The organism is Vibrio sp. Of14-4 (genome assembly GCF_022347625.1).
GTDB lineage: Bacteria > Pseudomonadota > Gammaproteobacteria > Enterobacterales > Vibrionaceae > Vibrio > Vibrio pristinus.
Genome location: NZ_JAKRGI010000006.1, coordinates 57,672 through 115,342, shown reverse-complemented (window position 1 = coordinate 115,342; position 57,671 = coordinate 57,672). Strand labels below are relative to the sequence as shown.

The window sequence follows — 57,671 nt, the reverse complement described above, 5'->3', positions numbered from 1 at the left end:
GCCATACCCTTTGTTAGCGATTAACGCCAAAAGGAGTGAAGATGTCAGCGTTTGCATTTTTCGGAGCTCTTGAAATTGGTCTAGTTTACGGTCTAGTTGCGCTTGGTGTGTTTATTACTTTTCGAGTGCTCGATTTCCCTGATCTGAGTGTGGATGGCAGTTTTCCAATGGGAGCGGCTGTGGCTGCAACAGCAATTGTGGCAGGCTTGAATCCATGGCTAGCGACAGGGATGGCTATTATGGCAGGGGCTGCAACGGGTTGGGTGACAGCTTTTTTGGCTGTTAGATGCGGCATATTGCACCTTCTTGCCTCCATCCTAACTATGATTGCAGCTTTCTCGATTAACATTCGCATTATGGGTAGACCCAACATAGCGCTTCTTGGTGAAGAGACAATCCTTACATCTTTTGAAAATCTTGCTGATCCCATGTTAATCCGGCCACTGATTGTTGGTGTGTTGGTACTCTTATCTGCTCTATTTGTTATTCGGCTTCTTAGTAGTGACTTTGGCTTAGGTTTGCGCGCGACCGGAGTGAATGCTCGCATGCTTTCTGCTCAAGGAGGAAGTACTTCATTTTATATTTACTTTGGTCTCGCATTATCTAACGGTTTTGTCGGCTTTGCTGGTGCTTTGTTTGCACAGACCAATAGTTTTGCTGATGTAACCTCTGGTGTAGGGACCATAGTTGTGGGCCTCGCCGCTGTGATCCTAGGCCAAACAGTCATGCCTGGACGCAGTATATGGGTGTCTGTCGTTGCAGTTATTCTTGGCTCAGTATTGTATCGCCTTGCTGTCGCTTTTGCGCTTAGTTCAGGGCTATTTGGCCTACAGGCTTCTGATCTTAACCTTGTAACTGCTGTGCTGGTGGCAGTAGCCTTAATTGCGCCCAAACTAAAAGCGTATATTCGTGCGAAAAAATTGGACTCTGTAGTTAAGCGATAAAGGGCTAAAGTAGCCTTCTGGAGATGGTGTGTGGTAGAGCTAAATAATATCAACGTCATATTTAACCGTGGAACTATATTGGAAAACCCCGCGCTTAAGGGAGTGTCACTTTTGGTTGAAAAAGGCCAATTTCTAACAGTAATTGGTTCCAATGGGGCGGGCAAGTCGACTTTACTTGGCGCTGTGACTGGTGAGACACCAATTATCCAAGGAAATGTTGTCCTTAATGGTTTAGATGTGACTAAACAAGCGGTTCATGAAAGAGCAAGGCAGTGTGCGAGAGTATTTCAAGATCCTTTAGCGGGGACTTGCGCTGAGTTATCGATTGAAGAAAACATGGCGCTGGCGTATATGCGAGGGAAAAAGCGAGGCTGGGCACCTGCTCTATCTAGCCAAAGGCGTAAAATTTTCCAAGAGCGAATAAGTATTCTTGGACTTGGTTTGGAAGACCGATTGGGCGATAGCATTGGTTTACTTTCTGGAGGGCAGCGGCAAGCTGTGAGCCTTGTTATGGCTACGTTAGCTGATAGCAAGATTTTGCTCCTTGATGAGCATACTGCTGCGCTTGACCCCAGAATGGCGGTGTTTGTTATCGAACTCACCAAAACTCTTGTGAGTGAGTTTCAATTGACTGTGATCATGGTAACCCATTCAATGAAAGATGCTCTAGCATGTGGCGATCGCACTGTGATGATGCATCAAGGCGAAATTGTTCTCGACGTTGTGGGTGAGCAAAGAGCCAATTTACAGGTTACAGACTTACTCGATATGTTTTCTCACGTTAAAGGAGAGGAGCTGTCGGATGATAGTCTCCTTCTCAACTAGTTAAAACTAAGCTGCGGGTTCGGCGCTTTGGTATTCCTTTATCCGTGCAACAATAGGCGCTACTTTATTGAAAGTCCTTATTTCTCGAAACAACTCGTTTGCTTGAGGGTATTCTTGACGCAGGTAAGAAAACCACTGTTTGACACGATTGGGATAGTAAAGCCCTTTGTCACCTTTCATTTCGTATTGAGAATAAAGCAGTAATAGCTTGATAACATCTTGCCAAGGCATTGCAGTTTGGTTGTACTTGACCACATTACCTAAGTTGGGGACATTAAACGCACCGCGACAAACCATAAGAGAATCGACACCTGTGGTTTCAATGCAAGCTTGCCCGTCTTGATAATTCCATATTTCACCATTTGCGATGAGAGGAATGTCAAAGCGCTGGCGGATTTCATTGATATAAGACCACTTTATTTCACTGGCTTTGTATCCGCCTGTTTTAGTCCGAGCATGCACTGTAAGCTCGTCAGCGCCCGCGCTTTGTATTGCATCAACAATCTCAAAGCAGTCGTTAGGGTCATCCCATCCCAAGCGAATCTTTGCGCTCAGTGGAACATGCGATGGAAGTGCGTTTCGACAGGCTCTAACGACGTGATGAACGAGGTCAGGGTGTTGCAGTAATGCTGCGCCGCCTTTACTTTTGTTGACCAGTTTTGCTGGACAACCAAAGTTAATATCAACACCTTTAGCACCAAGTTCTGCAGCTCTGACGGCGTTTTCGGCCATCCAATGCGGATCTTGTCCTAGTAGCTGAATATGAACCGGCACTCCTGACTTAGTTTTAGACCCTTGCTTTAGCTCAGGGCACAAACGGTAGAAAACATGTTCAGGCAGTAATTGATCAACAACACGAACAAACTCAGTGACACAAAGGTCATAGTCGTTTATATCGGTTAAGATCTCTCGCATTAAATGGTCTAAAACGCCCTCCATAGGGCCTAAAACTACTCGCATAAACAATGTCTCTTGGTCAGGAGGCGTGATTTTAGAGATTTCCCAGCAAGATGTCTAATTACCTGAGAGACTTATCTATAGGTTAACTTTAAACTTGCTAATATGCTTTAGCGGTAAAGACAACAGTGACCGCTGTCATTTGGTCAGGTTATAATGGTCCAAGCTATTATGACTTCTGAAGTACGTGCATGACTTATCCATTATTAAAACTTGAATCCGAAGAATCTGAAATTTTCATCGAGGGCGTGATCCTTGCGGCCAACCTAGCGACAAAACCATTGGATCCTGAACTATGGCTGTCAGAGGTACTTCCTAACCATACGCCTAACGCTAAAGCTGAGGTTGAGCAGCATATTCACAAGCAATATGCTTATTTAAAACGCAATGAGTATTCGTTGTTGTCATTGCTTGATGCTTCTCAAAAGGATGAGCAGTTGGCGGATTTTGCAGAAGGTTTTATGACCATGTGGCCCCAAGTGGAGCCACAGTGGCATGAAGCGAATATTGTCGATGGCTCATTAAGAATGCTTCAAGCTTTGCTCACGGCATTGATGTTGGCTATTGATGAAAGTAAGACTCAAGCGGAGATGAAAGCCGCTGGCGTTGACTCTCCACCCTCGTTAAATGATTTAGTTCCGCAGCTTGATTTAATGATCAATGAAGTAGCACTTGCTGCAGATGAAATCATGTTAGGTGCGAAAGCGCAGTCACTCAATCCATTTAAAGGTGTGGGCCGTAATGATCAGTGCCCGTGTGGTAGCGGGAAAAAATTTAAACAGTGTTGTGGACAATAGAACAAAGTTAACCGAAATTGGTCAAACATCCTGATATCAAGATGTAAAGTTGTAGTGTCGACTTAATAGGATAAAAGAATGAAAAAATTTGCTGTACTATTTTTGCTGAGTTTTTCTGTGTTTGCAGCACCTAAAGACGAGCTAAGTAAAAGGCTGCAACTGTCAGAAGGCTTTAGCGCTGATTTTACCCAGCAGTTAATTAGCCCAGAAGGCGATGTGTTAACTAAAGGTGCTGGAAAAGTAGATATTTCTAGACCAAGTTTGTTTCGCTGGGAAACCATTTCGCCTGATGAAAATGTGTTGGTATCTGATGGAAAGTCATTGTGGTACTACAGCCCGTTTATAGAGCAGGTAAGTATTTACTCACAGGAACAAGCCACAGAGCAAACACCGTTCGTGTTGCTGACTCGTAACAAACCCAGTGATTGGGATAGCTATAAAGTTTCCCAGCAAGGTGATTTCTTTACATTAATTCCAACCTCAGTTGATAGCAACCAAGGCAGCTTCAAGCTTGAAATTGATAAAAAAGGAGCGGTAAAAGGTTTTAGTATTGTTGAACAAGATGGCCAGAGAAGTGACTTCAAATTTAACAATGTCAGTTTATCTAAACCGAGCGCCGATCTTTTCACTTTTACCATTCCTAAAGGGGTTGAGGTTGATGATCAAAGGAAATAGCAATGAGTAATTATTGTTTGGACTTTACAGGGCAAGAGGACTTTCGGCCGCTTGCCGCAAGAATGCGCCCAACAAGGTTTGAGCAGTATATTGGGCAGCGACATATCTTAGCGGAAGGTAAGCCCCTGCGCCGTGCTCTTGAGTCTGGACATCTGCATTCTATGATCCTTTGGGGACCTCCAGGTACAGGAAAGACGACTTTGGCTGAAATTTCGGCCAATTATGCTCATGCAGAAGTAGAGCGCTTATCTGCTGTTACTTCGGGTGTTAAAGATATACGTTTGGCGATTGAGAAAGCGCGTGAGCACCAAGCAGCCGGACTTCGCACCATCTTGTTTGTTGACGAAGTTCACCGGTTTAACAAATCTCAGCAAGATGCTTTTTTGCCTCACATTGAAGATGGCACCATTACTTTTATTGGTGCGACGACAGAGAATCCATCATTTGAATTGAATAACGCCCTGCTATCGCGCGCCCGCGTGTATAAGCTTACCTCTCTATCAGTGCAGGATATTTATCAAACACTTGAGCAAGCCATTAATGATGAAGAGTTGGGCTTGGGTAAATTCAAAGCTCACTTTGCTGATAACGTACTTGATCGTCTATCTGAATTGGTTAATGGCGATGCTCGTATGTCGCTGAACTATCTGGAGCTACTCTATGACATGGCGACTGAGGATGAGCAAGGAGTCAAGCAGATAACCTTACCACTGCTCGCTGAAGTGGCAGGAGAGAAGGTATCTCGTTTTGATAACAAAGGCGATATTTGGTACGACTTAATTTCTGCAGTACATAAATCGATTCGAGGTTCAGATCCTGATGCGGCGCTTTATTGGTCTGCAAGAATGATTGCAGCTGGTTGTGACCCTTTATACATTGCTCGCCGTTTGCTGGCAATTGCATCAGAGGACATTGGCAATGCCGACCCAAGGGCAATGCAAGTGGCTTTATCTGCTTGGGATTGTTTTGCTCGAGTTGGCCCAGCAGAAGGAGAAAGAGCGATTGCGCAAGCTATTGTCTATTTGGCCTGTGCTCCAAAAAGTAATGCGGTATATACGGCTTGGAAGCAAGCACTTCAAGATGCTCATAATCAGCCTGAGTACGAAGTTCCTGCTCATCTGCGTAATGCTCCAACCGGATTAATGAAAGATCTTGGTTATGGTGAAGAGTATCGTTACGCCCATGATGAAGCCGGAGCTTATGCGGCCGGTGAGAATTACTTCCCTCAAGAAATGCAGGATACACGCTATTACCTTCCGAAAAATCGAGGCTTAGAGGTAAAAATTGCGGAAAAGTTAGATTATCTAGCAAGTTTAGATGCAAAAAGCCCACAAAAGCGCTATGAATAAGCCTCTTTTTTGGATACATTTGTCAGGCTAATTACCAAAGCGCTTGGGCACGATGTTTAAGCGTCAATTTCACTACACCAAAGCATAGGATTAACAATGCTGGATTCTAAATTACTTCGTACAGAGCTGGATGATACAGCTGAAAAACTGGCGCGTCGTGGCTATAAGCTAGACGTAGAGACAATCCGTACACTTGAAGATCAACGTAAGTCGATCCAAGTCGAAGTTGAAAATTTACAATCCAGTCGTAATTCGATCTCCAAGCAGATAGGCCAGAAAATGGCAGCAGGAGACAAAGAAGGTGCAGAAGAGATTAAAAAGCAGATAGGTACACTTGGCAGTGATCTTGAAGCTAAAAAAGTACAGCTCGCAGAGATCCAGAATAAGTTGGAATATATTACTTTGTCGGTTCCTAACTTACCTGATGATGAAGTGCCAGCTGGTAAAGACGAAAATGATAATGTTGAAGTGTCGCGCTGGGGTGAACCCAAGTCTTATGATTTTGAGGTTAAAGATCATGTAGATTTGGGCGAGATGGGCGGTGGCCTTGATTTTGCCTGCGCAACAAAAATTACTGGTGCACGATTCATAGTAATGAAGGGGCAATTTGCGCGTCTTCACCGTGCTATCGCCCAGTTTATGCTTGATTTACACACAGAAGAGCATGGCTATACAGAAGTTTATGTACCTTATTTGGTTAATTCCGACAGCTTATATGGTACAGGACAGTTACCTAAGTTTGGCGAAGAGCTTTTCCATACCGAGCCATTAACTGAAAAAGTTAACGATGAAGAACCACGTAAGCTCTCTCTTATTCCTACAGCGGAAGTGCCAGTAACCAATATGGTGAGAGACACCATAGTTGATGAAGCAGATTTGCCGATTAAGATGACGGCACATACGCCATGTTTCCGTTCTGAAGCAGGTTCGTATGGCCGTGATACGCGTGGACTTATCCGTATGCATCAGTTTGATAAGGTTGAACTGATTCAAATTACCAAGCCAGAAGATTCAATGGCAGCTTTAGAAGAGCTAACTGGACACGCTGAAAAAGTACTGCAAATGCTAGAGCTTCCTTATCGTAAAGTTATTTTATGTACTGGTGATATGGGCTTTGGCGCTCGTAAAACCTATGATCTAGAAGTCTGGGTTCCAGCACAAGAGACATACCGTGAAATTTCATCTTGTTCGAATACTTGGGATTTCCAAGCTCGTCGTATGCAAGCTCGTTTTCGTCGTAAAGGTGAGAAAAAACCAGAACTGTTACACACATTAAACGGTTCAGGTTTGGCTGTCGGTCGCACTATGGTGGCGATTTTGGAAAACAACCAAGAAGCCGATGGTCGTATTGCTATTCCTGCCGTACTGCAGAAGTATATGGGTGGTGTAACCCACATAGGGTAAGAGCAACATTCAACCCAAAGCCAGCCTAAGTGCTGGCTTTTTTGTATCATTATCCTCGCAAGATAGGGTATGTGTAAAAAACCAAGTGGCTAAAGTTAAATAAGAAGTGAATGAGAACGGCAGCCCATAGCCTTCCGGTTAGATGAAAAACCAATCCGTAGCCAAGTCCTGCGAGTGTTGCAAATAATATCAGTAGCGGACCACCTGAGAAATGAGCGGCACCGAATAACACACTCGTCGTGACGAGAGCAATGTATAAGCCAAATGTATCCGTCAGTTTTTGCTGAATAAAGCCTCTAAATAGGGCTTCCTCGGCGACACAGGTAAACATTAGGTTGTTAAATGCAAATAACCACCACCAAGATGGTAGGGTCAATTCCGGCTCGATAGCACCAAGTAGCGATGCTATGGGTAGTAGAGCAAAAAGCAAGGTACAAACAATCAATAACCCGCGATAATTAGGTTGCTGTGGTTTGCCTAACAAGTGTGGGAAAATGCATAGTAGTGCAAAAAATGCGAGTGGCTTGTCCAAATTCATGTACATATTGAAGTCTGCACTGAGAGGACCTGCTTGAACTTTTTCTAGTACCTGGGGGTTATTAAAGCCAGGAACTAGATGAAGGAAAAGAGCTACACAACAGATAACTGCAAAAGCAGATAGGGTTGTTGAAGGTATCCATGTTTTGCTTCTTAAGAAGTAAAGAGTTGTAAAAAACGTGCTAACCAGTATAAAGCCAACGGGCGTTACAACCCCATAATATAGGCCACCAAGCATAACAATGGTTAGAAGAATCGACGAAGCTTTGTTTACCTTGAGAAAAGCCGCTGCAATTGAAATTGCGAGTATTAGCCAAACCCATATTTGGATGTCTATGTGCATATTTAGGCCCATCTGTTTTTAAAGCCACATCATGAACCGAATGGTCCGAGCGAACAAGCAGACTTAAACTTATCAGATCAATTTATTGAAAAGCCGATAACTCATCGGCTTATTTCATATGCTTTGCCAAAGTGGCTAATAATTAAATAGACATTTCGCCTCTTAACACTTGCTGCATCTGCGCTTTTACTTGCTCATAACTGAGATTTTGGCTGAGTAGATAGTGAAGCTTTGCCAATGCAGCTTCTGGTGTCATGTCATATCCACTGATCACACCTGCTTCAGCTAGAGCGCAGCCTGTGGCATAGCCCCCCATGTTAACTTTACCTGCCAAGCATTGGGTAAGATTGACTACGATAACACCACGCTCCGATGCATCTTTGAGGTGAGACAAAAGCTCTGGGTTTTGCGGGGCATTACCTACGCCAAATGTAAGCAAAATCATCGCATTAACAGGTTGTAGCAAGGTGTTTCGAATCACCTCGTGTGAGATCCCAGGATACATGGTGATCACACCAATCGGCTGTGGTGTAATGTCGTGTACTGTAAATGCTCCTGTCGCTTTTTCATCTACCACAACATCGTTACCGATTTGGATATTGATACCAGCTTCTAAAAGGGGAGATAGGTTCGGAGACGTAAATGCATTAAAACCATCTGCGTGTGACTTAGTGCTTCGATTACCGCGCATTAGCTTATTATTGAAGAAAAGCGTGACCTCATTAATTGGGTAGTTCGCCGCTAGGTGGAGAGCATTAAGCAAATTGGCTTGGCCATCAGATCTAAGCTCTGCTAATGGGATTTGGGATCCTGTTACAATCACAGGTTTTGATAAGTTTTCAAGCATAAATGACAAAGCTGATGCCGTGTAAGCCATGGTATCAGTGCCGTGTAAGATGACAAATCCATCGTATTTATCGTAATTGCTTCGAATATCATCTGCGATTTGCTGCCAATCTTTTGGAGTCATATCTGATGAATCGATTAGAGGGGCATATTCATGGATAGTAAATTTGGGCATTTCGGGACGTTGGAACTCCGGCATACTTGCTAGCTGTTTTTCCATAAAACCTGCCACAGGAACGTATCCGTGATCATCAGACTTTTTCATTCCGATGGTTCCGCCAGTATAAGCGATATAAATATGTTTTCTTGCCATAGCTTAAAAACCAGTCAATTGTAGGGGAACAGAGCGTGGGATTATATATTAATATAAGCCAAGGAAAAGTAGGTAGCTCCTCATCTATTTGCTTTTATCTGTTTAATTGTCAATTAAGCAGACGGAAGTAAAGCCCTATAATCATATTTAACGCTTTGTATGGAGGAGAACACCTAAACTAGTTTAAGCTCGTAAGAGTACTGGTATGACCAATTACTTTGACGACTTGGTTGTTTATAAAATGATATGCGCTAAGTTTTGCTATTATCTTTCTTGGTGAACTATATGAGCGTAATGCTTATTTTCATCACTACCTAAATTGCAGTTCAACTAGCTTGTATATCGAGGCTTTGTATGCATAGACAATTTTTATTGTTTTCTTCTTTACTTATTTTTTTATTTACAGCTCCCTCGTTTGCAAGTCAGCGAGAAGACAACCAAGTTTGCGCTGCTGCACAGGCGGCTTACCTTAAATTTAGGAGCTTAAATTCTGGTAATAATGCTGCTTATATCAAGGCGCTGGAGTCTGTTGACCCAAAAACCTTCGGTATCTCAGTTGTAACTACAGATGGACGCGTATGTGAATTTGGAGATTATGACGCACCAGTTTCTATACAGTCTGTTTCAAAAGTTTTTACTCTAGCGTTGTTAATGAAGGATAAAGGGCCGGATTTTGTTGAGGAGACCATAGGGGTTCAACCTACAGGAATGCCCTTTAACTCTGTTTTGGCGATTGAAAATCAGCAAGGCTCTCCATCTAACCCTTACGTTAATGCTGGCGCTATTTCTACAGTGAGTTGGCTAACGACTCAAAATGAAATTGATCGTTGGAAGATGATTAAGGGTAATTTGGACAATTTTGCAGGTAAAAAGCTCAAAATCAATAATGATGTATTGCAGTCGGAAATGGAAGATAACAAGCGCAATCTTGGTATTGCTTTCCTGCTTGATTCATATGGAAGACTGGGCACCAGCCCTCTTGATGCAGTGACCACTTATACCAAGCAGTGTTCAGTTAATGTCACCGCTCATGACTTGGCGGTGATGGGGTCGGTTCTCGCTAATTATGGTTCACACCCACTGACACATAAAAAAATACTAAATGGTGACTATGTACCAAACATATTATCGTCAATGGTTATGTCTGGTGTCTATGACAATTCAGGTAGTTGGTTTTATGAAACGGGAGTGCCAGCAAAAAGTGGTGTGGGTGGTGGTTTTATTGCCATTATACCGGGAAAAATGGCCATTGGTGTAGTATCACCACCGCTTGATGAGTTTGGTAATAGTGTGCGAGCTCAGAGAGCCGTTAGTTATATTGTTAACGAGATGAACTTAAACCCTTACGCCAAGCAAAAGTAACCCTAATTCAGAACAATAAGCCAGTACCGCAAAGGGTACTGGCTACCTAGCCTTCTTTGTTGTTATCTAGTCATTCCTTGAGCGAAAAACACTTTGGTGACTGATGAAGTTTCCGCAACACTTCACACTTTTCGTACATCCGACTATCCTTATTTGAGATCAGATAAAATAAGAGCTAGGTTTCATATGAAAGGCAAGCGTCGATACTTGAGTATTAATAAAAAGCTACTCTTCGCCGTCACCATTATTAGTGTATTTCTTGCCCTGACGACCACGAGTTACAGTCTGTATCATAGATTCCAACTTGATATAAGCCATATCAACAATGCTCTATCAAACATAAAGGTAAGCCAGCTATCAAGCATTACCAGTAGTTTATGGGTAGAAGATAGAGCGCTTCTTAAATCTCAGATCGAAGGGCTGTTGACGTTACCAGGTGTAGATTACGCCAACATATGGAATGATAAAGAGTCAGTCATCGAGAGAGGGCAGAGACTAGATGATAATGCCATAACACAAGTATGGCCACTGGAATACCAATTGAGTGGCAAGAGTTATGTTTTGGGAAATTTGATTATTCAATCGGATCTCACGCCTACCTACGATAGCTTGTGGTTACAGTTTGTTCATATCCTTTTTGCAGAAAGTATTCGTATTGTGCTATTAGTGGCAAGTGTTCTTGCCTTCACATGGTTTTTTGTCATCAAGCGGATAAATGTGATGGAGAAAACCGTCAGCAGTAGTGAAAATGACCAAGCTCCGAATAAAATTTTGCTTCCTCATGCATGGTTTAGAGACGAGATTACCAACTTGGCAGACAGGTTTAATCACTCTAGCGATGTGATTGAAAACCATTATTATCAGCTTAACCAAGCCAGAGAAAGTGCAGAAAAAGCAAAAGATGATGCGATTAAGGCCAGTAAGGCTAAAAGTAGCTTTCTGGCAAATATGTCACATGAAATTCGAACCCCCCTTAATGGTGTGATAGGTATTTCAGAGGTCCTTTCTGATACTTCATTAACAGCCATCCAACGTGACTACGTAGGTACTATTGAGACGTCATCTCATCTATTACTCAATCTCATTAATGATATTTTAGATTTCTCTAAGGTTGAATCTGGAATGCTTGTCATTAGCCCCAATGCTACCAATATAAGAGAATCGATTTATGATATCGCATCAATTGTTTCACCCAAGGCCCAAGAAAAACAAGTTGAGCTAAAAGTAACGGTGACTGCAAATACGCCTTATTGTCTGATGGTTGACGATCATCGATTGCGCCAAATATTGATGAATTTTATGTCTAATGCTGTGAAGTTTACTGATCAGGGTGAGGTGCATCTTTGCGTAACCACTAAGAAGGTGGAAGATACAAATGCTGTTGTGGAGTTTTCTGTACAAGATTCAGGAATAGGGATTGATGAGCAGCAGCAAAAGAAAATTTTCGAGCCTTTTGTTCAAGAAGATGAATCTACAACGCGACAATTTGGTGGTACAGGGCTCGGGCTAGCTATCAGTACCCAATTGGTTGAACTTATGGGGGGGGAAATTCGCTTAGAGTCAATAAAAAGTCAGGGTAGCCGCTTTTTCTTTGAACTCTGTCTACCCATTGCCCAATTGGGTTATGATTCCAAGAATATCTCACGAATCAGTCCGTTATGTTTGGTCTGTGATGACAAAGCTCAGCAAGATCAGTTATGTGAATCTTTAAACTTCTACCATGCGCCCGTTTACCAATCTGTAACGGGGCTGGACCACTTACCTGAATGGGTATATGAGAAAGATAATGTTATTGTTATCTACGTCGAAACTAGACCTAACATGGCAGCTCAAAGTGAGAGTATCTTTCGTCATATTCATGATTTGGGCAAAAATGTATGTTTAATAAAGCACCTACACAGCCAACAGTTTGATTTTGGAGAAAGCGTTGGCGCTGTAATTACCCAGCCTTTACTAGGCCAGCGCTTGGTGAAGTTGATAGAGCGATTGGAACATAGCTTTGCTCAATCTTCTATTGAAACGCTAAAAACAACTAAAGAAGACGTTAACATCAACAAGGTATTGGTGGTTGATGATAATGAGGTTAACCGAAAGATTGCGACAATTCATGTTGAGAAATCCGGTTATAGTTTTGATCTTGCTGAAAATGGTCAGCAGGCTTTAGAAATGTTTAAGAAACATAACTATGCGTTGATACTTATGGATTGCATGATGCCAGTCATGGATGGATTTGAAGCAACAGAGAAGATCCGTCAATTAGAGCGAGAGGAAAACCGAGACCGCCTTGTCCCTATTATTGCACTTACTGCTAGCGTAGTGGATGAAGACATTCAAAAGTGTTTTGATGTCGGTATGGATGATTACCTAGCTAAGCCATTTAAAGCAGATGTTCTCAGAGAAAAACTGTCAGCATTTGTACCTCAGGTTCCCACGCGAAGACAACCAAAAAAATTAGAGGCAGAGCCTAAAGGTATGACTAAGGTACCTAGCGAATCTTTATCTGATTATTTAGGACGCATTTTGTTGGTCGAGGATAACAATGTTAATCAACAAGTTGCGTCAATAATCCTGAGTAAAGCGGGTTATCAGTTTGAAATCGCGGAAAATGGACAGGTAGCGGTGGAAAAATATGCGCAAGATAGCAATTTTGATATTATTCTAATGGACTGCATGATGCCGGTGATGGATGGATTTGAAGCGGCACAAAAGATTCGAGAATATGAGCGGTTCTCTGGTCTGTCTAAGACGCCCATTATTGCGCTGACAGCGAGTGTGATAGATGATGATATTCGTCGTTGTTTTGATTCCGGTATGGATGCATATTTACCCAAGCCTTTCAAGAAAGAAACGCTTTTACAAGAAATCGAGAGTATAACGTTATAAATTGGGAAATCGATACAGACTCGGAAACTAGTATTCTGAGTCTGCATTCACAAGCTTTTCTTGTACTCCTATGTAGGAGAAAGCTCTGGCCTTGTATCTGTGAGAAAAAGTACTAGCAAGCAGGGTATTGAAGCTATTGCTAGATATAAACCCACGTAGGCTGAACCGTGTTCCATCGCCTCAGTCACGATAAGTGGTGTAAGGCCGCCAAAGATAGATAACGCAATATTGTAACCCACCCCTAGACTTGTAATGTGGTTTTCTGAATGCTGCCAAAGTACGGCTACTGTATTGCCCAATATAACGGCAGATAAAGCACTAATACCTAAAACAGCACATGCTTGCAAAACAAATTGCTCAGAGCCAAGCAGTGCAAAGAGCGGGATAGCGGAAAACAACATGGCTATGGCACCAAACTTAAAGGCTTGTTTGGTAGAAAAGTATTTATCTACAATAAATGAGAATGTAAATATCAATAAAACCAAGATCGAAGAGTTTATTAATGCTAGATTCTCAATATTCATGGCTTTACCTAAAATGCCACTTGCTAAGTTTTGTACGTAGAATATGACCCCGGCAAGAACGGATAAACAGAAAACTTTTGTAATAACTTTATAGTTAGCTTGAGTCGCTATTTTTCCAGCTTTTGGTAACTCCGGCAAAGAAAGACGAAGATATAGACTGACGATAATATTTATAACACCGATAAATAGCGGTATTCTCCAACCCCAAGTCATCATTTGCTCTTGACTAAGGAAGTGTTCTAACCCAGCAACGATTAGCAGTGATATGATAACGCCTGAAATTGAGCTAGATACAATTAGACTGCTGATTCTAGAACGCTCAGATTTCTTTGCATCATACAAAAGGTAGTTAAACAGGGTTGGATATTCTCCGCCAAAACTAAATGCTTGGAGCATTTGTAGCACTAAGAATATAACCACTACATACTGGCCAACAGTTTCAACTGGGACTAAAGCCATAGAGACAGTCGCACAACCTGTAAGTAGATTACAGAAAACCAAGGCCTTTTTTCGCCCATACTGTGCGGCATAGCGACAAATGACAACACCACCAATGGGACGAATTAAGAATCTTAATGCAAATACCGCCCATACGATAAATTCCGAATGTTCAATTCCTTGGTTTGAAAATAGCTGAGAAATATACATAGATATTGACGCAAATACCGCAATATCGTAGTACTCCATCGCATTACCAAGAACAGCACTAGCTCTCTGTTTCCACGTTAATGACAGCCTTGTACCCCTTATGAATTTAGTCTTTTCTTTAATTTTTTATAACAATCGCTGAATTATTTTTGTCTCAACTATAGACGAGAAATAATTTATTTAATTGTTATCCTAGTGATTAAATTGTCAATTCTATTAGATAGTGGAGCTATTATATAAACTAAATTTTTGCTTTTTTATATGTGCGCATCATACATGATAAAATAAATTGTTCCAGAGATTTAGCTGATAGATAGGTGAGAAGTCGATAGATTTAAATCAGGAAGTGAAAATACTCTAAAGGTGGCTAGAAAATGCGCCTATATATTATATTTCTGATATAGGCGCTATAGCTGTGTTGGATATTACTTAGTTAACTTGGCAATTCAAACAAAACGCATACTGACCTTTAGGATCGTTAAAGCTGCTCAATAGGCTTGTATCTTGAATTATTTGAGTTGCTGCAGGCCTTAATGTGTGAGGAATAAGAGCGTAAACATCTAGACCAAGTTTGACCTTCACTTCACTCATTAAGTTTTGAATAAATTCTTGGGCTGGTGTCAGTGGTTCTTCAACCCAATATAAGTTGTAATCATCTAACTTGGCGAGCTCGGCAGCTAAGGCTATTGCGTCATCAAAGTCCCCCATTTGGTCGACTAAACCAAACTTTTCTGCGTCTTGCCCTGTCCATACACGGCCTTGAGCTATCTTATCCATGTTATTGATATCGATATTTCTGTTTTCACTGACTAGATTAACAAAACGATGATATCCATGTTCAATCCCGAGTTGAAATGCATCGCTTGCTCCTTTGGATAAGCCAGTTGTTACACCAACACCTGAAAAAGGAGAAGTGCCAACACCATCTGTATAGACTCCTAACTTTTTTAGCCCTTTTTCGAAAGTAGTAATTACACTGAAAATACCAATTGAGCCAGTCAGTGTTGTCGGTTGGGCGACTATTTTATCTGCACTCATAGAGATCCAATATCCACCAGACGCAGCCAAGCTTGACATAGATGCGACGACCGGTTTACCAGCTTCCCTTAGCGCCTGTATTTCGTTACGTATTACTTCGGATGCGAATGCACTGCCACCTGGGCTGTCAACACGCAATACCACCGCTTTGACGTTATCATCATTTCTAGCTTGACGAAGAAGCGCTGAAACTGTGTCACCGCCTGCTGTACCTGGTGGTTGTGAGCCATCCATAATGGCACCACTTGCAACGACGACAGCGATGTCATCTTTTGCAGAATCAAACTCAGGTTTTAGGGTAGTCATATATTGATAGTAATCGACATGCTGATAACTATCTTCTCCATTAGAGCCAAACACTTCAACTAAGTCGGCTCTTACTTGTTGACGAGTAGCAAGCTCATCTACCAACCCAAGCTCAAGAGATAGACCTGCAAGGTCACCATCTTGCTCCTCTAACTGGGCCAAAAACTCTTTCATGCTCGGGTTTAGTGTTTGTTTTGAAACCTGGCGATTGGTTGCTACATCATCGACATAAGCACCCCAAAGTTGTCCAAGCCAACGTGAGGCTGACTCTTTTGCGGCTTTTGACATATCGTCACGTACGAATGGTTCAATAGCTGACTTATAGGTGCCAACACGGAAAACATGCGTATTTACATCAAGCTTTTCTAATAGTGTTTTGTAGTACATTGAATAGGCACTGTAACCTTTGATGAGTACTGCACCATCTGGAGCAAGGTAAATTTTATCTGCGTAACTGGCAAGGTAGTATTGGCTCTGATTGTAGAAATCGCCAGCAGCGTAAACGGGCTTGCCGGAAGCTTTGAATTCGTTAAGTGCTTTAGCTATGTATCGAAGCTTAGTTAAGTTAGTTTCTGGCATGTTACCAAGAGCCAGCACAATTCCTGTAATTTTATCGTCATCTTTCGCATGGCGAATGGTGTCTACTATATCAAATAGCAAATTCTCGCTTGGTATATCTTCACCAAATAGAGAACCCGCAACTGAATCCATGGGGTTCACGTAGCGAGATTGTTCCACTATTGGGCCCGAAATATTGAGAACGAGTGCTGATTTTTGAGCAACGCTCGGTGTCACCGAACCACCGGTTGAGTATATGAAATACAAGAGTCCGAGTGTAATTAGGAATATGAGGTTCACTAAAGCAAGGCGAACAAAGGTGATGGCTTTCCAAAAGCCTTTGAAAATCATGCCAATATACTTGAATATTTTTTTCATTCTGGCTCCACTGCGCACGTGCGCAGGTATAAATCTAGATACGCTTGAGCATAAAAGTGTGAGTAGATATACATCCTACTTAAACTAGTATACTTGAACAACTACAAGATTGATCGGTGTTACAAAAATGTAAACACTTGTTTGATTTTAATCGCAGTCAAATCTATTGTGGTCAGACCAGAATAAGATAATAAAGTGATGTCTGCTATGTACCCAAATTTGTTAAAGCCCTTGGATTTAGGATTTACTCAGATTAGAAATCGAGTCTTGATGGGCTCTATGCATACTGGCCTTGAAGAACATAAAGAGGGGCTGGGAAAACTGGCTTCTTTTTATGCCGAGCGTGCAAAGGGTGGTGTTGGTCTGATTGTAACAGGAGGCTTTTCTCCCAATTTACGGGGCAGACTCCATCCGTTTAGTGCTGAGTTTAGCAAGCCAAAACACGCTAAAGCCCACAAAATCGTCACTGAGTCTGTTCATAAGCATGACGGCAAAATCGCGCTTCAACTTTTGCATGCTGGTCGTTATGCAATGCACCCCTTTTCTCAAAGTTCATCTGCTATCAAAGCGCCCATTGCTCGCTTTGCTCCGAGTGAAATGAGTGATCGGCAAATAAAGAAAACTATTGCAGCTTTTGCTAATAGTGCCGTACTTGCCCAATCTGCCGGTTATGATGGGGTTGAGATTATGGGCTCAGAAGGATACCTAATTAATCAATTTATCTGTAAGCGAACCAACACTAGATACGATGATTGGGGGGGTAAATATGAGAATCGTATTCGCTTCCCACTAGAGATTGTCCGAGCGATGCGACAAGCGGTTGGGAAAGAGTTTATTATCATTTTTCGTCTATCAATGCTGGACTTAGTCGAAGAAGGCAGCACGTTTGATGAAGTAGTCATTCTAGCAAAAGAGCTAGAGAAAGCGGGAGTGACTATAATCAACTCTGGGATTGGTTGGCATGAGGCGCGCATTCCTACAATTGCGACGCAAGTGCCACGTGGTGCTTTTACTTGGGTAACGGAAAAGGTTCGTCCACATGTCTCTGTTCCCATAGTGACATGCAATCGTATAAACACTCCGCAAGAAGCAGAGCGTATTTTATCTAGCGGTCATGCAGATATGGTGTCAATGGCACGTCCGTTCTTGGCTGATCCCTATTTCGTAGTGAAAGCGGAAAATGAACAGGCTCATTTAATCAACACTTGCATTGGATGCAATCAAGCTTGTTTAGACCATGTTTTCAAAGGTAAGAGGGCAAGCTGTTTAGTCAATCCGCTTGCTTGCCGTGAAGATGAGCTCAGAGTCACTCCCACCAGCTCGCCAAAAAATATTGCTGTCGTTGGAGCTGGACCAGCTGGGCTATCCTGTGCTACGACCTTAGCCAAGCGAGGTCACCATGTTGATTTATTTGAAAGAAACGATCGAATTGGTGGACAGTTCCGCCTCGCTATGCAGATCCCAGGAAAAGAAGAGTTTCGAGAGACGATTCGATATTTTGCAAATCAAATCGATGAAACGGGTGTAAAACTTCACCTTGAAACAGAGGCCAATTTTGATTTGCTTGCTGAGTATGATGAGGTGGTGATGGCCTCTGGCGTTGAGCCACGTAAGGTAAAGATCGAAGGAGTTGAAAACCCTGAGAAAGTTATCGATTACCAAACATTGATCAAAGAGAAAGCTTATGTCGGAGAAAAAGTAGCGATTGTGGGCGCTGGTGGTATTGGTGTTGATGTGGCTACCATGTTGACAGAGCCATCTGGTCATAACCTCGATGATTGGCTTCATGATTGGGGAATAGATAAAGATATTTCTCATCCAGGAGGTTTGTTTCCATATCCAGATTCTCATACTGAAAAAGATGTCTGGGTTCTTCAGCGCCGCGCAGGAAAAGTGGGTAAAGGTCCAGGAAAAACAACGGGCTGGATTCACAAGCGAACGTTGGAGAAAAGAGGGGTAAACCTGCTTGGCGGTGTGAGTTATGACAAAATTGATCAGCAAGGTTTGCATATTACCTGTAACAACAACCACCAACTACTTGAAGTCGATAAGGTCATCATATGTGCTGGTCAAGAGTCTGTCAGGCCATTTGAAGACAAATGGCAACAAATGGGCGATAAACTCCACATTATTGGCGGGGCGGATCACGCTGGAGAACTGGACGCAGTTAGGGCAATTCGTCAAGGAGTAGAGCTGGCGATAAAGTTGTAAATTAGAGTTGAGCGGGAAGGCCTTTATTTAAGGTCCTCCCGTGTATATATTAAAGTATGACGGTTTTATTCCCCATCACAAACACGTGGTCATTGACCACTTTATTTAATGCTTTACTCAAAACGCTTTTTTCAACATCTCGTCCTGCTTGCGCCATATCTTGCGCGCTAAAATTATGATCGACAGGTATGACATCCTGCTTGATTATAGGGCCTTCATCGAGGTCGTTGGTGACAAAGTGAGCGGTCGCTCCGATGATCTTTACGCCTCTATCATAGGCTTGTTGGTAAGGCCTAGCGCCAATAAACGCAGGGAGAAAGCTGTGATGAATGTTAATGATCTTATGGCGATAGTTTTCAACAAAAGAAGGTGTTAATACACGCATAAATTTGGCTAGAACAAGATAATCTGCGTTGTATTGATCAATCATCTCAAGCATTTTTTTCTCATGTTCTTCCCTATCTAATCCTATGTGTGAGATATAGTGGTAAGGGATATCAAATTTCTCTGTAAGGCTTTGAAGGCTATCGTAATTACCCACTACAGCAGCAATGTCAACATTGAGGCTGCCATCATAACTTTTCATCAGAATATCGCCAAGGCAATGTGCTTCTTTGGTCACCATAATCACGATACGTTTTCGATTGGCTCCGACTAACTTTCGTGACGCCCCTTGAGGTAAAGCCTGATCCAACTCCTCAAGGAGTATACTATCGTTGAAGTACCCTTGGAGTTCAGTACGCATGAAAAAGTGACCGCTCGTATTATCTACAAATTCGTTGTTGTGAATAATGTTGAGCTGATGTTTGTAACAGATGTTGGTTACTTTTGATATAAGGCCTGGTGCATCTTTACAATGAGTAAGTAGTGTTTTCTTTTCCATTGGGATGTGACTTCCGTGAATTATGTTGTTTGTGACGAAAAACCGAAATTTGGCGCTAAATTATTAAGCGGTCTGTAACTATACCGACTACAATTATCCTAATGTTGTGACAGTTTCAAGCATTAATCCTAGTTAACCGATTGGCTAGGTGAATTTGTCGAGAAACTGACTGATGTCAGCCCGAGAGGTAGTAGATATGGACAGAGATCTACTTGCGCGCAAGTTGTACTGTGAAAGAGTGAGTGCGCTGATTGGCGATCAAGAGCTTAATGAAGAACTTCTCAATGAAATGTGGGAAAACAAAGCATCGCCTAGTGAAGCTGCTCGTGCAATGACAGATTGCCAAAATGAGTTTGAAGGCCCAGCTTGGCTGTCGCGTTATTTGAATCGACGTTAAGTAACTGAAAGTAAAATGTTCACATCCTCTTTTGAGAAAAAGAGTGTGAATTTGTTCGCTCTATTTATATTCGCATCCCGAGCTTTAACCTGACATAATCGGTTTTTACCCAATCTCAGATTCACATTCCTACTTGATGATTTCAAAAATTTTTTCAGCTGAAGGTGCTTTAGGTAAAGTAATTAAGGGCTTTCAACCTCGAAAAGCCCAGTTACAGATGGCTGAAGCCGTTTCCACTGCGATTCAATCCAGTCAGCAAGTGGTTATTGAAGCGGGCACAGGAACGGGAAAGACTTTTGCTTACCTTATTCCAGCGCTGCAAAGTGGAAAAAAGACCATCATCAGTACAGGGTCAAAAAACCTCCAAGAGCAACTGTTTCACCGTGATTTACCCCTAGTGACTGATGCTCTCGGTTTTGGCGGGCGAGTTGCTCTGTTAAAAGGCCGTTCAAACTATTTATGTCTTGATCGTTTAAGTCGGCAGATGGTCGAAAGCCATGGAGAGGGAACAGACACTAACCTTCTTAGCCAATTGGTTAAAGTGAGGTCTTGGTCGAGTGAAACAAAAAGTGGTGATCTGGGTGAATGCAGTGATATTGCTGAAGATAGCCCCGTAATTTCCATAATCACTTCAACCAATGATAACTGTTTGGGAAAAGACTGCCCCAGCTATCAAGACTGTTTTGTTCTCAAAGCTCGTAAAAAAGCCATGGATGCCGATGTAGTTGTGGTCAATCATCATCTCTTCTTGGCTGATTTAGCGATAAAGGAAACTGGATTTGGTGAGCTTATTCCCGAAGCTGAAGTTTTTATTTTTGATGAGGCACACCAGTTACCTGATATTGCCAGTCAATATTTTGGCCAATCATTGTCTAGTCGACAGATCCAAGAATTATCTAAAGATATTGAAATCGCTTATCGCACTGAAGCTAAAGACATGCGTCAGTTACAAAAAGTTGGGGAGAAATTGCTACAAGGTGCAATGGATCTCAGGGTTGCGTTGGGGGAACCTGGTTATAGAGGTAATTGGCGCGAGGCGATACAGTCTGCTGCAATTAAAAGGGATCTTGAGCGTTTGCGTGAGACGCTTGAGTTTTGTATCGAAGTACTAAAATTAGCACTTGGTCGCAGTCAGCTCCTTGACACAGCGTATGAGAGAGCTAGCGTGATACACGCTCGCCTAGTTAGATTGTGTGATGTTTCCATTACTGGATACTCATATTGGTATGAGACAACACCGCGCCATTTTAGCTTGCATATCACTCCTTTGTCGGTCGCTGATAAGTTTCAAGAGCAGATTACACAAACAAAAGGTGCTTGGATTTTCACCTCTGCAACTTTAGGGGTAAACGGAGACTTTGGACACTTTACCTCTAGGCTTGGTATTAAGGCTGATACTGAGTTAGCCTTGGCTAGTCCGTTTGATTATCACACTCAAGCAAAGTTGTGCGTTCCTCGCTACTTACCTGAACCAAATAGTCCTAATATGGCGGATAAGTTAGCGTCTATGTTAGGGCCAGTGATTGAAAAGAATCAGGGTCGATGCTTCTTCCTTTGTACGTCTCATAATATGATGAAGGAATTGGTTGAAAGGTTTCGCAATAGCTTATCAATCCCTGTGCTAATGCAAGGAGAAACCAGTAAACAAAAAACTCTCAGTGAGTTTATGGAACTGGGGAACGCCTTACTGGTTGCAACAGGCGCATTTTGGGAAGGTATTGATGTTAGAGGTGATGCCCTCAGCTGTGTTATTATCGACAAGTTGCCTTTTACAGCACCTGATGATCCTCTACTTAAAGCAAGAATTGAGGACTGTCAGTTAAAAGGGGGGCAGCCATTTTCACAGGTTCAACTGCCAGACGCTGTCATCACCTTGAAACAGGGAGTGGGGCGTTTAATTAGGGATAAAACAGATAAAGGCGTGCTGATCATTTGTGATAACAGGCTGGTCACTCGGGATTATGGTGGAGTTTTTCTTGCCAGTTTACCGCCAATTCCCAGAACTCGAGATTTGGCAGTCGTGCAAGATTTTCTTGCACAAATTAAATAAAAAAACAGATAGTTAGAGAATTCAATGAGCGCAAAAATTCTTGCCTTAGATACAGCAACTGAAAATTGCTCTGTTGCATTACTTGTTAATGATCGTGTGTACGTACGTAGAGAAGTTGCACCTCGAGATCATACGAAGAAAATTCTACCTATGGTGGACGAAGTATTGAAAGAAGCGGGTCTTAGCTTGAATGAGTTGGACGCGTTGGCATTTGGTCGGGGTCCAGGTAGCTTTACTGGAGTCCGTATTGGCATTGGTATTGCACAGGGTTTAGCGTTTGGAGCTGAGCTTCCTATGATTGGTATCTCCACATTACAAGCGATGGCTCAAGGTAGTTACCGTAATATGGGCGCAACGCATGTAGCCTGTGCAATTGACGCTCGAATGAGTGAAGTGTATTGGGGGCGTTTTATGCGTCAAGAAGATGGCACTTGGGCTTCTGTCGATGACGAGGCTGTGAGCCCTCCTGCTGTAGTTGCTGATAATAGTCGAACCGATGATATATCTTGGGTTACAGCTGGCACAGGTTGGGAGGCTTATAAAGAGTCGTTGGATACTGTTCAATTCGATATTGTGACGGGTAATATTCTGTACCCAGATGCTGAAGATATTGTTGTGTTGGCCAAGTTTGAATTTGAAAAGGGCAATGTGGAAACAGTTGAAGAAGCCAGTCCGGTTTACTTACGTGATAAAGTAGCATGGAAGAAGCTGCCTGGTAGAGAATAAGAGGATTTAACACGGGGAGAGTATGGTTTCTATCAATGGATTACCTCCATCCCTTCCAGGGCCAAATAAAGCCAATAAAACTGGAAAAAAAGATGGAGTAAAAAAATCACACAGTAAAACACCCGTTGATCAGCCAAGTAAAGTGGCCAGCGCCGTTGCGCATTCTATCCGTCGTGTTGACGAGTCAGATATCCATAACGCACAACTTCAGTACGATCTTCCTGAAGGACATGGAAGAAAAGCCCTGGCAGAGTATATGAATGTGATGAACCAAACAAAGCGCGAAGAGCTGTCGCAGCTTTTAGGCGTTGACCTTTATATTTAACTGATTCAAAAGGCTCCCTATGCAATCAAACGTATTTAAATGTTCTGTACTCACACTTCTTATTATCGCACTGAGTGCTTGTAGTACTTTACCGGAAGACTTGGTATCGACTAATCCTAATGTACAGACCAGTTACTCAAACTGGAGAGAATCATTGGATGTCACTCAGGAACTTCGCTTGGGTGGAGTGATTGCTCATGTAACTAACTTAAAAGACACAACCAGAGTCGAGGTGGTTAACTTACCGATAGGCTCAAGTGGTAAACCGGATATCAATCAAGAGCCACAAGGGCGTTTTGTCGCTTACATTCAAGGCTTTGCTGACCCTGTAAAGCTGTCCGAAGGGCGTTTGATTACGTTACTTGGAGATAGTGACCATAAAGAAACTGCACCCGTAGGTAACTATAGCTATGAATTTCCTGTGATGAAGGTGAAAAGCTACCATTTATGGAAAATTGAAGAGCGAGTGATCATGCATAATGACTTTGGCCCTTATAATTATTCTTGTCGCAGTCTCTATTGCCGTGAAATCACTCGCGGTACACGACAAGGTATTGTGATACAAGAAGTTAAATGAATTTTCGAAATACACGATACTCCCTTGCAGAGGGATACATTAGTGCAGTTGAGTATGGTTACAGTCACTGTGCTGATTGTTCCATCGTGTTTATACATGGCTGGCTCGACAACGCTGCCAGTTTTGAATCCGTTATGAAAGAGCTACATGGATTAGAACCGACTCTTCATCTATGTGCCATTGACCTGCTTGGTCATGGTCAATCTAGCCATAAATCGGGTAACAACTTTTATCCATTCCATGATTATATTGATGACGTTTATCAATTTTTATTAAATTTATCACCCAAGAAACTGATATTAGTCGGTCATTCGCTTGGTGCTTTGATTGCAAGTTGTTATAGTGCGGCTTTTCCAGAGCAAGTGAGTGCGCTTGTTGAGATCGAAGGACGCGGTCCCTTGTCCGAGAATAGTGAGAATTCTGTCTCACGCCTTAGGGAAGGTATACTGCATAGGCTAAAAGTTCGCAGCAGAGTGAGTCGACCATTTTCTTCGTTAGATGATGCCGTTGAAGTACGGGCTAAGATCAATCGAATTTCTTCAAACCTCATTAGCCCAATAGTGCAACGAGGGCTTAAGCAAGTACCAGAAGGCTGGCTATGGCGGCATGATGAAAAGTTGCAAGGCCAGTCTCTCTATCGTATGTCTCCTCAACACGCGCAGTCGATAAGAGAAAATATAGAGTGTCCTCATTTAGTTGTATTGGGTAAAAATGGTTTCCCATACCTACGTCAGGAACTAGAGGGAGAAAAGAGTTGTGTTGAGGTCACGACCGTTGAAGGTGGCCATCACTGTCATTTAGAATCCTCATCTAGAGTATCTAGTCTAATTTTTGCTTTGGTTAACAGAATTTAAATTAGTAGCCGAGCCTTTCGTGCCCTAGTTATGTGGCTGTGTTGTAATACGGGCCGATTAGAATATATATGGCGTTAGATTGATAACAGCCCACTTACTTCAAGGAGTATTGTCGTGGATAAACCTTGGTTGTCTCGTTATCCTAGCGATGTGCCAGAGCACATCAATCCAGATCATTACCCGTCTCTAGTTGAAATGTTTGAGCAGTCAGTACAGAAATTTGCTGATCAGCCAGCGTTTACAAATATGGGCTCGGTGATGACTTTCCGTAAATTGGAAGAACGTAGTCGTGCCTTTGCAGCGTACTTGCAAAATGAACTGAAGTTACAGAAAGGCGATCGAGTTGCTTTGATGATGCCTAACCTTTTGCAGTATCCAGTGGCTTTGTTTGGAGTTTTGCGTGCGGGTCTTATTGCAGTCAATGTCAATCCTCTATATACACCGCGAGAGCTAGAGCACCAACTTAATGACTCAGAAGCGAAAGCGATTGTTATTGTATCTAATTTTGCTCACACGCTGGAGCAGGTGGTAGAGAAAACTTCTGTTAAGCATGTTGTATTAACCAGTCTAGGCCAAATGCTCCCCAGAGCTAAAGGAACTTTGGTTGACTTTGTGGTTAAGTACGTTAAGGGGATGGTACCCAAATATAACTTGCCCGGCGTAATTTCAATGCGTAAGACGTTACAAAAAGGGCGCCGCCTACAATATGTTAAGCCTTTTATGTCAGGGGATGATATTGCGTTTTTGCAGTATACAGGTGGTACGACTGGAGTGGCCAAAGGTGCTATTTTAACCCACAGCAATATGATTGCTAATGTCATGCAGGCTAAAGCCATGTATGGACCTGTGCTAATAGAAGGCAGAGAGTCAATTGTTACAGCGCTTCCGCTATATCATGTTTTTGCCCTAACAGTAAATTGCTTATTTTTCCTTGAATTAGGAGGCAGTAATCTCTTAATTACCAACCCGAGAGATATCCCTGGTTTTGTCAGAGAGCTGAAGAAAAATCGTTTTACAGCAATAACAGGTGTTAATACCTTGTTTAATGCTCTAGTCAATGATGAAGACTTCCATGAACTTGACTTCAGCCAACTAAAATTAGCAATTGGTGGTGGTATGGCTGTGCAGAAAGCTGTCGCTGAACAGTGGAAGAAAACCACTGGAGTCTGTCTGCTAGAGGGTTATGGCCTTACAGAGTGTTCACCTTTAGTTACGGTAAACCCATACGATGCGGGGGAATATACCGGAGCAATTGGTCTACCTGTGCCTTCAACAGAAGTTCGTATTATTGATGAACAAGGCAAGGTACTGCCTAACACTCAGGTAGGTGAACTTCAAGTTAGAGGTCCTCAGGTGATGCAAGGTTATTGGCAGAGACCTGAAGCGACTAAGGAAGTGATTAATGGCGATGGCTGGCTTTCAACAGGTGATATTGTCAGGTTTGATGATAAAGGGTTAATCCATATTGTTGATCGCAAGAAAGACATGATTTTGGTCTCTGGTTTCAATGTATATCCTAATGAAATTGAGGATGTTGTTGCCTTGCATGGCAAAGTTTTGGAAGTCGCCGCTATCGGTCAACCGCATGACGTGTCTGGAGAGGTAGTAAAGGTTTATGTAGTTAAACGCGATCCTAGCTTAACCAAAGATGAAGTCATTGCTCATTGTCGTCAGCATATGACGGGATATAAAATACCTAAGCTGGTCGAGTTTAAAGATGAGTTACCCAAAACAAACGTTGGAAAAATACTAAGACGTGTGCTGCGGGAAGAGAATGATGCAAAACTCGACAAAGTCAGCTAGATTTAAATACAAAGAGAACCAAATACTTATCGGATATCTCACCCATAAAAGGGTAAAATATAAATAAGTAGATACCCAGTGATAAAGAACGCCGGCTACATGAGTCGGCATTTTTCTTTATCGATCCTAAGGTATGTTGATATTTTAAAAACATGTCTAACTTGCCTTATTACTCACAGTGAGAGTTTTGTGAATTATCAGATCATTACCCAATCGGAGCAGTTAGATTCAGTATGTCAAAGAGCAAGAAAATCAAGCTCAGTCATGTTGGATACTGAGTTTGTAAGAACACGCACTTTTTACCCGCAACTTGGCCTCATTCAGTTGTATGATGGTGAACACCTTTCCTTAATCGACCCTACAGCTATTGATGATATGTCGGCGTTTATTGGTCTTTTACAAGACACATCTGTGCTTAAGATACTACATGCTTGTGGGGAAGATCTGGAAGTTTTCAATAATAGTTTCAAATGCTTACCAGTCCCAATGATCGATACCCAGATTATGGCGGCATTTCTAGGGCATGGTTTGTCGACTGGTTTTGCAGCTTTGGTTGAATCGTATTTAGACATTTCTCTTGATAAAAGTGAATCTCGTACCGATTGGTTGGCGAGACCTTTGACAAGTAAGCAGCTCGAATATGCGGCGGCTGACGTGTTTTATTTATTTCCTCTGTATGAAAAATTACTTGAGGCGGTGAGCCAGTCGGGGTGGTGGCACGCTGCTCAACAAGAAAGCGAACTGCTTTCTAATAAAAGAATCAAAAAAGTAGACCCTGACAATGTTTATCTCGATGTAAAAGGTGCTTGGCAATTAAAACCCCAAGAGCTCGCCATCTTGAAACCTCTCGCTGCTTGGCGATATAAAGAGGCGATACGTCGCGATTTAGCTTTGAACTTCATATTCAAGGAGCAAGACTTACTTTCGATTGCTAAGCTGGGTTTGCAGAGTAAACAAAGTATGGAAGATGAAGGGCTAGATAGCCGCTCTGTTGAACGCCATAGCGCGCGTATTATCTCCATTGTCAAAGCAGCTCAGATGCAATCGACGACGGACTATCCTGATAGGATAGAGCGCTTAATGGATTTGCCGAGATACAAACATAAGTTCAAAGCGCTTAAAGATGAAGTAAAAAAAGTGTCTCAATCTTCCGGTTTAGCAACGGAATTCTTAGCATCTAAGAAACAGCTCAATCAATTGATTTCATGGGTGTGGAAGAAAAACCGTGATCCACAACAGTTACCTGATGTGATGCAAGGGTGGCGCTTAGATTTGCTTGGTGAAAAGCTAAATAAATTATTGTAGATAGTGATATAGGGTGCTTTCAACTGAAAGCACCCAGTTGGGCTATTTTCTAACCAGCTAGTACATCAGTAGCGACTTTATAGCTCGGATCTTCTTTAACGTTGATTTCGACTAAGCTTCCTGCTTTGTCGAGTAGTTTTCGACAGTCTGGGCTTAGGTGACGTAAATGAAGTGTCTTCCCGACTGATGAATATCTTTCCGCAAGTGTCTCGATCGCCTCGATCGCTGAATGATCGGTTACTCTTGAATCAGCAAAGTCAACAATAACATCTGTGGGGTCGTTTTGAGCGTCGAATAACTCGAGAAAGTTGGCGGTTGAACCAAAGAAGATTGGCCCGTGAATCTTGTACTCTTTGGAGCCTTCATCATTTATTTTTGTGTCGGCGTATATGTGTTTTGCATGTTGCCAAGCAAACATTAGCGCTGACGCAATAACACCCACACCAACAGCGATTGCGAGATCAGTTAATACAGTAACGACAGTAACAAGTACGATAACGAAGAAATCCTGTTTTGGAACTCGGCGAGCGAGTTTGAAAGTTGCCCATTCAAAGGTGCCAATCACTACCATAAACATAACGCCCACAAGAGCCGCGAGAGGAATCATCTCGATAAGCGCTGATGCAAATAAAATAAACATCAGTAGGGCAATAGCCGCGACAATGCCAGAAAGGCGACCACGTCCTCCAGAGTTGACGTTAATCATTGATTGCCCAATCATGGCACACCCGCCCATGGCGCCAAATACAGAACAGGTAATATTCGCCATGCCCTGACCGACACATTCTCTGTTTGACTGGCCTCGTGTATTAGTCATTTCATCCAGTACAGTGAGTGTCAAAAGAGACTCAATCAGCCCGATTGCTGCAAGAATAATGGCATATGGGAGAATGATTTGAAGCGTTTCAAGCGTCATGGGGATCATAGGTAATGCGAATGTAGGCAGCGAGCCAGCCAATGTTGCTTGATCATTGCCTGACATGGTCCTCAGAAAATCAACCACAGTTCTTGTCTCTAAATCCAAACCAACAACCAATGCCGTGACGCTAACTATAGCGACCAGTGAAGAAGGGACCGCGGTTGTGAACTTAGGTAAAAAGTGAATGATGGCCATGGTTAGAGCAACTAAGCCTAGCATTAGCATCATTTGATCTTGCGGAAGCCAGGTCAGGGCGCCAGTAACATCGGGAACTTTAAACTGGCCTAGTTGAGCCAGGAAGATCACAATAGCTAGGCCATTAACAAACCCTATCATCACGGGATGAGGGACGATACGAATAAATTTGCCCAACTTAAATATGCCAGCTGTTACTTGAAGAAGACCCGCTAGCATAATAGCTGCAAATAAGTACTGTACTCCATGAGAAGCGACCAGAGACACCATAACCACAGCCATTGCGCCAGTTGCTCCGGAAATCATACCTGGACGACCACCAAAAACAGAGGTAACTAACCCAACAATAAAGGCCGCATAGAGTCCAACCATAGGATCGACACCAGCAACGAAAGCAAAAGCAACCGCTTCAGGGACTAATGCAAGTGCAACGGTCAAACCGGATAACACATCATTTTTTACAGAGTGTTTTGAAAATTGTGGAAATTCAAACATGTTTGCTCAGTTTTAGTAAACGTTATCCGGATAGCAAGATAACGATAAATTAATAGATAAAAGTATAGGCTCTGACTCAGTTTTCATAAAAGCAAAATAAGCAGAAAAAGAGCATTGAAAATTAAGAAAAAGCTATAAATTAGACGGGTGCATGCTACCTAAAAGTGTGATTAAGTTCAATAATGAATCAAACGTTAACTGTAAGAGCTAATACCAGTTTGTCTAATATCATTATTGTTTTGTAATAATCAAAAAAACAGCCCCAGTTAAGGGGCTGATTGATACATGCTGTCACTAGTGGTTAACGCTGAGGTCGAGCCATTTTTGCACTGGATTGATTGCGAGCAACTTGGCTACCTGCACCTTTAGACAGGTATCTGCGTTCGCGGAAGGGAGCTGCGATGACAGTTATTTCTTTCATCTCAGTCCCGCCAGGAGCCTTTGCCATAGGTGCAGAGGCATGGCCTTTAAACGCTTTAGGCAAAACAATCTCAGAGTGAGCTTTTTCCTCTAATGAGGGTGTTTTAACCTCTTCAGGGCTCGGTGTCGTAATAGGTGATTCAATAGATATATCATCAACTTTACTACCTGTAGATACGGCGTCTACTTGAGTTGTAACTTGTGTGGAAACTGTCGGTTGTAGGTCAGCCTGCACTGGAGTGTTACTGCTAATAATCACTTTACCCATCGCCATTTCAGGACACAACACGCCGCCAATTTTCTCTAGTGGTGTGCTAGTAGCTTGTTTATCGACCTGTTTTGGTTGCGGCTTACTAATACCATAACTTGGCATCACTTTACCCATCGCCATTTCAGGTGATGCCACACCACCTTTACGAAGCCTAAATGGGTTAGGACGACGATCACGGCCCCGTCTTCTGCGTTGACCACTCGCTCTTAGATGGCGTGGCGAACGACGATTACGGCGTTGCTTTGGTTGTTCTACCTCTTCAACTGATGTTGCATCGCTGTGCTCCAAAGCTGTCTCTTGAGTAGTGACTGCTTGAACTTCTTTCACTTCTTCAGCCGCAACAGACTGAGCTTTTTGGTCTTTGACTCGGACTTGCTTACTTAACTTGCGACGTTGACGACGTTCTTTAATCTTGGCCGTTTTCTCTTCACGCTTAGGCTTTTCTTCGCTTTGTGCTTCAGCGGCGAGCTTTAGGCCTTCTTCAGCGACCTTGGTTGCATTAGTATCGTCACGTTGTTTGTTACGACGTTCCTGCTTGGGTTTACGATTTTGTTGCTTGCGCTCAGTAGAAGATGCTTTTACGTCGGTATTAAACTCTTCATTCTGTTTGCTATGACGGCTTTCGCGTTTGTCATCACGCAATTCTTTACGATTATCTCGACCATTACGTCGACGCTGATCGTTGTTACGGTTACGACGGTTGCGATTGTTGCGTTGAGCGTCTTTCTGTGGAGGTCTCGCCTGCTTGGCGTCTGACTCACTTTTTTCTTCTGGAGAACCAAATAAGAATTGTCCTACAGCCTTAATAAATCGAGTCACTAGACCTGGCTGGTTAGTTCCGGACTGTACTTTTTTGGGCGTCTTTGATGACGGCTTTGGCACAGGTGCGGACTGAGACGGTGCTGCGAAGCCTTTTAATGCCGGCTCCTCAAGTTTTCTTGGTCTTGCGTCAGTTTCTGTCGATTCTTTACTTTCTGCCTCTTTAATTGCTTCCAATTTACTTGGAAGTAAATAAGACAGAAGGTCAAACTCTTCTCCCTCGCGAACACGAATCACGTCAAAGTGTGGTGTTTCCATATCTGAATTAGGAACAACCGTTATTTTCACTTCTTGAATACGCTCGATATGGTTTACAGAGCGACGCTTTTCATTGAGAAGATAAGACGCTATTGGGACAGGAACAACGGCAAGTACTTGGGCTGTGTTGTCTTTAAGTGCTTCCTCTTCGATTAGACGAAGAACAGATAGTGCTAAGGATTCATTGTCACGTACGACACCTGTACCACTACAACGAGGACAGATATGATGGCTTGCTTCTGCAAGAGATGGACTTAGGCGCTGGCGCGACATCTCTAACAGTCCAAAGCGTGAAATTCTGCCGATTTGAACGCGTGCACGATCCAGTCTAACGGAATCACGAAGGCGATTTTCTACTTCACGCTGATGACGAACAGGTGTCATGTCAATGAAGTCAATGACGACTAGACCACCAAGATCACGAAGACGCAGTTGGCGTGCGATTTCTTCCGCTGCTTCAAGGTTGGTATTTAGTGCTGTTTCTTCGATATCTCCGCCCTTAGTCGCGCGAGCAGAGTTGATATCAATAGAGGTAAGTGCTTCGGTCGGATCGATGACTATTGATCCGCCAGAAGGAAGTCGAACTTCCCTTTGAAAAGCCGATTCTATCTGACTTTCGATTTGGTAGTGACTAAACAGAGGGACTTCACCATCGTATTTTTTAACTCGATTGACAAAGTCAGGACGCACCAGTCGGATATGGTCTAGAGCACGCTCATAAATAGTATTACTATCTATTAATATCTCACCAATATCACGGCGTAGATAGTCTCGGATAGCGCGCACGATGACGTTGCTCTCTTGATGTATAAGCAAAGGTGCAGGATGAGCATCAGAAGCTTGCTTAATCGCCCCCCAATGGTTGAGAAGGACATTGAGATCCCACTCTAGCTCTTCAGCACTCTTTCCAACACCAGCAGTACGAACGATAAGGCCCATACCTTGAGGAAGGTCTAGAGTGCTCAAAGCTGCTTTAAGTTGAGTCCGCTCATCGCCTTCGATGCGACGAGATATACCGCCAGCTCTGGGATTGTTCGGCATTAGAACAAGATAGCTACCAGCAAGGGAAACAAATGTTGTTAGGGCTGCCCCTTTGCTTCCTCGCTCTTCTTTTTCTACCTGAACAATGACCTCTTGGCCTTCGGTTAGCACTTCTTTTATGCTAGGACGACCTTGGTAGGTGTAGCCTTCTGGAAAGTATTCACGTGCGATTTCTTTGAGGGGCAGAAAGCCGTGTCTTTCTGCGCCGTAGTCGACAAACGCGGCTTCCAAACTTGGCTCAATGCGCGTGATACGACCTTTGTATATATTTGCTTTCTTTGATTCGTGCCCTGGACTTTCGATATCTAAGTCATACAACCTTTGACCGTCGACCAAAGCAACACGCAACTCTTCTTTCTGAGTTGCGTTAATTAACATTCTTTTCATTAATAAATCTCGTTGTCATTCTATGGCTTTGTTGCCTTTAAGCTTCTTTCAAGGTGCCTGACCCCATGGCTAAATCTGTGCAGCCTCCCGGCTGGAGGGGTGCTCTTTGGGCACATCAGCCTCACAAACGCTTTGCCTGTAAGCCGCATATTGTGGCGGATAATACTCAACATGAAAGAGTTCTGAGTAGGGCAACAATCTTGACTAATTCTCAAAATGTCTTACGCCATATGCTGCATTTCGGTAAAATAGCCGCTACTCAATATCTTGCTCAATAATGATTAGGTTTTGTAAAATAGAACCTAAGCATCCATTGCAGGTGTGAACTATAGCAGTACCCACTAAACTCAGCAATCTGCTTTACCACAAAAGGTTAAAAAACCTATTTTATATATTTTTAAGATACTGATTTTTAATGAAAATGAGATTTTCTTGCTAAAGCAATAATTATTATGACTAGTTTTTAAGCTCAGCCTCAATAAAATCAGCCTTAAAAGGGACTGAGCAATTTAGTACTCAGAAAACGTGAATTTACCGTCGCCTCAGTGATAGAATGCCTAGATGAGTGAAATTAGAACCCAAGTCCAGTTTGTCGATATTGATGAAGACATGGCTGGTCAACGTATCGATAACTTTTTACGTAACCAACTTAAAAATCTTCCCAAGAGCATGGTTTACAGAATCTTGCGCAAAGGGGAAGTTCGCGTGAACAAAAAGCGAATTAAGGCGGAATATAAACTTCAAGCAGGAGATATAGTCCGTATTCCTCCAGTCACCATTGAAGAAAAGCAGGAAGAGTCACAACCACTAAACACAAAGCTTAATAAGGTGGCAGAGCTTGAACATCTAATTATCTACGAAGATGACCATATCCTCGTTCTCAATAAACCCTCAGGAACGGCTGTTCATGGTGGAAGTGGACTTAAATTTGGAGCAATTGAAGCACTGCGAGCGCTTAGGCCTCAATCACGTTTTCTTGAGTTAGTGCACCGTATTGATCGGGACACCTCAGGATTATTACTGGTTGCTAAAAAGCGGTCAGCACTTCGTCATCTTCAGGCGCAGTTTCGTGCTAAAACAGTGCAAAAGTACTATTTTGCCCTAGTCATGGGGCAATGGAAGTCGAGTTGTAAAAAAGTGACAGCGCCATTGTTGAAAAACGAGGTCAACAGCATAGTGCGAGTTAACGCTCAAGGAAAACCTTCAGAAACGCGATTCAAAATTATTGAAAAGTTTTCTCAAGCCACGCTTGTTCAAGCCAGTCCAATTACAGGGCGAACGCACCAGATTCGAGTTCATACTCAATATACTGGTCACCCAATCGCTTGGGATGACCGTTATGGCGACAGAAGGTTTGACGTTTATATGTCTCAAGTAGGCTTAGATAGGTTGTTTCTTCATGCTGCGAATATCAAATTTCAGCACCCATCGAATGAACAGTGGATGGAGGTTGATGCGCCAATGGAAGAGAAACTCTCTAGAGTACTGATTAGCTTACGTCAACTTACATGAAATAAGTAGCCTGCATACTGCGGGCTACTAGTTTGAGATTCTAATTGTTTTAGGGCGTTAATACGTCCATGCCTTGTTTATATAACATGTCGACCAAGTCAATTAGTGGCAGTCCAATTAGCGTATTTGGGTCTTTGCCTTCCAGCTTTTTGAACAAGGCTATCCCTAATCCCTCACTTTTAAAGCTCCCCGCACAGTCATAAGGTTTTTCAGTATCGACATAATATTCAATCTGGGCTTGCGTAAGTTCTCGAAAGTGAACACAGAAAGTATCTAGGTGGACATGAGATTGTTTACTGGTGCTATTGTAAATGGCTAGGCCTGTAAAAAACTGGATGACTTTTCCGCTTTGGCGACTTAACTGTTCAATCGCCGTTTGGCGGTTGTGAGGTTTGCCGATAATTTCACCGTTAATGACACACACTTGATCGCTGCCGATCACTAGGCTGGGTTGGGTGACAGTGCAAGATTCTGCTTTAGTTTTAGCGAGTCGTTTTACGAGGCATTCGGGGCTTTCGTTTTCATTAGGAGTTTCATCACAATCAGGTGACGCTGTGATAAAAGGAACCGATAACTTAGCGATAAGTTGCTGCCTGTATTTGGAGGTGGAGGCGAGAATAAGTTGGAAATTTGCCATATTTTGTTATTACAATTTAGTTTTAACCAGATGCGAAAAGATTAAAACATATTGTACTTCTCGTCTCTGGTGTTTTGATAGCAATGAAAAAAACTATAACTTTTTGCCCTTTTCCTTTGACTAAAAATGAATAGGAAGATAGAATTCGCGCCCTATGCAAAAGGTAAAAATACCGCGAACAGTTGATCCGGCTAGAGCTGCCCAGAAACGCTTAGACTACGATGGTATCATCCAAGTCAGCCTTTTTAAGCGCTTATTCGAATCAGTTGAAGGCGTTAAACGCGACGCTCAAGTGTCATTGTCATTTGAGTTAGATGAACAGCGACTTGTTGTTATCTCTGGTAAAGCTAACATCGAAGTTGATTTAGAGTGTCAACGCTGTAACGAGAACTTCGCTCATGAATGCGAAGTAGAATTCACTTACACACCTTACAAAGGTGAACAAAGTGAAGAAAATGCACCGGAAGAGTACGATTTGGTAGATCTGAACGAGTACGGTGAAATAGACTTGATACAGTTAGTTGAAGACGAGTTCATTCTAAACTTACCTCAAATTGCCAAGCATGAAGATGCGGATTGTAGCGTTCAATCAGACAATTTGGTATTTGGTGAAATTCCAGAAGAAATTGTGGAAGAAAAGCCGAATCCATTCGATGTTTTAAAAAACTTAAAGAATTAGTTCTTTAAGCGTTAACATAGGAGTAGGGTCAATGGCCGTACAAAAGAGCAAGAAATCACGTTCTAAGCGTGGCATGCGTCGTTCTCACGATGCCCTAAACACAGCCGCGCTATCTGTAGATGCGACTTCAGGTGAAACACACCTGCGCCACAACGTAACTGCTGAAGGTTACTACCGTGGCAAAAAGGTTATCAACAAGTAAGGTTGACCTTTGCCTAATATAACCGTTGCACTTGATGCAATGGGCGGGGATTTCGGTCCTCGCGTTACAGTGCCTGCCGCCGTGCAGGCATTGTCGCATTTCCCTGAGCTAAAAGTGATACTCATAGGCGATCGTATCCAGATCGCTGAACAACTGTCTTTACTTGGTTATCAGTCCAATTCACGCTTGGTGGTTCAGCATAGCGACCGAGTCATTTCTAATACGGAAAAACCTTCTTTAGCGTTAAGAAATAGTGATGGTACTTCGATGTCTCAATCCATCGATGCTGTCGCGAAGCACGAAGCGGATGCATGTGTGAGCTGTGGTAATACTGGGGCTTTGATGGCGCTGTCGCGTTTTAAACTCAAACTTTTACCTGGGATAGATCGTCCGGCACTGATTTCTGCGCTTCCTACTGTGTCAGGTGCTAATACTTGGATGTTAGATCTTGGCGCTAATGTCTCCAGTGACGCAGACTCCTTATTTCAATTCGCTATTATGGGAAGCGCCCTCGCTGAACAATACTTAGAGCGTCCTCCTCGCGTCGCCATTCTCAATATAGGTGCAGAAGAAATTAAAGGGAACGACTTAGTAAAACGCTGTGCTGAGATGCTCTCTCAAACCAACTCGATTAATTACATTGGCTATATTGAAGGTAACCAACTCCTTAGTGATGTGGCTGATGTGGTCGTTTGCGATGGTTTTGTCGGTAATGTTTGCCTTAAAGCTTGTGAAGGTACGGCGCAGATATTTATCAACAAGCTGAGGTCGAGTATGATGGCCTCATCGATAAAGGGTTGGATCACAAGAAAGTTATTTTCTGGGTTGTTTAATGATCTGAAAACGCTGAACCCCGACCAGTATAACGGCGCAAGTTTGTTAGGATTGCGCGGCATTGTAATAAAAAGCCATGGAAGTGCTGATGTAGAAGCTCTTGTCAATGCAATTGGCGAAGCATTACACGAGGTCAAACGACAAGTACCAAGCCGTATTAGCGATCGTTTGGAAGCGGTTTTACTCGAGAGGCATTATTAGTCTTCATGTATAGCAAAATTTTAGGTACTGGCAGCTACCTGCCATCTCAGGTGCGTTCTAACGCAGATTTAGAGAAAATGGTAGATACAAGTGATGATTGGATCGTAACTCGTACCGGGATACGAGAGAGACGTATTGCTGCTGAGAATGAAACGGTTGCGGATATGGGCGCTATCGCGGCACAGCATGCTATTGAAATGGCGGGAATTCAAACCGATGATATTGATCTTATCATTGTCGCCACAACCAGTAGTAGCCACACCTTCCCATCGTCTGCGTGTCAGGTGCAAGCTAAGCTAGGTGTTTCAGGTTGCCCAGCGTTTGACATTGCAGCAGCTTGCTCTGGTTTTATTTACGCTTTGTCTGTTGCTGATCAGCATATTAAAACGGGTATGTGTAAAAATGTTTTGGTTATAGGTTCTGATACCTTGTCGAAAACATGCGATCCCACCGATCGTTCAACAATCATTTTGTTTGGTGATGGTGCTGGGGCTGTTGTTGTTGGAGCTAGTGAAGAGCCAGGGATATTATCCACGCACATTTATTCCGATGGTCGTTTTGGAGAGCTATTGAGCTTAGAAGTACCTGAACGTGGAAAAGATGCAGACAAATGGCTGCACATGGCGGGTAACGAAGTGTTTAAAGTCGCGGTTACTCAGCTCTCAAAGTTGGTCAAAGATACACTAGCAGCCAACAATATGCACAAATCTGAACTAGACTGGCTTGTGCCTCATCAAGCGAATTACCGGATTATATCTGCGACGGCTAAAAAGTTGTCTATGTCCCTTGATCAAGTAGTCATTACCCTTGATAAGCATGGTAATACCTCTGCAGCAACAGTTCCGACGGCTCTGGACGAAGCGGTTCGAGATGGTCGAATCCAACGAGGTCAAACGCTTTTGCTTGAGGCTTTCGGTGGTGGTTTCACGTGGGGTTCTGCGTTAGTTAAATTCTAAGCTAGCGTATATTTTCTAAGTTTTTTGATGTCTAGAGTTTCCCTTTTTGCCAGCTCAAAAGTGGTGTGCAAAATAGTCTCTAGAAATAGGCATCGTTTGTTTGTTACTTTTTAAAGGTAAATAGAATGAGCAATTTTGCTATCGTTTTTCCAGGTCAAGGTTCACAAGCTGTTGGTATGCTTGCTGAGCTTGGCGAGCGGTATGATGTAATAAGAAACACATTCGCAGAAGCTTCTGAGGCGTTAGGTTATGATCTGTGGTCTCTAGTGCAAGATGGCCCAGCAGAAGATTTGAACCAAACGTTTCGTACTCAGCCTGCCTTGCTGGCTTCTTCAGTAGCGATCTGGAGAGTATGGCAAGAATTAGGTTTGGAGCAGCCAAGTTGTATCGCAGGCCATAGCTTGGGTGAATATTCAGCTTTGGTTTGCGCTGGTGTTATTGATTTCAAGCAGGCCATTAAATTGGTTGAATTGCGTGGACAGTTAATGCAAGAAGCGGTGCCAGCTGGTACAGGCGCAATGTCTGCCATCATAGGTCTTGACGATGAATCTATTGCGAAAGCATGTGAAGCAGCAGCCCAAGGGGAAGTTGTTTCTCCGGTGAACTACAATTCGCCTGGTCAAGTTGTAATTGCGGGCAGTAAAGAAGCTGTCGAGAGAGCTGGAGCACTATGTAAAGAAGCCGGCGCTAAAAGGGCATTGCCTTTGCCAGTCTCTGTGCCATCTCATTGTGCACTAATGAAACCAGCGGCAGACAAACTCGCTATTGCGCTTGAGGAAATCGAATTCAATGTGCCTCAGTTGCCCGTTATCAATAATGTCGATGTGACTGCAGAAACGGATCCAGCAAAAATTAAAGAGGCACTGGTTCGTCAACTCTACAGCCCAGTTCGCTGGACTGAAAGTGTGCAGCATATGAGTGATCAAGGTGTAGAAAAACTGTTTGAACTTGGCCCAGGTAAAGTATTGACTGGCCTGACAAAAAGAATTGTTAAAACGCTCAGCGGTGCAGCGGTTAATGATTTAGCATCACTTGACGCGGTTAAGTAAATATTTGAGGAATAGCAATTATGATGAATCTTGAAGGCAAGGTTGCTTTGGTGACAGGTGCGAGCCGTGGTATTGGTCGTGCTATCGCCGAGCTTCTGGCTGAAAGGGGAGCGACAGTGATTGGTACTGCAACTTCTGAAAATGGAGCAGCGGCTATTAGTGACTATTTGGCAGACAAAGGTAAGGGTCTTGCCCTGAATGTGACCAATGTCGAATCAATTGAAGCAACTCTAAAAAATATCAATGATGAATTTGGTGCCATCGATATTTTAGTGAACAATGCTGGTATCACTCGCGATAACTTGCTGATGCGCATGAAAGATGACGAGTGGAATGACATCATTGATACCAACTTAACGCCGATTTACCGCATGTCAAAAGCAGTACTTCGTGGCATGATGAAAAAGCGCTCCGGTCGTATCATTAATGTCGGCTCGGTTGTCGGTACAATGGGTAATGCTGGACAAGCTAATTATGCAGCTGCTAAAGCAGGAGTGATAGGTTTTACTAAGTCCATGGCACGTGAGGTTGCATCTCGTGGTGTGACTGTAAATACGGTTGCTCCGGGTTTTATTGAAACCGATATGACAAAAGCGCTTAATGACGAGCAAAGAGCAACCACTTTATCTAATGTTCCTGCAGGTCGTCTTGGAGATCCTAAAGAAATTGCGTCAGCAGTTGTTTTTCTTGCATCTCCAGAAGCTGCGTATATTACGGGCGAAACTTTGCACGTTAATGGCGGCATGTATATGGTTTGATGCTAAGCTGAACGAATTTGGTTATTTACTGTAGGAAAATAGCCTATAGTTTGTGATGTGTCGCATCTATGTGCGCAAGATTTGTGCATGATATAAGTCAAAAATGTATTGAATTTCGGTAAAAATCGCGAAATTTGTGGTTTGACCAGCAAGTACCCCCTTGCAACTTTCAATAGTTCGAATAAACTACGGAACCATCGCATTGAGCGAAATCTGTAAAGGAAAAGAAAAATGAGCAACATCGAAGAACGCGTAAAGAAAATCATTGTTGAACAGCTAGGTGTAGACGAAGCAGAAGTAAAAAATGAAGCTTCTTTCGTTGACGATCTAGGTGCTGATTCTCTAGACACTGTTGAACTAGTAATGGCTCTAGAAGAAGAATTTGACACTGAGATTCCAGATGAAGAAGCTGAGAAGATCACAACTGTTCAAGCTGCAATCGACTACGTAAACAGCGCTCAGTAATATCTCTCCCAGGCGGCCTTCTGGCCGCCTGTGTTCTTTTTAACTCTTCTATACCTTTCATAGAATCATATCAATTCCGGAGAATAGAATCGTGTCCAAGCGTCGTGTTGTTGTCACTGGCATGGGTATGTTGTCACCGGTCGGCAACACAGTAGAATCATCGTGGAAAGCCCTGCTAGAAGGTCAAAGTGGTATAGTTAATATCGAGCACTTTGATACAGAAAACTTTTCAACTCGCTTTGCGGGATTAGTGAAAGGTTTTGACTGCACAGAATACATGTCAAAGAAAGATGCCCGTAAGATGGATTTGTTTATCCAATACGGCATCGCAGCTGGTATTCAAGCTCTTGATGACTCAGGCTTAGAAATTAATCATGACAACGCAGCTCGCGTTGGTGTGGCTATAGGCTCAGGTATCGGTGGGCTTGACCTTATCGAAGCGGGTCATACCGCTCTGGTCGAAAAAGGGCCGCGAAAAGTCAGTCCTTTCTTTGTCCCGTCAACCATAGTTAATATGGTTGCTGGAAACCTATCGATCATGCGTGGCCTTCGTGGTCCTAATATCGCTATTTCAACAGCATGCACCACTGGTCTTCACAACATCGGCCATGCTGCTCGTATGATTGCTTACGGTGATGCTGATGCTATGGTCGCAGGTGGAGCAGAGAAAGCTTCGACTCCGCTGGGAATGGCAGGGTTTGGTGCTGCTAAAGCGCTATCTACTCGTAACGACGAACCGGAGAAAGCATCGCGTCCTTGGGATAAAGAGCGTGATGGTTTTGTTTTAGGCGACGGTGCTGGTGTGATTGTGCTTGAAGAATATGAGCATGCCAAAGCTCGAGGTGCCAAAATTTATGCTGAGCTTGTTGGTTTCGGTATGTCTGGCGATGCCTACCATATGACCTCTCCAAGTGAGGACGGTTCTGGTGGTGCTCTGGCGATGGAAGCTGCAATGCGTGATGCTGGTATCACAGGTACCCAAGTTGGCTATGTCAACGCTCATGGCACCTCTACACCTGCCGGTGATGTCGCAGAAGCCAAAGGTATTCGCCGCGCGCTAGGCGAAGAAGGCACAAAACAAGTAAAAGTGTCTTCTACTAAGTCTATGACAGGTCATCTTTTAGGTGCCGCAGGTTCTGTTGAAGCCATCATTACTATCATGGCTTTAGTTGATCAAATGGTGCCGCCTACGATTAACTTAGATGATTGTGAAGAGGGGCTAGAGGACATTGACCTTGTCCCACATACTGCTAAGCCAATCAGTTCAGATTATGCGATTTGTAACTCATTTGGTTTTGGTGGAACAAACGGCTCTTTGGTCTTTAAAAAAATCTAAAGAGTCTGAGAGTAATTTGTGATAAAACGGCTTAATGCGCAGGCATTAGGCCGTTTCTTTATCTATGGAATAATATATGTACTGGGTAAATGGACGAGAAGCAGAGACGATCTCTTTACATGACCGCTCTTTTCAATATGGTGATGGTTGTTTTACTACCATGTTGGTTAAAGGCGGGCAGGTACAATATTGGGGTTTGCATAAAGAAAGGATGCAATCATGTTTGGGGTTGCTTGGTATTTCTCCCCCTGATTGGAGTCAAGTCGAAGGTTGGCTGCAAAACGCGATTACAGGAAAAACGGAATCTGGTATTAAACTTCATATCAGCCGTGGTGAAGGCGGTCGTGGATACAGCCCCAACAAAGTAAAAGGGCCCAATGTAATTATCAGTGCTTTTGATTTTCCTGCTCATTACGCAAGCTGGATGATTGAAGGTGTTCAGTTAGGTATATGCTCCAAACGTCTTGGGCATAATCCTATGCTTGCAGGGCACAAACATAATAATCGGCTTGAGCAAGTATTACTCAAGTCTGAAATGGATAGCAAAGGTTTTTCTGACGGAATCGTGCTTGATATTAAAGACAATGTTATTGAAACCACAATGGCTAATATTTTTTGGATTAGCCAAAATGTTGTTTATACGCCAGAACTCACTAACGCTGGCGTAAAGGGAGTGATGCAACGTGTTATCATTGATTCAGCAGTTAAGAATGGCATAGAGGTGAGAGTGGGTCACTACTCGCTCAAAGAGCTGTATGCAGCGGAGGAAGTCTTTATTTCGAATTCTCTCCTTCGTATAGCACCTGTCAAAGCTGTTGGTCCGCAATCCTATGTAAAAGGCTCAGTGACAAAGACGATTCAGGAGATGATTAACCAGTGGTAAAAAGAATCACCTTATTGTTGTTAAGTTTTGTAGTACTGGCAGGTGCTGGTTATGTCTACTTAACAAAGCATATGGAACAATACGTAAACCAAGCACTGATATTAGACCAAGAGCGAATATATACCATTGAGTCGGGAGCGAGCTTTAACCAAGTATTATCTCGGCTGACAAAAGAGCAACTGATCGAATCTGATAAACTCATTCCCTTGGTACACAGATTTTACCCGCAAATGTCTGAAGTTAAAGCTGGTACTTATTTGATGATACCGGAAATGACGCTAAAGCAAGCTCTAGAGCTATTTAACATGGGTAAAGAGCACCAGTTTGCCATTACCTTTGTCGAAGGGTCGACATTTTCTGAATGGCTTGATTCCTTGCAGCAAGCTCCACACCTTGACCATAAAGTTCAAGGCATGACAGAAGCGCAAATTGCCCAGAATATAGGTGTAAAACAGAGTAAACTTGAAGGCTTGCTGCTTGCAGAAACCTATCATTACACTGTGGGTACATCTGATCTCGATATATTAAAGCGCGCAGCCAATAAATTACAACAAGTACTGGATGAGCAGTGGCCTTTGCGTCAGAAAGATCTTCCACTTGATTCACCTTATGAAGCCTTAATCTTAGCTTCAATTATCGAGAAAGAAACCGCAGTAGAATCAGAGCGAGAGCGAGTGGCTGCCGTGTTCGTTAATCGACTTAATAAGCGAATGCGATTACAAACCGATCCGACCGTGATTTATGGTATGGGAGATAAGTATGATGGTAATATTCGCAAGAAAGATCTGCGGACGCCAACTCCTTATAATACCTATACTATTTTCGGTCTGCCGCCAACTCCCATTGCTATGCCAGGTAAAGCATCCATTAAAGCGGCACTAAACCCAGAAGATAGCCGCTATCTTTATTTCGTCGCGAGTGGGAACGGTGGTCATGTGTTTTCAAAAACATTGGCAGAACATAACCGAGCCGTTCGTGCTTATTTAAAACAGTTAAGAAGTAATAAATGAACAAAGCTAAATTCATTGTTGTTGAAGGTCTAGAAGGCGCGGGGAAAAGTACAGCGATTAAAACAGTACTTGATACGCTTCAAAGTGAAGGCATAGAGGACATTCAAACTACACGGGAACCAGGTGGTACGGTATTGGCGGAACAGTTGCGTACTTTGGTCAAACAAGATCATAAGGGTGAATCACTTCAAGATATGACCGAGCTTTTGCTCATGTATGCTGCTCGAGTTCAGTTGGTTGAAAATGTAATTAAGCCTGCGTTGGCTGTTGGTCATTGGGTGGTTGGTGACAGACATGATATGTCTTCTCAAGCCTATCAAGGAGGTGGACGGCAGCTCCCACTGAAGACATTACAAGAACTTAAACAAACAACGCTGGGTGAGTTTGAGCCTGATTTGACCATTTATCTTGATATTGACCCCAAGCTTGGTCTCTCCAGAGCGAGAGGCCGAGGTGAGCTAGATCGCATTGAAAAGATGGAGATGAGTTTCTTCGAGCGCACAAGAGAGCGTTATCTCGAATTAGCTTCTAGTGATGACAAGGTTGTCACCATCAATGCGAATCAAAGCATTGATGCTGTTGCCAGTGATATACAAAGTCAACTTAGAAAATGGTTAAAACGGCATCAATGATATCCACGTATCCATGGTTAAGTAGCATTTGGCAGGAATGGCAGTCTAGCCTAGAGCAGGATACCTTTCCCAATGCTGTTTTGTTGAATTCTCATCAAGGTTTGGCTACTGAAGCGTTGATCTCGTCATTTGCTCAAGCGTTGATGTGTAGCAACTATGTTAGTGAAGCGTGTGGTATTTGTCATAGTTGCCAGTTAATGCAGGCAAGCAACCACCCCGATTATCATCTTATTAAACCGGAGAAAAGTGCTAAATCAATCAGTGTGGACCAAATTCGAGGTTGTAATCGATTAGCGCAGGAGTCATCTCAGCTATCTGGAAAGCGTATCTTTATCATCGAACCAGCCGAGGCAATGACAGAATCTGCCGCAAATGCGCTTTTAAAGACTCTTGAAGAGCCCTCGGGTACCTGTATGTTCTTACTTATCTCTTATCAGCCACACCTGTTGCTTCCGACGGTGAGTAGCCGGTGTCAAAGGTGGCAAGTGACTAAACCTTCGGCGCACGAAGTCTCTGATTGGCTAAGTGAGAAAGTGTCAGTGAATATCCCTCCTCACATCGCACATGTCAACGGTAATGCGCCCACCACTATTCAGTTATTTTTAGACAAAGGACAAGAAGCGCTTTATCAGCAAATAGAATTAGGTCTATTGGATGTCCTCAAGAATCGCGGTGATATGATTGCTTTGGCCAAGCAACTCGCTAGCTCGCATGAAGAGTCTTTGAATTGGGTGTGGTACATACTTACTGATGCACAGAAACTTCATTTTGGACTCGACGCACCATACTTTTCCCCCATTGCAAAAGAGCTTATACACTACTTAAGCTATGAGAAGCTCTTTCAACAAACAGAAAATCTGAGCAATTTAAAACAGCAACTCAGAGAATACCCAGGGCTTAACAGTGAATTGCTAATTCTAGATTGGTTAATCAAGTTTAACGAGGAAGTATGTTCATAGATTCTCACTGTCACCTAGATAAATTGGATTACAGTAACCTGCATTCAGGGATTGATGAGGTAATTGAAAAGGCAAAGGCATCGAATGTCACTGACATTCTCTCAGTAGGGGTAACCTTGGATGCCTTTCCTCATATGATGGAATTAATTCAACCTTTTGAGAATGTCTATGCTTCATGCGGTGTCCACCCCCTTGATGTTGGAAGTGAATTTTCATTAGAACGCCTTTATAAATTCGCATCGCATTCTAAAGTCGTCGCAATTGGTGAAACGGGTCTTGATTATCACTACCAACCTGAAACTAAGAATTTGCAGAAGCTACGCTTCGAGCAACATGTGGAACTGGCGGTAGAGATAGATAAGCCACTAATCATCCATACTCGGCAAGCGAGACAAGATACTTTGGATATTTTGCGAGCGGGTAACGCAGAAAAATGCCAAGGTGTGATTCACTGTTTTACTGAAGATTTAGCTTTTGCCAAAGCAGCGCTAGATTTAGGCTTTTATATTTCAATCTCAGGTATTGTCACCTTCAAACAGGCAACTGAATTGAAAGAGGTTGTCAAAGCGCTTCCGTTGGAGTGTTTATTAATAGAGACGGACTCCCCTTATCTAGCACCGGTTCCTCACCGCGGAAAACAAAATCAACCAGCCTACGTTGCGGAAGTGGCTTCTTATATAGCTCAGCTAAAGGGAGTGTCAGTCGCTGAAGTTGGACTTAAAACCAGCAAAAACTTCCGAAATCTTTTTTTTCGTCAAAAAAATAGTTGCGAGTAAAAAAAGACCGAAAGATCACTTTTTTATGTTAAACATCACGATAATGAGAAATATCACGCTTGTTTACTAAAAGTGTTGAACTCGTGGGGCTAACCTGGGTTAAATGTAATTTTGTTACGTGAAATAACAAGGCATATGATTTTATTTTTACTGTAAAATTAATATTATCACTATTTATTTTTTTATATTTCAATGTCTTATGTTGTTATTCGTAGTAAATACCCCATTTTTAGACTGTGATCTATCTATTAGTTTGAAACTTATTTTCGTAAGCGGCTAGAAAGTTTGTTTACCATCAATATATATTTAGAGCCGGAAAATATACTGTCATATGTGGTTACATTTTCCACGGGTGCTAACATTTAAGGCTGCGGGGGTGTGCCGTTAGAACCCAAGAATTCTTATAATTTTTCAGGAGCATATATATGTTTAAGAATCTTTTTGCTAACCTGCAAAAAGTGGGTAAGGCTCTGATGCTTCCAGTATCAGTTTTACCTGTTGCGGGTATCCTGCTTGGGGTTGGTGCAGCCAATCTAAGCTTTATTCCAGAGATTGTTTCGAATCTTATGGCACAAGCGGGTGGCTCTGTATTTGGCCAGATGGCGTTATTATTTGCAGTCGGTGTTGCACTTGGCTTTACCAATAACGATGGCGTTGCCGGTCTAGCGGCTATTGTTGGTTATGGCATTATGACAGCTACACTAGGAGCGCTCGCTCAGTTAGATGTGGAGTCTGCTAAAGCAGCGGCACTTGCGGCTGGAAACGTATTAGATGACAAAGCGGTAGAGTTGATTTTAAAACGTTACGAAACAGGCGTGCTTGGCGGTATCCTAGTTGGTGGTATTGCAGCTTGGTCCTTTAACCGTTTCTTTAAAATTCAGCTTCCAGAATACTTGGGCTTCTTTGCCGGTAAGCGTGCCGTTCCAATTATCACTGGTTTTCTAGCTATTGCATTGGCACTTGTTCTGTCCGTGATCTGGCCTCCTGTTGCAGCGGTTATGCAGTCATTCTCTGATTGGTCAGCACACCAAAATCCACAGGTAGCTTTCGGTATTTACGGTATTGTTGAGCGTTCTTTAATCCCATTTGGTTTGCATCACGTTTGGAACGTACCTTTCTTCTTTGAAGCTGGATCTTGTGTAAATGCAGCTGGTGAACCTCAAACTGGTGTTCTTACCTGTTACTTGGTGGCTGATGAAGCATCTCGTGCTGCTGGTAATGGCTTTGGACAGCTGGCTGGTGGTTACATGTTTAAGATGTTTGGTCTACCCGCTGCAGCGATTGCTATTGCTCATTCTGCTAAACCAGAGAACCGAGCAAAGGTCATGGGTATTATGGCATCAGCGGCATTGACGTCATTCCTGACAGGTATCACTGAGCCAATTGAATTCTCATTCCTATTTGTTGCTCCAATCTTGTATGGTATCCACGCTTTGCTAGCGGGTTCAGCCTACGTTGTAGCAAACACTCTTGGTTTTGTGCATGGTACGTCTTTCTCACATGGTCTAATCGATTTCCTTGTTCTTTCAGGTAACGCTCAGAAAGTTGGCCTGATGGTAGCAACAGGTATTGTTTATGCGGTTATCTACTACGCTGTATTCCGTGTTGTAATCAAGGCATTGGATCTGAAGACTCCAGGACGTGAAGAAGAGTCACTAGAAGAAGCAGAAGCATCTGGCTCTGAACTTGCTGGTGAGCTTGTTGCAGCCTTTGGTGGTAAAGCTAACATCACAGGCTTAGATGCATGTATAACTCGCTTACGTGTTGCAGTAGCAGACGCAGAAGCAGTCGATCAAGAAAAACTAAAACAGCTTGGCGCAGCCGGTGTTGTTGTGGTTGCTGGTGGTGTTCAAGCCATATTTGGCACTAAGTCAGATAACCTTAAAACAGAAATGGATGAGTGGATCCGTAACAACGGCTAATTCCCATAAATCTAACTAGAGAAAGGAGGCATGAGCCTCCTTTTTTTGGACTCAGCTTGATTAAAACTATCAAATTTATCACTTACCCTAACTTTGACCTGACATACAGTTGCTTCTTATCTGTAGATTTGAACGCTGTTTTATTAGATTAGAGTACAGAGTAATGAAGATACATAATTTAGTCAGAGCGGCTTTGTTCGGCTCTATTTTGGTTACAAGTGCGACGGTGCTAGCTGAAGGTGAAAGCGGTCATCAGTGGTCGGCAGGTATGGCATTCGATCAAGACTTAAGTGCAGTTGTTGAATTGGATGATAAGTATCGCCTTACCTTAGGTAATGATGGTGCTGCTTTCGATTACATATTTGCTAAGGGAAAATTTGATGCGGATGTACCTTTTACCTGGTATGTTGGCGCGGGAGCTTGGAGTGAGTGGGACCACGATGAGTTTGGAGCCCGAGTTCCTCTTGGTGTGAACTGGAATTTCCATAAAAACTGGGACATGTATGGACAAGTCCATCCCGAACTCGACTTACATGGCGGCGCAGAACTACAGATTGGTGGAGCACTTGGCGTTAAGTATACATTCTAGCTCATCCGACAATGCCGACATAGCTATGTCGGCATTTTTAATTAGAAAGGAACTTATGACTCTTTCTTATTCATTGCTCTTATCATACAAATGGCGGCGCCACCCCAAGTAAGCCCTAGTCCCAGCACCATCATAATAATTGCTCCAGTAGTCATAGTGATTCCTCTTGTTTATTTGTCGCATTAATTAAAACACCAATAACAAATAGCGCTGCTATCATTGCCCAGCCTAAAGTTAGATCGTAGTCACCATAACCTTCGGTAAATAGTGTGTGTAGCTTGGTTGCTAGGATAATGGCGAGCATTATTGGGGTTATGAACTTAAGACAGACGATAAACCAAGTCCCGATTGAAAAATCCGAGATGTCATTGGCGTATTGACGCACATCAGCGACCCTGTTTAGAAGCCATGCCATCAAGACAATTTCTACTAATCCACCAGCCATAATTCCGACATTGTTGGCAAAATGGTCAACCAGATCAAGAAGGAGCAGTCCGCCATTGGTTGCAAAGGCCATTGATACAATGACGCCTACACCTATGACTATTGTTGCCGCTTTTCTCCGGCTCCAGTTCAATTTGTCCATTATGGCGGAGGTCACGGCTTCCATAATTGAAATATGCGAGCTCAGTCCAGCGACAACAAGAGCAAAGAAAAACAGAGGCCCTAGGATATAAGGTGCAGGTAGTAGATTGATTGCGGCGGGCAGAGTGACAAATGCCAGACCAACCCCTGCTGAAACCACATCAGTAAGAGGCTTTCCTTGCTCGAAAGCCATGTAGCCCAGCACTGAAAAGATCATAATACCAGCTAAAATTGAGAATCCACAGTTGATGAGGACAGTCATAAAGGCATTATTGGTAATATCTGATTTCTCAGGCAAGTAACTGGAATAGGCGAGCATGATTGCAAACCCGATACTCAATGTGAAAAATATCTGCCCGTAAGCCGCTGCCCAAACTTTTACGTCCCATATCTTACTAAAGTCAGGCTCGAACATGTAGTTTATGCCGTTGAGTGCTCCCGGTAGAAAAACCATTCGAGCTATAAGCAGCACAACCATAATAAAGAGGATTGGCATCATAATTTTTGAGGCGCGTTCTATACCAGATTTCACACCACCAACAATGGCGGCATATGTAATAGCCCAAGCAATACCCATAGCGGCGGCTATTTTCCATTGGATGCTACCTAAGTTAGTTGGAGAGTTGTCACCCAGTGCTAAGTACTCTTTAAAAAAGAAAGCATTAGTGTCGCTTCCCCAGCTTTGATCAAAAGACATACTAAAATAAGAAATAGCCCAACCAATAACGGCTACGTAGTATACGGCTATAACAGCTGCAACCCCTACTTGAAACCATCCGAGCCATTCAAACTTAGAGTGTATTTTAGCAAGGGTTCGAGGCGCACTTCCTCGGTATTTTTGCCCCATACTGAACTCGAGTATCATGAAGGGGATGCCTGCTGTGATCATGGCAAAAAGGTAGGGTATGAAAAAAGCACCACCACCGTTATCATAAGCCATGTATGGGAAACGCCATATGTTTCCCAACCCGATCGCCGATCCTACTGCAGCTAAAATAAAGCCAGCTCGGGATCCCCACTGTTCTCTTTTCATATATAGGACTCCTGTAAATCCAATATCCTATAGGTAAAGCGACTGAAATGATGCGTTAGCCGAACGTTAGCTTGCCGCACCCAGTACATAAAAGTGGATATGCCTTTATAGATGGCATTTATAATAAAAACTCACTTCTAATAAATAACAAAAAAGCCATTTGTACTGATAAAGCCACCTTACACTAGGTTTTTATGCTTGTTTTTGGATGTGTGTTTGTCAAAGCTGAAATAATCAGCTTTATGTAATAAAAAGATTAACTACTAAAATGACTTAACGCAATAGCATAGATGTGTAAAAAGTAATTTAAGATCTTGCAGTTAAATTAAAATAGGTAAGTGAGTATGAAAATTGAGCGTATTGTGTGATATACGATAGGTTAGAGCTGACAGTTACACTGCAAAACTCGGAAGTCACCATAATGAACAGGGGCAGTTTGATCTCAGCTGAAAGCTTTATAGAGAGTCTTCTTGTTAAGGTCAGAAATTCCAAGTAAGCCCCAAATTGGCAGCAAACTGATTCATCCAATCTGTTTTGAATTTAATAATACAGTTATCGGATTCTGAAGCAGACAAGTTACATATACCACTGGTATCGTTATCAACCACGGTCCCCAGCCAGCGCAACTGAGTATTTAGAGCTAAGTTATCATGAAAACGGTACTCAAACCCGCCGAAAATACTGGCTGAAAATCCCAATTCATCGTCAACCCAATCCGCGTCTATATACGACGCACCTAATCCAATACCCAAATAAAATGAGACTTCTTCTTCTGTCGGATAGTAGACGCTACTTTGAAATTGGAGATAGTGAATGTTTGATTCTAAGTTGATATCGTCGACGTTTGTGTCTTGATTAGAGTAGAAAAGCCCAATTCTTCCGTCTTGCAAGTCAACCTCTCCGGTAATGGCATAACTTACTGAGCCTTCCACGTCATAAATCATCTCATTTTGGGCAATGACTTTTCCACCCCCTGTGTATCCTACCCAAGGAGTAAGATAGACATCAGCCCAAACGGGAGTCGACAATAAGGTTATTATTATGGTGATAATATATTTGATCTTGTTGCTCATAATAGCAGTCCCTTGGAACAAGACATTTTTGTAATTGTGATACTAACATCATAATTACGCACAAAAAAAAGGGAATATTTGAAGATACTTCACAAGGGTGTTATTACTTTGTTACATAACAAGGAGGTGTTTATGGAGCTTGAGTTAAAGTATGCGATAGCCATCACAGTAATCGTATTTACTCTACTTATCGGTTTTGGTGTGGTCGCCATTACGTCCGTTTAGGCCTGCTGATGAGCAATAGCGGCATTGTAACGGGTGCGACTATTGAGTTAGACCCTATTCGCCTTGCCAAGTATACAGGGGGAAAAAACGCGCTTGTGGCTCAAGGGGGAGGGCAACGCGGCATCTTTACTTCCGGCGTACTTGACGCTTTTCTTCTCTCTAATTTTGACCCCTTTGATGTTTTTTATGGCACTTCTGCTGGAGCGCTTAACCTATGCGGCTTTCTTTGTCGCCAGAAGGGAATAGGGCGCGCGTTCATTCTGGATCTCACCACTGATCCTATGTTTTTTAATCTCTTTCGTTATATAAGGCGCAAGCAGCATCTAGGAATAGATTGGGCTGTAGATAAAATAAGTGACTATCCATACAAGTTAGACATAGATATGGGTAGAAAAGTACTTGCAGACAGAAAAGCTTTTGCAGCGGTGACCGATACCAGCCGTTTATTCGACCATTACTTGCCTATGTTGCAAGACGATTGGCGTAAGGTAATGATTGCGACGTGCGCGATTCCTAGATTGTATAACCAAGCGGTTGAGTTTGAGCATGGGATATATGTTGATGGAGGGGTGTCGGCGTCCATTCCGGTTCAAGAAGCTTGGCGTAAAGAGGCTCGTTGCATCATTGTCATAAGGACGGAGGGGGAGGATTTAGAAACCGAAGTTGAAGAAGAAATGCGTAATGAAAATACGCAATGGTACCGAGGCTCTTTCAATCTTGTACAAGAAAGGTGGCAGCAAAAGCTATCAAGCTGGAAGCAAGATTGGGCAAGTTTTTTCACAGAGCAGTTGCAGCGTTCGAAAGAAGAAAAGCTCAGGCATGTTCACCTTGAAGCTCTTAATGGTGGGCGGTGGTTGTTTGGTGCTGAAGATATCTACCGCTTAAGTTACTTACTAGGAGAGAAGTTTGACTCCGGACTTGCAGATATGCTGATGGTTCATTACCAGACTTATTCTTTGACCCAAGATTTTATGCATAACCCTCCTGATGATTGTTTCATCGTACAGATAAAACCCGCAAGGCCGCTTTTGTCGAGCTCCTTGATGAGTGAAAGAGAGGCTTTGTTACATGACTATCAAATGGGGCTTGACGCTGGATTCCGGTTTGTTGAAATGTACGCTTCTGTATCGACCAGAATAACTTCTCATTTTCACCATATCTAGCTATGTAGTGTGTACAAGCGCATTATGCGGACAGTATTCTCATACAATTGGTTGAACCCACTACGTCCATGACGTCTCCAAGCGTAATTATCACAAGGTCTCCATCATGGAGTAAGCCCTTATCTTTTAAGCGCTGAACTGCATCTTTGGCGGTAGATAAACCTGAATCACTGGTTGAATCAAAATAAACGGGTGTCACACCTCGATACAGGGCGGCTTGATTCAGTGTACTCTCGTTGCGCGATAGTGCAAAGATAGGTAATCCTGAACTGAGCCTTGACATCATAAGAGCAGTCCAACCTGACTCTGTAAGCGTTACTATTCCCTTAACTCCCTTTAAGTGGTTGGCTGCAAACATGGTCGTCATCGCAATGGTTTCGACGCATGTTTCAAAGACAGTATCCATTCTGTATGTCGAGCGGTTGATGGCCGACATTTTTTCAGCGCCTAGGCAAACCTCAGCCATTGAACGAACTGTCTCAAGAGGGTATTTTCCTGCTGCAGTTTCGCCTGATAACATGACGGCATCGGTTCCATCTAATACTGCATTTGCCACATCCATAACTTCTGCACGTGTTGGCATTGGGTTTTCTATCATAGATTCCATCATTTGTGTTGCTGTAATGACGGCTCGATTGAGGCTTCGTGCTCGGCGTATGAGCTGCTTTTGCACGCCAACTAGCTCTGGGTCGCCTATTTCGACTCCCAAGTCTCCACGCGCAACCATAACAGCGTCTGAGGCGAGAATAATATCATCGATGTTTTCTTCGCTTTCTACGGTCTCTGCTCGCTCTACTTTGGCGACAAGTTTTGCTTCAAGGCCCGCATCAAGTGCAAGAAGCCGAGCATATTTCATGTCCTCGCCATTTCTTGGGAAGGAAATGGCCAAAAAGTCCACTTTGATCTTAGCGGCAGTTATAATGTCATTTTTGTCTTTTTCTGTTAATGCATCAGCCGATAGACCCCCCCCTTTTTTGTTAATACCCTTATTATTTGATAATGGTCCGCCGACAATGACCTCCGTAATCACTTGGTTGCCCGATACTTTGGTAACCTCCAGTTGTACACGACCATCATCGAGTAGCAAGATATCACCCGCAGATACATCTCTTGGAAGCTCTTTGTAATCTAGTCCTACTGCGTTTTGATTCCCTTGGCCTTGCGGTAAGTCACTATCAAGTACAAAAGTGTCGCCAACAGAAAGATGGACCTTGTTGTCCTTAAAGGTAGAAACACGTATTTTTGGGCCTTGTAGGTCACCCAATATTGCTACATGAGTACCATATTTTGCGGCAATACTACGTATTTGTGTTGCTCTTTCGACATGCTCCTCAGCTGAGCCATGAGAAAAGTTTATTCTAACGACATTCGCACCAGCTTTTATGATTTCTTCTAACATGCCTTCTTTGTCCGTTGAAGGACCTAGTGTAGTGACTATTTTCGTTCTTCTTTGAATGCAGGTCATGGCATCATCCTTGATCACAATGAGAGTGAAGTGGCTTTTCGACGCAAGCCTTATTTGAGTATATGCAAAATACTGAATTGTGGGAGATATAGATAATTAAGTGTGCACATATTTATTAATGCAAAAAAATATAGTGTCAAATGTTGGATTTGTTTAGCAATTTGATGAAACGCTCAAACAATCATCTTTATACGTGATGGCTGTCACGGCAATTTAGTAAAGTCCTTCACAATTACTTCGCAAAGTAAAAAAATCGCGATGTTGTTGATATTCGGAGCATCCTATGTACATGGCTCAACCAGGTCATATTGACCACATTAAGCAGGTCAATGCTGGCCGTGTATATAAACTTATCGATCAAAAAGGTCCTATTTCCCGAATTGATTTGTCCAAAGAGAGTGAGCTAGCCCCTGCCAGTATTACCAAAATCACTCGTGAATTGATTGAAGCGCACTTGATTCATGAAACAACGGTTCAAGAAGCGATCAGTCGAGGCCGACCAGCTGTTGGTCTGCAGGTCAATAACAAGGATTGGCAATTTCTTTCTATGCGCCTTGGTCGTGGTTATCTCACAATCGCTTTGCACGAGCTTGGTGGTGAGGTGCTCATTGATACTAAGATTGATATTCATGAGATTGACCAAGAGGATGTTTTAGCTCGGTTATTGCATGAAATTGATGAGTTTTTTCAGAGTTACTCTGAGCAACTTGGTCGCGTAACCAGCATAGCTTTAACTTTACCTGGCTTGGTCAATTCAGAGAAAGGCATTGTCATGCAAATGCCTCACTATAATGTTGAAAATTTGGCTCTGGGTCCTGAAATATTTAAAGCCACTGGCTTGCCAGTTTTTATTGCCAATGACACTCGTGCTTGGGCTCTGGCCGAAAAGCTATTTGGTCATTCTCAGGATAATGATAACTCTGTACTTATTTCGATTCATCATGGCCTCGGAGCGGGTATTATTCTCGATGGCCGTGTTCTGTTGGGGCGTCATGGAAATATAGGCGAGCTGGGCCACATTCAAATTGATCCCCATGGTAAGCCTTGTCATTGTGGTAACCGAGGGTGTTTAGAGACAGTGGCGAGCTCTCAAGCAATTCGAGATGAGGTAACCGAGAGGCTTGCTAAAGGTGAGACATCGATACTCTCAAGCATTGATGAAGTTTCTATTGAAGACATTTGTGAAGCTGCCGCTAATGGTGACGCTTTAGCTGTTGAGGTGATAGAAAAACTTGGTCGTTATCTGGGAACTGCAATATCGATAGTGATTAATTTGTTTAATCCAGAGAAGATATTGATTGGCGGAGCAATCAATCAGGCGAAAAGTATTTTATACCCAGCGATTCAAAGCTGCATAAAGGAGCAAAGCCTGCCTGTCTATCAGCAAGGTCTAGAAGTCGTAGAATCTCGTTTTTACAAGCAAGCGACAATGCCAGGCGCCGCTTTAATCAAACAAGCCCTTTATGATGGTTTATTATTAATGAAAGTTATTGAAGGTTAGCTTTTGTTATTATGGGTATTTATCCCTTTTTTGGCAACATGTCGTGTTTTAGTTGCACAGGTTTATTTTGGTTTAGGCCAGCTTTAGTCTATTTTTGATATATTACGTAGTAGTTGAGAAGTTGTATGTCTGGAGTTTTAAATAGCGTTGATCAGCGAACCAACTTGGTGGGTGAAAACCGGCTTGAACTATTGCTATTTCGCCTAAACAGTCGGCAGATCTTTGCGATCAACGTATTTAAAGTTCGTGAGGTAATTCAAGTTCCCCCATTGACTAAGATGCCGGGTTGTCATCATCATATTACTGGCGTTGCTTCTTTGCGCGGGGTTCCAGTACCAGTGATTGACCTTCGCGGTGCCATTGGTTTTCCTCCTCTTCGTGAAGAAGATGTTGAATACAATCTTATTATCACGGAATACAATAGGTCCATACAGGGTTTCTTAGTTGGGCAAGTGCGCAACATTATCAATACTACTTGGGCTGAAATTCAACCCCCGCCTAAAACTGCCGGTCGAGCCAATTACTTAACGGCGATTACTCACATTAAAGACAATGAGGATCAGGCGATTGTCGAGATAATCGATGTCGAGAAAGTTTTGGCAGAAATCATTGAGTATGATGTTTCCATCTCTGAAGGTGTGCTTGACGAAGAGCTTGCGGCTCAAATGGTGGGCCGCAACGTCCTAATTGTGGATGACTCTTCGACAGCGCGCTCTCAGGTCAAAGGATGTTTATCACAATTGGGACTTAACATTTTGGAATGTTGTGATGGGCTTGAAGCATTGAAGCTTCTAAAACAATGGACCGAAGAAGGGAAAGATGTACCGCGTGAGTTGCTGCTAATGATAACAGATGCGGAGATGCCCGAGATGGATGGCTATAAACTCACCTATGAGATCCGTAATGATCCCAAGCTCAAGGACCTGTATGTGACTTTGAATACGTCTCTCAGTGGCAGCTTTAACGATGCTATGGTCAAAAAAGTGGGTTGTGACCGTTTCATATCCAAATTCCAACCAGACTTGCTGGTGCAGGTTGCACAGGATAGGCTACGAGATGTGTTATCGAGTTAGTGATTAGCTCGCTGGTACTAAAGACAAAAAACTGCAAACGATAGCTGCGTGTTTTGAAAATTCGATTCGATCGCTATGAAATACTCGGCATTAATGGAAATCACGAGAATGTGTGGTCAAATGACTAAGTTTATCCGTGATATCAATAAGTTTTCCTGCGATCACATGTGTGATTTGTCCTTCTTTCTCTAATACCCCTTTTATCATCATAACCTTGGCTGTTAGATAGGCTTTCTTCTGAGCTCGAGCTGTTGCCTGCCAAACGATAACATTTATATTGCCAGTGTCATCTTCTAGTGTTAGGAAAGTAATACCTGCAGCAGTTCCGGGAGATTGTTTACCTGTTACCACACCCACTATAGTCACAAGAGATCCATGGGGAAGTTGTATCAGGTTTTTTGCTCGGACAAATCGCCCAAGTTTGTTGGCCTTCTCCAGAACTGTTATCGGATGCTTGTTAAGGGAGAGGTTAGTTGCAGCATAATCTTCCAATAAGGTCTGCATTTCAGATGGGCTAGGTAGGCTCTTTTCTTCAGGCTCTTGTAGCTCTTTGAATAAAGGTAAATCTGATAAAGAATCCATTATTTCCCAACGCGTTTGAAAGCGATCATTGGCAATTGATGACATAGCGTTGGCTGAGGCAAGTTGTTCTAACTCTTGTCGCTTCAAGCCAATATTTTTTAGTTGTCCTAGATTTTGAAATGCTGCGGAGCCGCGAGCTTTGAGAAGACGTTGGCCGGTTTGCTTACTAAAGCCTTTGATTTGACGAAATCCGAGCCTGATTGCTAATCTACCATTATGTTGTGCTACTTGGTGATCATAAACAGAGTGATTGATACAAATAGGTAGGACAATGATCTTGTGGCGTCTTGCATCTTGGACCAGTTGTGATGCACTGTAAAATCCCATGGGAAGACTATTGAGGAGCGAGGTATAAAAAACTTCAGGATGGTAATACTTTAGCCATGCAGAGCAGTAGGCTAAGACTGCGAATGAAGCAGAGTGACTCTCTGGAAAGCCGTATTCACCAAATCCAAGTATTTGTTCGAATAGGCGCTCAGCAAATACTTTCTCATAACCACGGCTTTGCATTCCTTGGATCAGTTTTTTCCGAAACTTGAGTAACTTGCCATTTTTTTTCCAAGAGGCCATAGCTCGGCGTAACTGATCGGCTTCACCACCGCTAAAGCCAGCGGCTACCATAGCTAATTTGATCACCTGTTCTTGAAAAATTGGTACGCCCATTGTGCGTGATAACACTTCTTTCACTTCTTCTGAAGGATAAGTAACAGACTCGAGACCGTTTCGCCGTTTGAGGAAAGGGTGGACCATATCCCCTTGGATTGGACCTGGCCGAACTATGGCTATCTGGATGACTAAATCGTAATAAGTCTTCGGTTTGAGTCTAGGTAGCATACTCATTTGTGCTCTAGATTCAATTTGGAAGACGCCTATGGTGTCTGCTTGTTGAATCATTTTATATACATTTCTATCGTCTTCTAGATTAGTAATATGTGCGATAGTTAATGA

At 42.9% G+C, this 57,671-nt stretch carries 52 protein-coding genes (1 of these 52 only partly in view); 38 read left to right on the top strand and 14 right to left on the bottom strand.

The window, feature by feature from the left end; genetic code table 11:
- Positions 1-41 precede the first annotated feature (41 nt).
- Entirely contained in the window at positions 42-944 is a 903-nt protein-coding gene (locus MHN79_RS08180; protein WP_239172480.1) for an ABC transporter permease, read from the top strand.
- Between the two features lie 30 nt (positions 945-974).
- Positions 975-1,769, top strand: coding sequence for an ABC transporter ATP-binding protein (locus tag MHN79_RS08175; protein WP_239172479.1), 795 nt, complete (start codon positions 975-977; stop codon positions 1,767-1,769).
- A 6-nt stretch (positions 1,770-1,775) separates the two neighbouring features.
- On the opposite strand, the gene dusC is transcribed toward MHN79_RS08175, so the two are convergent.
- On the bottom strand, positions 1,776-2,729 hold the full coding sequence (gene dusC / locus MHN79_RS08170; RefSeq protein ID WP_239172478.1) for a tRNA dihydrouridine(16) synthase DusC: 954 nt from the start codon (positions 2,727-2,729) through the stop codon (positions 1,776-1,778).
- A 188-nt stretch (positions 2,730-2,917) separates the two neighbouring features.
- Between dusC and MHN79_RS08165 the strand changes: the two genes are divergently transcribed.
- The 4 genes from MHN79_RS08165 to serS all read left to right on the top strand — a co-directional run bounded on the left by MHN79_RS08165 (position 2,918) and on the right by serS (position 6,951).
- The gene (locus tag MHN79_RS08165; protein WP_239172477.1) at positions 2,918-3,523 is read left to right on the top strand and encodes a YecA family protein; all 606 of its coding nucleotides are present in this window, start codon (positions 2,918-2,920) and stop codon (positions 3,521-3,523) included.
- Between the two features lie 78 nt (positions 3,524-3,601).
- Positions 3,602-4,198: an outer membrane lipoprotein chaperone LolA gene (gene lolA, locus MHN79_RS08160; RefSeq protein WP_239172476.1), complete on the top strand. Its 597-nt coding sequence runs from the start codon at positions 3,602-3,604 to the stop codon at positions 4,196-4,198.
- A 2-nt stretch (positions 4,199-4,200) separates the two neighbouring features.
- Complete coding sequence (locus MHN79_RS08155) at positions 4,201-5,547, top strand: replication-associated recombination protein A (protein WP_239172475.1); 1,347 nt, start codon at positions 4,201-4,203, stop codon at positions 5,545-5,547.
- Positions 5,548-5,643: 96 nt separating this feature from the next.
- The gene (gene serS, locus MHN79_RS08150; protein ID WP_239172474.1) at positions 5,644-6,951 is read left to right on the top strand and encodes a serine--tRNA ligase; all 1,308 of its coding nucleotides are present in this window, start codon (positions 5,644-5,646) and stop codon (positions 6,949-6,951) included.
- A gap of 49 nt (positions 6,952-7,000) precedes the next feature.
- Here the strand turns inward: serS and MHN79_RS08145 are convergent, their stop codons facing one another.
- Together MHN79_RS08145 and ansA are read right to left on the bottom strand one after the other, a co-directional pair.
- Positions 7,001-7,831, bottom strand: a complete 831-nt coding sequence (locus MHN79_RS08145; protein ID WP_239172473.1) for a CPBP family intramembrane glutamic endopeptidase — start codon at positions 7,829-7,831, stop codon at positions 7,001-7,003.
- A 142-nt stretch (positions 7,832-7,973) separates the two neighbouring features.
- Positions 7,974-8,990: an asparaginase gene (gene ansA, locus MHN79_RS08140; protein ID WP_239172472.1), complete on the bottom strand. Its 1,017-nt coding sequence runs from the start codon at positions 8,988-8,990 to the stop codon at positions 7,974-7,976.
- A gap of 354 nt (positions 8,991-9,344) precedes the next feature.
- Between ansA and glsA the strand changes: the two genes are divergently transcribed.
- Both glsA and MHN79_RS08130 read left to right on the top strand, forming a co-directional pair.
- Complete coding sequence (gene glsA, locus MHN79_RS08135; RefSeq protein WP_239172471.1) at positions 9,345-10,352, top strand: glutaminase A; 1,008 nt, start codon at positions 9,345-9,347, stop codon at positions 10,350-10,352.
- Positions 10,353-10,538: 186 nt separating this feature from the next.
- Positions 10,539-13,235: a response regulator gene (locus tag MHN79_RS08130; protein ID WP_239172470.1), complete on the top strand. Its 2,697-nt coding sequence runs from the start codon at positions 10,539-10,541 to the stop codon at positions 13,233-13,235.
- A 68-nt stretch (positions 13,236-13,303) separates the two neighbouring features.
- Here the strand turns inward: MHN79_RS08130 and MHN79_RS08125 are convergent, their stop codons facing one another.
- Together MHN79_RS08125 and sppA are read right to left on the bottom strand one after the other, a co-directional pair.
- Positions 13,304-14,494: an MFS transporter gene (locus tag MHN79_RS08125; protein ID WP_275436224.1), complete on the bottom strand. Its 1,191-nt coding sequence runs from the start codon at positions 14,492-14,494 to the stop codon at positions 13,304-13,306.
- 342 nt (positions 14,495-14,836) lie between these two features.
- Positions 14,837-16,687 (bottom strand): signal peptide peptidase SppA, encoded by a 1,851-nt coding sequence (gene sppA / locus MHN79_RS08120; RefSeq protein WP_239172468.1) that lies wholly within the window; start codon positions 16,685-16,687, stop codon positions 14,837-14,839.
- A 198-nt stretch (positions 16,688-16,885) separates the two neighbouring features.
- On the opposite strand from sppA, the gene MHN79_RS08115 reads away from it, so the two are divergent.
- Positions 16,886-18,898, top strand: a complete 2,013-nt coding sequence (locus MHN79_RS08115; protein WP_239172467.1) for an NADPH-dependent 2,4-dienoyl-CoA reductase — start codon at positions 16,886-16,888, stop codon at positions 18,896-18,898.
- A gap of 49 nt (positions 18,899-18,947) precedes the next feature.
- Here MHN79_RS08115 and purU read toward each other — a convergent pair whose 3' ends face one another.
- Positions 18,948-19,781 (bottom strand): formyltetrahydrofolate deformylase, encoded by an 834-nt coding sequence (gene purU / locus MHN79_RS08110; RefSeq protein ID WP_239172466.1) that lies wholly within the window; start codon positions 19,779-19,781, stop codon positions 18,948-18,950.
- A 196-nt stretch (positions 19,782-19,977) separates the two neighbouring features.
- Between purU and MHN79_RS08105 the strand changes: the two genes are divergently transcribed.
- From MHN79_RS08105 to rnd, 8 genes are all read left to right on the top strand, one after another.
- Positions 19,978-20,178 carry a hypothetical protein gene (locus MHN79_RS08105; RefSeq protein WP_114787239.1) on the top strand — a complete coding sequence of 67 codons (201 nt, stop codon included), beginning with the start codon at positions 19,978-19,980 and terminating at the stop codon, positions 20,176-20,178.
- A 136-nt stretch (positions 20,179-20,314) separates the two neighbouring features.
- Positions 20,315-22,228, top strand: coding sequence for an ATP-dependent DNA helicase (locus MHN79_RS08100; RefSeq protein ID WP_239172465.1), 1,914 nt, complete (start codon positions 20,315-20,317; stop codon positions 22,226-22,228).
- 24 nt (positions 22,229-22,252) lie between these two features.
- Positions 22,253-22,954, top strand: a complete 702-nt coding sequence (gene tsaB, locus MHN79_RS08095; RefSeq protein ID WP_239172464.1) for a tRNA (adenosine(37)-N6)-threonylcarbamoyltransferase complex dimerization subunit type 1 TsaB — start codon at positions 22,253-22,255, stop codon at positions 22,952-22,954.
- 22 nt (positions 22,955-22,976) lie between these two features.
- Positions 22,977-23,279, top strand: a complete 303-nt coding sequence (locus MHN79_RS08090) for a chromosome partitioning protein ParA (RefSeq protein WP_239172463.1) — start codon at positions 22,977-22,979, stop codon at positions 23,277-23,279.
- Positions 23,280-23,298: 19 nt separating this feature from the next.
- A complete protein-coding gene (locus tag MHN79_RS08085) occupies positions 23,299-23,856 on the top strand; it encodes a Slp family lipoprotein (protein ID WP_239172462.1) in 558 nt (185 codons plus the stop codon).
- A complete protein-coding gene (locus MHN79_RS08080) occupies positions 23,853-24,710 on the top strand; it encodes an alpha/beta hydrolase (RefSeq protein ID WP_239172461.1) in 858 nt (285 codons plus the stop codon). The genes MHN79_RS08085 and MHN79_RS08080 overlap by 4 nt, the downstream gene beginning before the upstream one ends.
- Before the next feature lie 114 nt (positions 24,711-24,824).
- A complete protein-coding gene (gene fadD / locus MHN79_RS08075; protein WP_239172460.1) occupies positions 24,825-26,513 on the top strand; it encodes a long-chain-fatty-acid--CoA ligase FadD in 1,689 nt (562 codons plus the stop codon).
- 189 nt (positions 26,514-26,702) lie between these two features.
- Complete coding sequence (gene rnd, locus MHN79_RS08070) at positions 26,703-27,818, top strand: ribonuclease D (protein ID WP_239172459.1); 1,116 nt, start codon at positions 26,703-26,705, stop codon at positions 27,816-27,818.
- Between the two features lie 49 nt (positions 27,819-27,867).
- Here the strand turns inward: rnd and MHN79_RS08065 are convergent, their stop codons facing one another.
- Complete coding sequence (locus MHN79_RS08065; RefSeq protein WP_239172458.1) at positions 27,868-29,427, bottom strand: SulP family inorganic anion transporter; 1,560 nt, start codon at positions 29,425-29,427, stop codon at positions 27,868-27,870.
- Positions 29,428-29,728: 301 nt separating this feature from the next.
- Complete coding sequence (rne, locus tag MHN79_RS08060; RefSeq protein ID WP_239172457.1) at positions 29,729-32,623, bottom strand: ribonuclease E; 2,895 nt, start codon at positions 32,621-32,623, stop codon at positions 29,729-29,731.
- 65 nt (positions 32,624-32,688) lie between these two features.
- On the opposite strand from rne, the gene MHN79_RS08055 reads away from it, so the two are divergent.
- Together MHN79_RS08055 and rluC are read left to right on the top strand one after the other, a co-directional pair.
- Complete coding sequence (locus MHN79_RS08055) at positions 32,689-32,901, top strand: hypothetical protein (protein WP_239172456.1); 213 nt, start codon at positions 32,689-32,691, stop codon at positions 32,899-32,901.
- A gap of 283 nt (positions 32,902-33,184) precedes the next feature.
- On the top strand, positions 33,185-34,135 hold the full coding sequence (gene rluC / locus MHN79_RS08050; protein ID WP_239172455.1) for a 23S rRNA pseudouridine(955/2504/2580) synthase RluC: 951 nt from the start codon (positions 33,185-33,187) through the stop codon (positions 34,133-34,135).
- A gap of 49 nt (positions 34,136-34,184) precedes the next feature.
- Here the strand turns inward: rluC and MHN79_RS08045 are convergent, their stop codons facing one another.
- The gene (locus tag MHN79_RS08045) at positions 34,185-34,772 is read right to left on the bottom strand and encodes a Maf family protein (RefSeq protein ID WP_239172454.1); all 588 of its coding nucleotides are present in this window, start codon (positions 34,770-34,772) and stop codon (positions 34,185-34,187) included.
- Between the two features lie 154 nt (positions 34,773-34,926).
- Here MHN79_RS08045 and yceD point away from each other — a divergent pair, with 154 nt between their 5' ends.
- The 15 genes from yceD to MHN79_RS07970 all read left to right on the top strand — a co-directional run bounded on the left by yceD (position 34,927) and on the right by MHN79_RS07970 (position 48,023).
- Positions 34,927-35,451 carry a 23S rRNA accumulation protein YceD gene (gene yceD / locus MHN79_RS08040; RefSeq protein ID WP_152430835.1) on the top strand — a complete coding sequence of 175 codons (525 nt, stop codon included), beginning with the start codon at positions 34,927-34,929 and terminating at the stop codon, positions 35,449-35,451.
- Between the two features lie 31 nt (positions 35,452-35,482).
- Positions 35,483-35,653, top strand: coding sequence for a 50S ribosomal protein L32 (gene rpmF / locus MHN79_RS08035; RefSeq protein ID WP_114787253.1), 171 nt, complete (start codon positions 35,483-35,485; stop codon positions 35,651-35,653).
- 9 nt (positions 35,654-35,662) lie between these two features.
- Positions 35,663-36,688, top strand: coding sequence for a phosphate acyltransferase PlsX (plsX, locus tag MHN79_RS08030; RefSeq protein ID WP_239172453.1), 1,026 nt, complete (start codon positions 35,663-35,665; stop codon positions 36,686-36,688).
- Between the two features lie 5 nt (positions 36,689-36,693).
- On the top strand, positions 36,694-37,644 hold the full coding sequence (locus MHN79_RS08025) for a beta-ketoacyl-ACP synthase III (RefSeq protein WP_160930045.1): 951 nt from the start codon (positions 36,694-36,696) through the stop codon (positions 37,642-37,644).
- Between the two features lie 125 nt (positions 37,645-37,769).
- A complete protein-coding gene (gene fabD, locus MHN79_RS08020; RefSeq protein ID WP_239172452.1) occupies positions 37,770-38,693 on the top strand; it encodes an ACP S-malonyltransferase in 924 nt (307 codons plus the stop codon).
- 23 nt (positions 38,694-38,716) lie between these two features.
- The gene (gene fabG / locus MHN79_RS08015; RefSeq protein ID WP_160930209.1) at positions 38,717-39,451 is read left to right on the top strand and encodes a 3-oxoacyl-ACP reductase FabG; all 735 of its coding nucleotides are present in this window, start codon (positions 38,717-38,719) and stop codon (positions 39,449-39,451) included.
- 231 nt (positions 39,452-39,682) lie between these two features.
- The gene (gene acpP, locus MHN79_RS08010) at positions 39,683-39,916 is read left to right on the top strand and encodes an acyl carrier protein (protein ID WP_004406112.1); all 234 of its coding nucleotides are present in this window, start codon (positions 39,683-39,685) and stop codon (positions 39,914-39,916) included.
- Between the two features lie 91 nt (positions 39,917-40,007).
- The gene (gene fabF, locus MHN79_RS08005; RefSeq protein ID WP_239172451.1) at positions 40,008-41,252 is read left to right on the top strand and encodes a beta-ketoacyl-ACP synthase II; all 1,245 of its coding nucleotides are present in this window, start codon (positions 40,008-40,010) and stop codon (positions 41,250-41,252) included.
- A 76-nt stretch (positions 41,253-41,328) separates the two neighbouring features.
- A complete protein-coding gene (gene pabC, locus MHN79_RS08000) occupies positions 41,329-42,135 on the top strand; it encodes an aminodeoxychorismate lyase (protein ID WP_239172450.1) in 807 nt (268 codons plus the stop codon).
- Complete coding sequence (gene mltG, locus MHN79_RS07995; protein WP_239172449.1) at positions 42,129-43,145, top strand: endolytic transglycosylase MltG; 1,017 nt, start codon at positions 42,129-42,131, stop codon at positions 43,143-43,145. Before pabC ends, mltG begins: the two co-directional genes overlap by 7 nt.
- Positions 43,142-43,777 carry a dTMP kinase gene (tmk, locus tag MHN79_RS07990; RefSeq protein WP_239172448.1) on the top strand — a complete coding sequence of 212 codons (636 nt, stop codon included), beginning with the start codon at positions 43,142-43,144 and terminating at the stop codon, positions 43,775-43,777. Before mltG ends, tmk begins: the two co-directional genes overlap by 4 nt.
- Positions 43,774-44,736 carry a DNA polymerase III subunit delta' gene (gene holB / locus MHN79_RS07985; RefSeq protein ID WP_239172556.1) on the top strand — a complete coding sequence of 321 codons (963 nt, stop codon included), beginning with the start codon at positions 43,774-43,776 and terminating at the stop codon, positions 44,734-44,736. The genes tmk and holB overlap by 4 nt, the downstream gene beginning before the upstream one ends.
- Positions 44,727-45,512, top strand: a complete 786-nt coding sequence (locus tag MHN79_RS07980) for a YchF/TatD family DNA exonuclease (protein WP_239172447.1) — start codon at positions 44,727-44,729, stop codon at positions 45,510-45,512. Before holB ends, MHN79_RS07980 begins: the two co-directional genes overlap by 10 nt.
- A 425-nt stretch (positions 45,513-45,937) precedes the next feature.
- A complete protein-coding gene (gene ptsG / locus MHN79_RS07975) occupies positions 45,938-47,434 on the top strand; it encodes a PTS glucose transporter subunit IIBC (RefSeq protein ID WP_239172446.1) in 1,497 nt (498 codons plus the stop codon).
- 163 nt (positions 47,435-47,597) lie between these two features.
- Positions 47,598-48,023, top strand: coding sequence for a hypothetical protein (locus tag MHN79_RS07970; protein ID WP_239172445.1), 426 nt, complete (start codon positions 47,598-47,600; stop codon positions 48,021-48,023).
- Positions 48,024-48,076: 53 nt separating this feature from the next.
- On the opposite strand, the gene MHN79_RS07965 is transcribed toward MHN79_RS07970, so the two are convergent.
- From MHN79_RS07965 to MHN79_RS07955, 3 genes are all read right to left on the bottom strand, one after another.
- Positions 48,077-48,178, bottom strand: a complete 102-nt coding sequence (locus MHN79_RS07965) for a MetS family NSS transporter small subunit (RefSeq protein WP_114787266.1) — start codon at positions 48,176-48,178, stop codon at positions 48,077-48,079.
- Positions 48,175-49,641, bottom strand: a complete 1,467-nt coding sequence (locus tag MHN79_RS07960; RefSeq protein ID WP_239172444.1) for a sodium-dependent transporter — start codon at positions 49,639-49,641, stop codon at positions 48,175-48,177. The genes MHN79_RS07965 and MHN79_RS07960 overlap by 4 nt, the downstream gene beginning before the upstream one ends.
- A 479-nt stretch (positions 49,642-50,120) precedes the next feature.
- Positions 50,121-50,714: a porin family protein gene (locus MHN79_RS07955; protein WP_239172443.1), complete on the bottom strand. Its 594-nt coding sequence runs from the start codon at positions 50,712-50,714 to the stop codon at positions 50,121-50,123.
- A gap of 132 nt (positions 50,715-50,846) precedes the next feature.
- Here MHN79_RS07955 and MHN79_RS07950 point away from each other — a divergent pair, with 132 nt between their 5' ends.
- Complete coding sequence (locus tag MHN79_RS07950; protein WP_239172442.1) at positions 50,847-50,939, top strand: YnhF family membrane protein; 93 nt, start codon at positions 50,847-50,849, stop codon at positions 50,937-50,939.
- Positions 50,940-50,947: 8 nt separating this feature from the next.
- Positions 50,948-52,102: a patatin-like phospholipase family protein gene (locus MHN79_RS07945; RefSeq protein ID WP_239172441.1), complete on the top strand. Its 1,155-nt coding sequence runs from the start codon at positions 50,948-50,950 to the stop codon at positions 52,100-52,102.
- 22 nt (positions 52,103-52,124) lie between these two features.
- Here MHN79_RS07945 and pyk read toward each other — a convergent pair whose 3' ends face one another.
- On the bottom strand, positions 52,125-53,567 hold the full coding sequence (pyk, locus tag MHN79_RS07940; RefSeq protein WP_239172440.1) for a pyruvate kinase: 1,443 nt from the start codon (positions 53,565-53,567) through the stop codon (positions 52,125-52,127).
- A gap of 283 nt (positions 53,568-53,850) precedes the next feature.
- On the opposite strand from pyk, the gene MHN79_RS07935 reads away from it, so the two are divergent.
- Together MHN79_RS07935 and MHN79_RS07930 are read left to right on the top strand one after the other, a co-directional pair.
- Positions 53,851-55,068 (top strand): ROK family protein, encoded by a 1,218-nt coding sequence (locus MHN79_RS07935; protein ID WP_239172439.1) that lies wholly within the window; start codon positions 53,851-53,853, stop codon positions 55,066-55,068.
- Positions 55,069-55,193: 125 nt separating this feature from the next.
- A complete protein-coding gene (locus MHN79_RS07930; RefSeq protein ID WP_160930077.1) occupies positions 55,194-56,141 on the top strand; it encodes a chemotaxis protein CheV in 948 nt (315 codons plus the stop codon).
- Between the two features lie 90 nt (positions 56,142-56,231).
- On the opposite strand, the gene MHN79_RS07925 is transcribed toward MHN79_RS07930, so the two are convergent.
- Positions 56,232-57,671: the 3' portion of an error-prone DNA polymerase gene (locus MHN79_RS07925; RefSeq protein ID WP_239172438.1), read on the bottom strand. It continues 1,632 nt past the right edge of the window; only the last 1,440 of its 3,072 coding nucleotides appear in the window; its start codon lies off the right edge, out of view; the stop codon is at positions 56,232-56,234.

Bases quoted from the DNA above. Each gene is read 5' to 3' on its own strand.
- MHN79_RS07955 (WP_239172443.1), bottom strand. From the start codon at position 50,714: ATGAGCAACAAGATCAAATATATTATCACCATAATAATAACCTTATTG.
- MHN79_RS08080 (WP_239172461.1), top strand. From the start codon at position 23,853: ATGAATTTTCGAAATACACGATACTCCCTTGCAGAGGGATACATTAGT.
- rne (WP_239172457.1), bottom strand. From the start codon at position 32,623: ATGAAAAGAATGTTAATTAACGCAACTCAGAAAGAAGAGTTGCGTGTT.
- MHN79_RS08055 (WP_239172456.1), top strand. From the start codon at position 32,689: ATGGCTAAATCTGTGCAGCCTCCCGGCTGGAGGGGTGCTCTTTGGGCA.
- serS (WP_239172474.1), top strand. From the start codon at position 5,644: ATGCTGGATTCTAAATTACTTCGTACAGAGCTGGATGATACAGCTGAA.
- yceD (WP_152430835.1), top strand. From the start codon at position 34,927: ATGCAAAAGGTAAAAATACCGCGAACAGTTGATCCGGCTAGAGCTGCC.
- MHN79_RS08090 (WP_239172463.1), top strand. From the start codon at position 22,977: ATGGTTTCTATCAATGGATTACCTCCATCCCTTCCAGGGCCAAATAAA.
- MHN79_RS08180 (WP_239172480.1), top strand. From the start codon at position 42: ATGTCAGCGTTTGCATTTTTCGGAGCTCTTGAAATTGGTCTAGTTTAC.
- MHN79_RS08165 (WP_239172477.1), top strand. From the start codon at position 2,918: ATGACTTATCCATTATTAAAACTTGAATCCGAAGAATCTGAAATTTTC.
- MHN79_RS08155 (WP_239172475.1), top strand. From the start codon at position 4,201: ATGAGTAATTATTGTTTGGACTTTACAGGGCAAGAGGACTTTCGGCCG.
- MHN79_RS07930 (WP_160930077.1), top strand. From the start codon at position 55,194: ATGTCTGGAGTTTTAAATAGCGTTGATCAGCGAACCAACTTGGTGGGT.
- acpP (WP_004406112.1), top strand. From the start codon at position 39,683: ATGAGCAACATCGAAGAACGCGTAAAGAAAATCATTGTTGAACAGCTA.
- MHN79_RS08145 (WP_239172473.1), bottom strand. From the start codon at position 7,831: ATGCACATAGACATCCAAATATGGGTTTGGCTAATACTCGCAATTTCA.
- MHN79_RS07965 (WP_114787266.1), bottom strand. From the start codon at position 48,178: ATGACTACTGGAGCAATTATTATGATGGTGCTGGGACTAGGGCTTACT.
- MHN79_RS07960 (WP_239172444.1), bottom strand. From the start codon at position 49,641: ATGAAAAGAGAACAGTGGGGATCCCGAGCTGGCTTTATTTTAGCTGCA.
- MHN79_RS07970 (WP_239172445.1), top strand. From the start codon at position 47,598: ATGAAGATACATAATTTAGTCAGAGCGGCTTTGTTCGGCTCTATTTTG.
- fabG (WP_160930209.1), top strand. From the start codon at position 38,717: ATGAATCTTGAAGGCAAGGTTGCTTTGGTGACAGGTGCGAGCCGTGGT.
- ansA (WP_239172472.1), bottom strand. From the start codon at position 8,990: ATGGCAAGAAAACATATTTATATCGCTTATACTGGCGGAACCATCGGA.
- glsA (WP_239172471.1), top strand. From the start codon at position 9,345: ATGCATAGACAATTTTTATTGTTTTCTTCTTTACTTATTTTTTTATTT.
- MHN79_RS08045 (WP_239172454.1), bottom strand. From the start codon at position 34,772: ATGGCAAATTTCCAACTTATTCTCGCCTCCACCTCCAAATACAGGCAG.
- sppA (WP_239172468.1), bottom strand. From the start codon at position 16,687: ATGAAAAAAATATTCAAGTATATTGGCATGATTTTCAAAGGCTTTTGG.
- MHN79_RS08085 (WP_239172462.1), top strand. From the start codon at position 23,299: ATGCAATCAAACGTATTTAAATGTTCTGTACTCACACTTCTTATTATC.
- pyk (WP_239172440.1), bottom strand. From the start codon at position 53,567: ATGACCTGCATTCAAAGAAGAACGAAAATAGTCACTACACTAGGTCCT.
- lolA (WP_239172476.1), top strand. From the start codon at position 3,602: ATGAAAAAATTTGCTGTACTATTTTTGCTGAGTTTTTCTGTGTTTGCA.
- MHN79_RS08130 (WP_239172470.1), top strand. From the start codon at position 10,539: ATGAAAGGCAAGCGTCGATACTTGAGTATTAATAAAAAGCTACTCTTC.
- MHN79_RS08025 (WP_160930045.1), top strand. From the start codon at position 36,694: ATGTATAGCAAAATTTTAGGTACTGGCAGCTACCTGCCATCTCAGGTG.
- rluC (WP_239172455.1), top strand. From the start codon at position 33,185: ATGAGTGAAATTAGAACCCAAGTCCAGTTTGTCGATATTGATGAAGAC.
- fabD (WP_239172452.1), top strand. From the start codon at position 37,770: ATGAGCAATTTTGCTATCGTTTTTCCAGGTCAAGGTTCACAAGCTGTT.
- MHN79_RS08105 (WP_114787239.1), top strand. From the start codon at position 19,978: ATGGACAGAGATCTACTTGCGCGCAAGTTGTACTGTGAAAGAGTGAGT.
- dusC (WP_239172478.1), bottom strand. From the start codon at position 2,729: ATGCGAGTAGTTTTAGGCCCTATGGAGGGCGTTTTAGACCATTTAATG.
- MHN79_RS08115 (WP_239172467.1), top strand. From the start codon at position 16,886: ATGTCTGCTATGTACCCAAATTTGTTAAAGCCCTTGGATTTAGGATTT.
- MHN79_RS08065 (WP_239172458.1), bottom strand. From the start codon at position 29,427: ATGTTTGAATTTCCACAATTTTCAAAACACTCTGTAAAAAATGATGTG.
- pabC (WP_239172450.1), top strand. From the start codon at position 41,329: ATGTACTGGGTAAATGGACGAGAAGCAGAGACGATCTCTTTACATGAC.
- tsaB (WP_239172464.1), top strand. From the start codon at position 22,253: ATGAGCGCAAAAATTCTTGCCTTAGATACAGCAACTGAAAATTGCTCT.
- MHN79_RS07950 (WP_239172442.1), top strand. From the start codon at position 50,847: ATGGAGCTTGAGTTAAAGTATGCGATAGCCATCACAGTAATCGTATTT.
- holB (WP_239172556.1), top strand. From the start codon at position 43,774: ATGATATCCACGTATCCATGGTTAAGTAGCATTTGGCAGGAATGGCAG.
- MHN79_RS08100 (WP_239172465.1), top strand. From the start codon at position 20,315: ATGATTTCAAAAATTTTTTCAGCTGAAGGTGCTTTAGGTAAAGTAATT.
- rpmF (WP_114787253.1), top strand. From the start codon at position 35,483: ATGGCCGTACAAAAGAGCAAGAAATCACGTTCTAAGCGTGGCATGCGT.
- purU (WP_239172466.1), bottom strand. From the start codon at position 19,781: ATGGAAAAGAAAACACTACTTACTCATTGTAAAGATGCACCAGGCCTT.
- ptsG (WP_239172446.1), top strand. From the start codon at position 45,938: ATGTTTAAGAATCTTTTTGCTAACCTGCAAAAAGTGGGTAAGGCTCTG.
- tmk (WP_239172448.1), top strand. From the start codon at position 43,142: ATGAACAAAGCTAAATTCATTGTTGTTGAAGGTCTAGAAGGCGCGGGG.
- MHN79_RS07935 (WP_239172439.1), top strand. From the start codon at position 53,851: ATGTACATGGCTCAACCAGGTCATATTGACCACATTAAGCAGGTCAAT.
- MHN79_RS07945 (WP_239172441.1), top strand. From the start codon at position 50,948: ATGAGCAATAGCGGCATTGTAACGGGTGCGACTATTGAGTTAGACCCT.
- MHN79_RS07980 (WP_239172447.1), top strand. From the start codon at position 44,727: ATGTTCATAGATTCTCACTGTCACCTAGATAAATTGGATTACAGTAAC.